The 47,183-nt window shown below is 45.2% G+C and carries 39 protein-coding genes, 12 tRNA genes, 1 riboswitch and 1 other annotated feature; of the genes, 38 read left to right on the top strand and 13 right to left on the bottom strand.

The window, feature by feature from the left end:
* Positions 1-79: 79 nt before the first annotated feature.
* From GM612_RS10605 to GM612_RS10550, 12 genes are all read left to right on the top strand, one after another.
* A tRNA-Ser gene (locus tag GM612_RS10605) sits at positions 80-171 on the top strand.
* Positions 172-187: 16 nt separating this feature from the next.
* Positions 188-259 (top strand) — tRNA-Glu (locus tag GM612_RS10600).
* A gap of 41 nt (positions 260-300) precedes the next feature.
* A tRNA-Val gene (locus GM612_RS10595) sits at positions 301-373 on the top strand.
* A gap of 7 nt (positions 374-380) precedes the next feature.
* Positions 381-454, top strand: a tRNA-Asp gene (locus GM612_RS10590).
* 36 nt (positions 455-490) lie between these two features.
* Positions 491-563: transfer RNA gene (locus GM612_RS10585), tRNA-Phe, on the top strand.
* A 5-nt stretch (positions 564-568) separates the two neighbouring features.
* Positions 569-654: transfer RNA gene (locus GM612_RS10580), tRNA-Tyr, on the top strand.
* 1 nt (position 655) lies between these two features.
* Positions 656-726: transfer RNA gene (locus tag GM612_RS10575), tRNA-Trp, on the top strand.
* A gap of 13 nt (positions 727-739) precedes the next feature.
* Positions 740-814: transfer RNA gene (locus GM612_RS10570), tRNA-His, on the top strand.
* 9 nt (positions 815-823) lie between these two features.
* Positions 824-895 (top strand) — tRNA-Gln (locus GM612_RS10565).
* Positions 896-925: 30 nt separating this feature from the next.
* Positions 926-996 (top strand) — tRNA-Cys (locus tag GM612_RS10560).
* Positions 997-1,045: 49 nt separating this feature from the next.
* Positions 1,046-1,130: transfer RNA gene (locus GM612_RS10555), tRNA-Leu, on the top strand.
* Positions 1,131-1,693: 563 nt separating this feature from the next.
* Complete coding sequence (locus GM612_RS10550; RefSeq protein WP_155432327.1) at positions 1,694-2,104, top strand: hypothetical protein; 411 nt, start codon at positions 1,694-1,696, stop codon at positions 2,102-2,104.
* A gap of 48 nt (positions 2,105-2,152) precedes the next feature.
* On the opposite strand, the gene GM612_RS10545 is transcribed toward GM612_RS10550, so the two are convergent.
* Positions 2,153-2,512, bottom strand: coding sequence for a hypothetical protein (locus GM612_RS10545; protein WP_155432326.1), 360 nt, complete (start codon positions 2,510-2,512; stop codon positions 2,153-2,155).
* 95 nt (positions 2,513-2,607) lie between these two features.
* Positions 2,608-3,327 carry a hypothetical protein gene (locus tag GM612_RS10540; protein ID WP_155432325.1) on the bottom strand — a complete coding sequence of 240 codons (720 nt, stop codon included), beginning with the start codon at positions 3,325-3,327 and terminating at the stop codon, positions 2,608-2,610.
* A 123-nt stretch (positions 3,328-3,450) separates the two neighbouring features.
* Positions 3,451-3,545, top strand: a riboswitch (SMK box riboswitch).
* Here GM612_RS10540 and metK point away from each other — a divergent pair.
* The 3 genes from metK to GM612_RS10525 all read left to right on the top strand — a co-directional run bounded on the left by metK (position 3,543) and on the right by GM612_RS10525 (position 6,713).
* Positions 3,543-4,748 carry a methionine adenosyltransferase gene (gene metK, locus GM612_RS10535; protein ID WP_155432324.1) on the top strand — a complete coding sequence of 402 codons (1,206 nt, stop codon included), beginning with the start codon at positions 3,543-3,545 and terminating at the stop codon, positions 4,746-4,748. (Overlaps the previous riboswitch by 3 nt.)
* Before the next feature lie 124 nt (positions 4,749-4,872).
* Positions 4,873-6,348: an MDR family MFS transporter gene (locus tag GM612_RS10530; RefSeq protein WP_155432323.1), complete on the top strand. Its 1,476-nt coding sequence runs from the start codon at positions 4,873-4,875 to the stop codon at positions 6,346-6,348.
* A 59-nt stretch (positions 6,349-6,407) separates the two neighbouring features.
* Positions 6,408-6,713 carry a DUF960 domain-containing protein gene (locus tag GM612_RS10525; protein ID WP_343031891.1) on the top strand — a complete coding sequence of 102 codons (306 nt, stop codon included), beginning with the start codon at positions 6,408-6,410 and terminating at the stop codon, positions 6,711-6,713.
* Between the two features lie 95 nt (positions 6,714-6,808).
* On the opposite strand, the gene mnmM is transcribed toward GM612_RS10525, so the two are convergent.
* A complete protein-coding gene (gene mnmM / locus GM612_RS10520) occupies positions 6,809-7,375 on the bottom strand; it encodes a tRNA 5-(aminomethyl)-2-thiouridylate-methyltransferase MnmM (RefSeq protein ID WP_155432321.1) in 567 nt (188 codons plus the stop codon).
* Positions 7,376-7,709: 334 nt separating this feature from the next.
* Positions 7,710-7,912 (top strand) — a binding site (T-box leader).
* A gap of 69 nt (positions 7,913-7,981) precedes the next feature.
* Between mnmM and leuS the strand changes: the two genes are divergently transcribed.
* The 12 genes from leuS (at position 7,982) to purD (ending at position 22,165) form a co-directional block, all read left to right on the top strand.
* Positions 7,982-10,405 carry a leucine--tRNA ligase gene (leuS, locus tag GM612_RS10515; protein WP_155432320.1) on the top strand — a complete coding sequence of 808 codons (2,424 nt, stop codon included), beginning with the start codon at positions 7,982-7,984 and terminating at the stop codon, positions 10,403-10,405.
* 425 nt (positions 10,406-10,830) lie between these two features.
* Complete coding sequence (gene purE, locus GM612_RS10510) at positions 10,831-11,316, top strand: 5-(carboxyamino)imidazole ribonucleotide mutase (protein WP_155432319.1); 486 nt, start codon at positions 10,831-10,833, stop codon at positions 11,314-11,316.
* A complete protein-coding gene (purK, locus tag GM612_RS10505; RefSeq protein WP_155432318.1) occupies positions 11,300-12,421 on the top strand; it encodes a 5-(carboxyamino)imidazole ribonucleotide synthase in 1,122 nt (373 codons plus the stop codon). Before purE ends, purK begins: the two co-directional genes overlap by 17 nt.
* Before the next feature lie 20 nt (positions 12,422-12,441).
* A complete protein-coding gene (gene purC / locus GM612_RS10500; RefSeq protein WP_155432317.1) occupies positions 12,442-13,155 on the top strand; it encodes a phosphoribosylaminoimidazolesuccinocarboxamide synthase in 714 nt (237 codons plus the stop codon).
* A gap of 25 nt (positions 13,156-13,180) precedes the next feature.
* Positions 13,181-13,438, top strand: coding sequence for a phosphoribosylformylglycinamidine synthase subunit PurS (gene purS, locus GM612_RS10495; RefSeq protein ID WP_155432316.1), 258 nt, complete (start codon positions 13,181-13,183; stop codon positions 13,436-13,438).
* Positions 13,435-14,109, top strand: coding sequence for a phosphoribosylformylglycinamidine synthase subunit PurQ (purQ, locus tag GM612_RS10490; RefSeq protein WP_281349256.1), 675 nt, complete (start codon positions 13,435-13,437; stop codon positions 14,107-14,109). Before purS ends, purQ begins: the two co-directional genes overlap by 4 nt.
* Before the next feature lie 2 nt (positions 14,110-14,111).
* Positions 14,112-16,328, top strand: coding sequence for a phosphoribosylformylglycinamidine synthase subunit PurL (gene purL, locus GM612_RS10485; RefSeq protein ID WP_155432315.1), 2,217 nt, complete (start codon positions 14,112-14,114; stop codon positions 16,326-16,328).
* Complete coding sequence (gene purF / locus GM612_RS10480) at positions 16,313-17,773, top strand: amidophosphoribosyltransferase (protein ID WP_155432314.1); 1,461 nt, start codon at positions 16,313-16,315, stop codon at positions 17,771-17,773. Before purL ends, purF begins: the two co-directional genes overlap by 16 nt.
* Positions 17,766-18,803 (top strand): phosphoribosylformylglycinamidine cyclo-ligase, encoded by a 1,038-nt coding sequence (gene purM / locus GM612_RS10475; protein WP_155432313.1) that lies wholly within the window; start codon positions 17,766-17,768, stop codon positions 18,801-18,803. Before purF ends, purM begins: the two co-directional genes overlap by 8 nt.
* A complete protein-coding gene (purN, locus tag GM612_RS10470; RefSeq protein WP_343031890.1) occupies positions 18,775-19,365 on the top strand; it encodes a phosphoribosylglycinamide formyltransferase in 591 nt (196 codons plus the stop codon). Before purM ends, purN begins: the two co-directional genes overlap by 29 nt.
* Positions 19,366-20,898 (top strand): bifunctional phosphoribosylaminoimidazolecarboxamide formyltransferase/IMP cyclohydrolase, encoded by a 1,533-nt coding sequence (gene purH, locus GM612_RS10465; protein ID WP_155432312.1) that lies wholly within the window; start codon positions 19,366-19,368, stop codon positions 20,896-20,898.
* Between the two features lie 19 nt (positions 20,899-20,917).
* On the top strand, positions 20,918-22,165 hold the full coding sequence (gene purD / locus GM612_RS10460) for a phosphoribosylamine--glycine ligase (RefSeq protein WP_155432311.1): 1,248 nt from the start codon (positions 20,918-20,920) through the stop codon (positions 22,163-22,165).
* Positions 22,166-22,435: 270 nt separating this feature from the next.
* On the opposite strand, the gene GM612_RS10455 is transcribed toward purD, so the two are convergent.
* A complete protein-coding gene (locus tag GM612_RS10455; protein WP_246147725.1) occupies positions 22,436-23,359 on the bottom strand; it encodes an alpha/beta hydrolase in 924 nt (307 codons plus the stop codon).
* Positions 23,360-23,585: 226 nt separating this feature from the next.
* Here GM612_RS10455 and GM612_RS10450 point away from each other — a divergent pair, with 226 nt between their 5' ends.
* Positions 23,586-25,250: a putative polysaccharide biosynthesis protein gene (locus GM612_RS10450; protein ID WP_155432310.1), complete on the top strand. Its 1,665-nt coding sequence runs from the start codon at positions 23,586-23,588 to the stop codon at positions 25,248-25,250.
* Between the two features lie 243 nt (positions 25,251-25,493).
* On the opposite strand, the gene GM612_RS10445 is transcribed toward GM612_RS10450, so the two are convergent.
* Positions 25,494-26,318, bottom strand: coding sequence for an NAD(P)H-hydrate dehydratase (locus GM612_RS10445; protein WP_343031889.1), 825 nt, complete (start codon positions 26,316-26,318; stop codon positions 25,494-25,496).
* A gap of 253 nt (positions 26,319-26,571) precedes the next feature.
* Between GM612_RS10445 and pepV the strand changes: the two genes are divergently transcribed.
* Both pepV and GM612_RS10435 read left to right on the top strand, forming a co-directional pair.
* Positions 26,572-27,987 (top strand): dipeptidase PepV, encoded by a 1,416-nt coding sequence (pepV, locus tag GM612_RS10440; protein ID WP_155432308.1) that lies wholly within the window; start codon positions 26,572-26,574, stop codon positions 27,985-27,987.
* A 14-nt stretch (positions 27,988-28,001) separates the two neighbouring features.
* Complete coding sequence (locus tag GM612_RS10435; protein WP_155432307.1) at positions 28,002-28,487, top strand: universal stress protein; 486 nt, start codon at positions 28,002-28,004, stop codon at positions 28,485-28,487.
* Between the two features lie 64 nt (positions 28,488-28,551).
* Here GM612_RS10435 and GM612_RS10430 read toward each other — a convergent pair whose 3' ends face one another.
* Positions 28,552-29,205, bottom strand: a complete 654-nt coding sequence (locus GM612_RS10430; protein ID WP_155432306.1) for a deoxynucleoside kinase — start codon at positions 29,203-29,205, stop codon at positions 28,552-28,554.
* 438 nt (positions 29,206-29,643) lie between these two features.
* On the opposite strand from GM612_RS10430, the gene GM612_RS10425 reads away from it, so the two are divergent.
* The 3 genes from GM612_RS10425 to GM612_RS10415 all read left to right on the top strand — a co-directional run bounded on the left by GM612_RS10425 (position 29,644) and on the right by GM612_RS10415 (position 35,801).
* Complete coding sequence (locus GM612_RS10425; RefSeq protein WP_155432305.1) at positions 29,644-30,414, top strand: Cof-type HAD-IIB family hydrolase; 771 nt, start codon at positions 29,644-29,646, stop codon at positions 30,412-30,414.
* 319 nt (positions 30,415-30,733) lie between these two features.
* Entirely contained in the window at positions 30,734-35,059 is a 4,326-nt protein-coding gene (locus tag GM612_RS10420) for a 2-hydroxyacyl-CoA dehydratase (protein WP_155432304.1), read from the top strand.
* Between the two features lie 88 nt (positions 35,060-35,147).
* Positions 35,148-35,801, top strand: coding sequence for a TetR/AcrR family transcriptional regulator (locus tag GM612_RS10415; RefSeq protein ID WP_155432303.1), 654 nt, complete (start codon positions 35,148-35,150; stop codon positions 35,799-35,801).
* Positions 35,802-36,091: 290 nt separating this feature from the next.
* Here the strand turns inward: GM612_RS10415 and pgmB are convergent, their stop codons facing one another.
* From pgmB to mscL, 4 genes are all read right to left on the bottom strand, one after another.
* Positions 36,092-36,763: a beta-phosphoglucomutase gene (gene pgmB, locus GM612_RS10410; protein ID WP_155432302.1), complete on the bottom strand. Its 672-nt coding sequence runs from the start codon at positions 36,761-36,763 to the stop codon at positions 36,092-36,094.
* Between the two features lie 17 nt (positions 36,764-36,780).
* Positions 36,781-39,498: a glycoside hydrolase family 65 protein gene (locus GM612_RS10405; protein ID WP_155432301.1), complete on the bottom strand. Its 2,718-nt coding sequence runs from the start codon at positions 39,496-39,498 to the stop codon at positions 36,781-36,783.
* Positions 39,499-39,853: 355 nt separating this feature from the next.
* Positions 39,854-42,157: a glycoside hydrolase family 65 protein gene (locus GM612_RS10400; RefSeq protein WP_155432300.1), complete on the bottom strand. Its 2,304-nt coding sequence runs from the start codon at positions 42,155-42,157 to the stop codon at positions 39,854-39,856.
* 81 nt (positions 42,158-42,238) lie between these two features.
* On the bottom strand, positions 42,239-42,613 hold the full coding sequence (mscL, locus tag GM612_RS10395; RefSeq protein ID WP_155432299.1) for a large-conductance mechanosensitive channel protein MscL: 375 nt from the start codon (positions 42,611-42,613) through the stop codon (positions 42,239-42,241).
* Between the two features lie 183 nt (positions 42,614-42,796).
* Here mscL and GM612_RS10390 point away from each other — a divergent pair, with 183 nt between their 5' ends.
* From GM612_RS10390 to GM612_RS10380, 3 genes are read left to right on the top strand one after another with little or no spacing between them, the layout of a single operon-like run.
* Positions 42,797-43,393: a hypothetical protein gene (locus tag GM612_RS10390; RefSeq protein WP_155432298.1), complete on the top strand. Its 597-nt coding sequence runs from the start codon at positions 42,797-42,799 to the stop codon at positions 43,391-43,393.
* A gap of 16 nt (positions 43,394-43,409) precedes the next feature.
* Positions 43,410-43,652, top strand: a complete 243-nt coding sequence (locus GM612_RS10385) for a hypothetical protein (protein WP_155432297.1) — start codon at positions 43,410-43,412, stop codon at positions 43,650-43,652.
* Positions 43,653-43,684: 32 nt separating this feature from the next.
* Positions 43,685-44,389 (top strand): CPBP family intramembrane glutamic endopeptidase, encoded by a 705-nt coding sequence (locus tag GM612_RS10380; protein WP_155432296.1) that lies wholly within the window; start codon positions 43,685-43,687, stop codon positions 44,387-44,389.
* A gap of 227 nt (positions 44,390-44,616) precedes the next feature.
* Here GM612_RS10380 and GM612_RS10375 read toward each other — a convergent pair whose 3' ends face one another.
* Positions 44,617-45,081, bottom strand: coding sequence for a MarR family winged helix-turn-helix transcriptional regulator (locus tag GM612_RS10375; RefSeq protein ID WP_155432295.1), 465 nt, complete (start codon positions 45,079-45,081; stop codon positions 44,617-44,619).
* A 129-nt stretch (positions 45,082-45,210) separates the two neighbouring features.
* Positions 45,211-45,765: a biotin transporter BioY gene (locus tag GM612_RS10370; RefSeq protein ID WP_155432294.1), complete on the bottom strand. Its 555-nt coding sequence runs from the start codon at positions 45,763-45,765 to the stop codon at positions 45,211-45,213.
* A 153-nt stretch (positions 45,766-45,918) separates the two neighbouring features.
* On the opposite strand from GM612_RS10370, the gene GM612_RS10365 reads away from it, so the two are divergent.
* Entirely contained in the window at positions 45,919-46,209 is a 291-nt protein-coding gene (locus GM612_RS10365) for a hypothetical protein (protein ID WP_155432293.1), read from the top strand.
* Between the two features lie 71 nt (positions 46,210-46,280).
* Positions 46,281-46,364, top strand: a tRNA-Leu gene (locus GM612_RS10360).
* Positions 46,365-46,461: 97 nt separating this feature from the next.
* Here the strand turns inward: GM612_RS10360 and GM612_RS10355 are convergent.
* Positions 46,462-47,154, bottom strand: coding sequence for a DUF3862 domain-containing protein (locus tag GM612_RS10355; RefSeq protein ID WP_173021267.1), 693 nt, complete (start codon positions 47,152-47,154; stop codon positions 46,462-46,464).
* Between the last annotated feature and the right edge of the window lie 29 nt (positions 47,155-47,183).

Genomic DNA, 47,183 nt, shown 5'->3' with positions numbered 1-47,183 from the left:
GAATATAGCCGGCAAACTTAGTTGTTGGGGTAACTCTTGGGTTAACGTTTGTCCTCGATGACTATGTCGGGGTTATTTTGGAGAGTTGTCCGAGTTGGCCGAAGGAGCACCACTGGAAATGGTGTAAACGGGTAAAAGCCTGTTTCGAGGGTTCGAATCCCTCACTCTCCGTTCAACAACTTATTATGACCCGTTGGTCAAGTGGTTAAGACACCGCCCTTTCACGGCGGTAACATGGGTTCGAATCCCGTACGGGTCATTGATCAAGTCATTGATTATATTTGTATATGTTATCATCATGGAGGATTAGCTCAGTTGGGAGAGCGTCTGCCTTACAAGCAGAGGGTCACAGGTTCGAGCCCTGTATCCTCCATTTAGATGGTCCGTTGGTCTAGCTGGTTAGGACGCCTGCCTGTCACGCAGGAGATCACGAGTTCGAGTCTCGTACGGACCGTTGTTAATTAAAAAATTAGCAAGGCAACACATACATGGCTCGGTAGCTCAGTCGGTAGAGCAACGGATTGAAGCTCCGTGTGTCGGCGGTTCGATTCCGTCCCGCGCCATTTATGGATGGGTAGCGAAGTCTGGCTAAACGCGGCGGACTGTAAATCCGCTCCTTCGGGTTCGGTGGTTCGAATCCACTCCCATCCACCATAGGGATATAGTATAACGGTAGTACATCGGTCTCCAAAACCGCTAGTGCGGGTTCGATTCCTGCTATCCCTGTTTTAGTATGATGGCGGTATTGGTGAAGTTTGGTTAACACACCGGATTGTGGTTCCGGCACGCGTGGGTTCGAGTCCCACATACCGCCCTTGATGATTGGGTTATAGCCAAGTGGTAAGGCAACGGACTTTGACTTCGTCATGCGCTGGTTCGAATCCAGCTAACCCAGTTTGGGTGGCCCATTGCATCATGTGATTATGGCGGTATAGCCAAGTGGTAAGGCAGAGGTCTGCAAAACCTTCATCGTCGGTTCGAATCCGATTACCGCCTTTCCCGATACAATGGGATTGACTATTTAGCTCAATATCAATAATAAATTGCCGGAGTGGCGGAACTGGCAGACGCGCTGGACTCAAAATCCAGTGTCCGTTGAGGACGTGTGGGTTCGAACCCCACCTCCGGTATCATCCTGAGGATCAAGCAAAGGCTTGATCCTTTTTTTGGACTCACAGACAACTGGAGTCACATCAGTTGAAAATAGAATAAATTCTGTCCATAATACTTTGATCCTTAGATTATAGTCACGATTTAGTCGTTAGACAGTGGGGACCCCCAAAAAGCCAGGACCTTCGTAAACAGAATTTAGATTGTTAGACTAGGTAAGCTAAACTGAATACTGATTTATCTGAATGATTTTCACTCACTGCTGTTTCAGTCTTTATTATTAATAATGTTCAAGATGAAAACGATTATAGATAGAAAGCAAGTTGATTGTATCAGCTTTCAAAGTATAAGGAGGATATTAGTTGGTAAATGATTTTAGTCACTTTCAATAAACTAGACTTCATTTTGACATTAGGCGCTCGTGAACTAAACCATTTACTGAGTTGGTTTTTAATCAGACTAAAAATTCAAAAAATTTTAGTTGTCTATACCAATAGAACATGTTATACTTTGCGTGCAATCTAATTGCATTGACATAGAGAGATTGATTACTGCTTTTGTGCACAAAATAGGAGGTTGCACTATGCTCTTCGGTGAGGTTACACTGAAAGAACTAATTGATTCATATCTCGATCTGAGGCACACTAGTAAGAAGTTTTTAAGAGAAGCTAACCAAATTGATGTTATTTTACGGCTTCGAGATTTTACCCATGATCATCCCATTGAGTTGCGGAATGAGCGGTTGCAACAGGCTGAGCAATTATTGATTGGGAATGGAAACGCAACTATTGAAATCATTTATCAGGGAACTGACCTGAAAGCATTTCATGCGTTCGACATTTCAAAACGTCGTTGTCTGCCAAAGTATTTTGTTGGTTGGATTGGCAATAAAAAAGTCCAAAAAGACGAATTTATGGTCCATCTAGAAGAAAAATTAAGACGAATGATTCAACCGCAAGTTAATTGCGTAATTTTTCCTGGATTATTCGTTTAGTAAATTAAAAGGGCTGGTACAAAACAGATGATGTTTTGACCAGCCTTTTTATTGTTGTTGATTTAAATTCGATTGCTGCTGTGACAAGATTTCTTGATAACAGTCAGAAGGATCAGCATGGAGCAAATCCTGATGCTTAACGGGTAAAAAATTCAATGATTGCAGCCCCTTGTCCGGCAGTGTATTAATGATATTAGCATCAATCAGGTACAAATCCTCAGAAGGCGCATACAGTGGCTCAAACTCGTGTTCAATTTGAATTTTCGTGTTAATTTTATGGTTTGACAGCCATTTTGATAATTTTGTACAAAATTGCGTGAGGAGCGCCGTATCAACAATCCGATTTCCTGTCAATGCGGGCTGATACTTTCCCGTCCAAATATCTCCCACAACTTTAATTTCTTTCATTGCCAAGCCTCCCTAATGTCTGAGATTCCTTTTTTATATTAAGTCATAGTTCTAACAATAAAAGAATTAATCGGGAAGTTTTAGAAACTTTTAATCTATCGGGCAATGATGAAGATGCAAGCTTGTAGTAATGCCGCGATTAATAATCCTCTGGACTCTGATGGCCGCCAAATGTTTTGGATCACATACCAACCACCGAGCAATACTAAACTAACAACAGTTAACGTTAAAGAACGACGAGAATAAAGCAGCCAAACGAGAGTTAAGCAAGCAACTACGGCTGGAATCAAACGCGTTTGGTATGATTTTGGGGGAAGGAAAAAATACAGGTACACTAGTAATGGCAAAATCATTGTTGTCAGATAAACTGAGGACAAGTAATCGTGACGCAACAGAAAGTTACCAGCAGCTAAACTAGCTAGCATCAAGGCTAATAGTGCCATTCCAAGTTCATTATTGAACCATTTGGGTAGGTAGCGAATCAGACACAAAACAACTAGTGCTAAAATGTTAATGACATTGACTAAGCTGGGCAATTTGAACATGCTGACTGCCACGATGATCATTGTGAACAACAACAATATTGGGGCGGTGATACTGGTCGCAGTGGTTGTCCGCATGATGTACAAACAGCTAAATAACAAGAACGTTGAGAATGCCAGTAACATCAATGGTAGCTGTTGAGGTTTCGTATACGATTCAAAAGAATTTGCATTTGCATATAATAATAGGCCGCTCATTTCCACCATACCGAATAAAAAAGCCTGCAATAACCGACGATGGTGGACGATGAACGCTTCAATGATTTCCAACATAGATGATAAGTTCCTTTTTTGTGATACAACTAGCTTACCATTTTCACAAACTTGGTCAACTCCTAATGTTGAGAGCAATTATTCCCGCTATCTTTCTATCGCAGAAAAATTGTGGTAAAATATTGGAGTTATGAGTCTTCATTCCCGATAGGATTCACTAGCTTGACTTAGTGAAGATGCCTTGTAACCGAAAAATGAATTGGGGGAATTATCAAATGCAAGAAAGACATTTATTTACTTCTGAATCAGTTTCTGAAGGACATCCTGACAAAATTGCTGACCAAATTAGTGATGCAATTTTGGATGCTATGCTGGAACAGGATCCAGATGCCCGTGTGGCCTGTGAAACCTCGGTGACTACCGGCTTAGTACTGGTTTTTGGTGAAATTTCAACCACTGCCTACGTTGATATCCAACACGTGGTTCGCGAAACCATTAAAGAAATTGGTTATACAGATGGCAAGTATGGCTTTGACGGCGATAACTGTGCCGTTCTCGTTGCCATTGACGAACAATCACCCGATATTGCACAGGGTGTGGATGACGCACTTGAAATGCGGGATGGTGAGACGGATCCACTGGATCAGATTGGTGCCGGTGATCAAGGGTTGATGTTCGGCTACGCGATTGACGAAACGCCAGAACTGATGCCATTAGCAATCTCACTTGCTCATCAACTAATGCGTCGGATCGCCAAGGTTCGAAAAGAAAACATTTTGGATTATCTTGGTCCGGATGCGAAGTCCGAGGTCACGGTTGAATACGATGAAAATGATAAACCGGTTCGTGTTGATACGGTCGTTCTCAGTACTCAACACGCAGCATCAGTTTCATTGGATACGATTCGCCATGATGTGATTGAAAAAGTCATTAAACCAGTGATCCCAGAACATTTATTAGATGATGACACACGTTATCTGATTAATCCGACTGGCCGCTTCGTGATTGGCGGTCCTCAAGGTGATGCTGGGCTGACTGGTCGGAAAGTCATCGTTGATACTTACGGTGGCTATGCCCACCATGGTGGTGGTGCCTTTTCTGGTAAGGACGCGACTAAGGTTGACCGTTCAGCTAGTTACGCTGCTCGTTATATTGCAAAGAACATTGTGGCTGCCGGCTTGGCTCATCAAGTTGAAGTTCAATTGGCCTATGCGATTGGCGTGGCGCAACCGGTTTCGGTGTCTGTGGATACTTTCGGTACCGGTAAAGTTTCTGAGTCTGCTTTGACGGCAGCAATTCGAGAAATTTTCGACTTGCGCCCAGCAGGAATCATTAAGATGCTTGATCTGAAGCGTCCAATCTACAAGCAAACTGCTGTCTATGGGCATTTTGGCCGAACCGACATTGATTTACCATGGGAGCACACAGATAAGGTTGACGCCTTAAAAGAAGCCCTTAGTAATCACGCGGTTAACCATTAAACATTGAACTAGAATTTAATTAATAACGATCAACTTTCGGGTTGGTCGTTATTTTTCGGCGAGAGTGATCTGACTCTCAAACTGCGCTTGGGGGAGTGGGCCAGCGCGAAACGAGGAATAGTATATGTCTTCAAGAAAAACAAATGTCCCGTTAGTCACAGGGGCCATTTTTATCGCGACTTTTATGAGTGCAATCGAAGGGACAATCGTCTCCACTGCGATGCCCACAATTGTTGGTGATCTTAGTGGCGTTGCGTTAATGAACTGGGTCTTTTCAATTTTTTTGCTGACCAATGCAATGGCGACGCCGATCTACGGCAAGTTGTCTGATATGTTTGGTCGTAAGCGGTTATTTCTGTTCGGTCTAGCTGTATTTATCATTGGCTCGACCCTTTCCGGCATGTCTAACAGCATGACCGAGCTGATTATTTGGCGAGCAGTTCAAGGGATTGGTGCGGGGTCAATTATGCCGATCTCATTTACCATTATTGCCGACATTTATCCCTTTGAGAAGCGGGCTAAGGTCATGGGCTTTAATGGGTCAGCGTGGGGGATCGCGTCCATTGTGGCACCACTTCTAGGTGGTTTTATCGTTGATCAACTTTCCTGGCACTGGATCTTCTTTATTAACATTCCAGTCGGTTTACTGGCCATGGCAGGAATCTGGATCTTCTTAAAGGAAAAACCGCGTTCAAGTGGTAAATCACTTGATTTATTGGGTAGTGGGTTATTATCATTAGCTTTATTGGCTTTGATGTACGGTTTTCAGGTGCTTGGCGATGCCACAATCAACTGGCTGGTCTTAGGGGTCAGTCTAGTAATTGCCACCGTTAGCTTTTGGGCCTTTATGCGGCACGAAAGTCATACAGAGAACCCGATTATTCCGCTGGCACTTTTCAAACAGCCAACCTTTGTCACTCAGAATATGGTGGCATTACTGATCAGTGGGTTTTTAATGGGCTTTGAAGTGTACCTGCCAACTTGGACTCAGGGACTACTGGGATTACCTGCCTCACTAGCTGGATTTGCCATTACGCCCAGTTCCTTAATGTGGATCGTGGGTTCGTTTATAGCTGGAAAGTTATTATTAAACCGGACACCGAAACAGATTATCAATTTCAGCTTGACCTTCATTCTAATTGGTGGGTTAGCTATGGCGTTGGCACCACAGTCGACAGCCTTTTTCTGGTTTTTCATCATAGCCGCAATCTGTGGAACCGGTTTTGGAATCACTATCACCACCACGACAGTGACAGTGCAAAATCAGGTGCCCGCTGACGACGTCGGTGTAGCCACGTCGCTGAATACCTTGGGCCGGACGCTGGGGCAGACACTCATGATCTCAGTTTTTGGAATCATTATGAACGTCCGGATGGCTCACGGGGTCGCCACCCATAAGGGGACAACAATGGCGATGATGAATCAGTTGATCAATCCGCAAACGGCCAAGCACTTGGCCCCGTCACTGCTCAAGCCATTACGTGCGATTTTATATAACGGTCTTCACTGGATCTTCATGGTCGCCTTACTGTTGATCATCCTAAGCTATCTCATCAACTGGCTAGACCGGTCATCTGGCCAAGCAAGGCCTAAAGCCTGATATTTTATACTAAATGCAGTATACTTGTTAACAGAAAACAGGAAAGCGAGACGATCAACGTGTTTGAAAATAATCGTCCTAGATTCGCTAGTTACGGCATCGTTAACTCGTTGCCAGGCGAAATTATTGACCAAGTTTGGTACATCATTGACAACGATCTTCAGGGAATGTTCCCTTTAAAAGAGATGATCGGTTTTAATTTAACTAACCACGGCAATCACCTGACTTTTGATTTTTTGGAGGGTGATAAAACGGTGGCTAGTTTTGATACCCCGTTTCCGTACGCGGAGACTTTTCCATCTTCATTATGGGTATACGATGATGGCAGCAGTCAAATTGTACTGCTGCCTAAAGAAGACATGTAACTTTACTGACCACAGCGGGTCACTATTCACGATCAAAGAACACCATGGTTTCTCAAATGAAACTCATGGTGTTTTTTGGTTGCTTGAACGGGAGATTATCGTTTTTGTACGGCAAGTAAAAACGGTGGCTGGTGAATTTGGTTGATAAAGCCATACTGCAGGACTTGGAATTGATGTTGGTCTAAAGCTTTTACAGCATCTAGGACCGCGTCTTTTTCTGCTTCACCACCTGGGTGGCCATAGTAGACCACCAAGGCGACGATACCACCTTTCCGTAAGTGTTTCAGACAGGCTTTCAGGGCGATGATCGTCGTTGGCCCATGAGTAATGACCTGTTTATCGCTTCCAGGCAGGTAGCCAAGGTTGAAAATGGCTGCGGCAATTTCTGTCTCAGGCTTTAAATACCGTTCGATATTTTCGTGGCCGTCGTGGATCAATTGCACTCGTTTTGCTAGTCCGGTTAAAACTAATTGCGTCTGAGTGGCTTTAAGGGCTTGTTGCTGTACATCAAAAGCCAGCACGTGGCCGGTTGGTCCAACGCAGATGGCTAAAAACAGTGTGTCGTTACCGTTGCCCATAGTAGCATCCACAACGGTGTCACCGTTTGCAATGACGTTGTTCAGTAGCGTGTGACTGTACCTAAGAGCTGATTGCAGATTCATCGTGTGATCCCTTCTTTTTATAGGCTGGTTTCATTATAGCTTTTTAGGGTTAGGTGAGGGCAGTTTAGGTATTTTTATCGTTTTTTCCCGAAGCGGAAAATGGTAAAAGGTTTATTTGGGACTCTTTTTAATCCTCCTTTAAAACTTCCACTAAGCATACCTAGTCATTTTAGGGGTCTTAAACATTGAATTGGGCACACAAGTTATCACCGAAAATGCACTTCAAAGCCCAGTCTCTTTTTTTAAATTTGACTTAGATGAGTCCTTGAACACCTTATTTATCGCCTTGTAATTTTTCCTAAAATTTGGTACGATAATGACACTGAACTAAAAATTAAAGACTGATGAGGACTATTAGGTGCGGCTTGCCGTTCAGAAAGCGAATGGTTGTTGTGAATTTGTCGGCTTCGTACCGAACTCGTCTCTGAGTTTTTCAACCGAACTGAAGTAAGTTGGAACGTGATTTCGCGTTACGAAATAATGAGCGCCCGCATAATCGGGAATGTTAGGTGGTACCGCGGAAATTCCGTCCTACAAGAAAACACGTTTTTCTTGTAGGCTTTTTTAGTTTTCAGTTCGTTGACATAAGAAAGGGAGCGTATTTGTTTGGCATACAATCACAGTATTATTGAACGAAAATGGCAACATTATTGGAAAGAACACAAAACTTTCAAGACTTACGATGATCAATCAAAGCCCAAGTTTTATGCCCTCGATATGTTCCCATATCCATCAGGACAAGGCTTGCACGTTGGTCACCCAGAAGGCTATACCGCAACTGATATTGTTGCGCGGATGAAGCGGATGCAAGGCTTCAATGTTTTACATCCAATGGGCTGGGATGCCTTTGGTTTACCCGCAGAACAATATGCATTGAAGACTGGTCATAACCCCCGTGACTTCACTAATCAAAACATCAAGACCTTTAAACGACAAATTAAATCACTAGGCTTTTCGTACGATTGGGATCGCGAAGTTAATACGACTGACCCTAGCTACTATAAGTGGACCCAATGGATCTTTGAAAAGCTATACGAAAAAGGTTTAGCTTACGAAGATAAGATCATGGTCAACTGGGCCCCTGATTTTATGGGTGGTACCGTTGTGGCTAACGAAGAGGTTGTGGACGGCAAGACTGAACGTGGTGGTTATCCAGTATATCGTGTGCCAATGACGCAATGGGTACTGCGCATCACAAAGTATGCAGATCGTTTGCTTAGTGATCTGGATGATCTTGACTGGCCTGAAAGCATCAAAGAACAGCAACGTAACTGGATCGGTCGTTCTGAGGGTGCCAGCGTCTTCTTCAAGGTTGCTGGCCACGAAGATAAGTCGATCGAAGTTTACACGACTCGACCAGACACCTTGTTTGGTGCTTCATACATGGTTTTGGCACCGGAACATGAAATTGTGGATGAAATCACAACACCGGAACATACTGCTGAAGTTGCCCAATATAAAAAAGAAATCGCTAGCCGTTCTGATTTGGAACGGACGGATCTGAATAAGAATAAAACCGGTGTCTTTACCGGTGCTTATGGGATTAACCCGATCAACGGTGAAAAGTTGCCAATCTGGATCGGTGATTACGTTTTGGCTTCTTACGGGACTGGTGCGATCATGGCTGTTCCTGCTCATGATGACCGGGATTATGAATTTGCCAAAAAATTCCACTTACCAATTAAGCCCGTTATTGAAGGGGGCGACATTGACTCGGCCGCCTTCACGGAGGACGGTCCGCATATCAATTCCGGTTTTTTGAACGGAATGGATAAGGATACCGCCATTAAAGCTGCTATCGACTGGCTTGAAGAACATGATGCTGGTAAGAAGAAGGTCAATTATCGGTTACGTGATTGGATCTTCTCACGCCAACGTTACTGGGGCGAACCGATTCCCGTGATTCACTGGGAAGACGGTGAAACAACCTTGGTACCAGAAGATGAATTACCACTGCGGCTACCGGCTACCAAGCAACTGGAACCTTCCGGAACCGGTGAAAGTCCACTGGCAAACCTGGATGACTGGGTCAATGTTGTGGATAAGAACGGACGTAAAGGGAAACGTGAGACAAACACCATGCCACAATGGGCTGGGAGTTCGTGGTACTTCCTGCGCTATGTCGATCCTCACAATGACAAGATGGTTGCCGACCCCGAAAAGCTGAAATACTGGATGCCAGTTGACTTGTACATTGGTGGTGCAGAACACGCCGTACTGCATTTGCTATACGCACGATTCTGGCATAAATTCCTCTATGATATTGGCGTGGTCCCGACAAAGGAACCATTCCAGAAACTGGTCAATCAAGGGATGATCCTTGGGACCAACCACGAAAAGATGTCCAAGTCAAAGGGCAACGTGATCAACCCAGATGAAATCGTAGATAAATACGGTGCGGATACGTTGCGTGTCTATGAGATGTTTATGGGGCCACTAGATGCTTCTAAACCGTGGAGTACAGAAGGAATCGCAGGCGCACATCGTTGGCTCGACCGGGTATGGCGGCTGATTATTGACGACAATAACCATTTGCGTGACCGGGTCACAACGATCAACGATGGTCAATTGGACTTGATTTATAACCAAACTGTCAAGACGGTCACTGAAGACATGACCGAACTGCGCTTTAACGTGGCGATTTCTCAAATGATGGTCTTTGTTAACGAAGCCTTTAAAGTCGACAGTTTGCCACTAGTTTACATGGAAGGCCTCGTCAAGATGCTGTCACCGATTGCACCGCACATCGCTGAAGAGCTGTGGTCATTGATGGGTCACGATAACACGATCACTTACGCTCAGTGGCCAACTTACGATGCTAGCAAACTGGTCGTCGATGAAGTTGAAATGGCTGTTCAAGTTAACGGTAAAGTGCGCGGTCACATTAAAGTGGCGACTAAGGCAGAAAAAGATGAGATTCAAGCTGCGGCCCTAGCTGATGAAACCGTTAAACAACACATTGATGGTCACGACGTTAAGAAGATCATCGTTGTGCCTAAGAAGATCGTTAACATTGTAGTTGCAGAATAAAACGAGTTAAGAATGAGTGGTTCTTAACGTCACATGAAAAATAAGCTAAGCTTTCGGGTGGTCGGAGCTAGCTTATTTTTTTGGACTTTTTTACGACAAAGATGATATTCAAAACGTTTGCCTGATGAAATGATTAAGTTGTTGGGAATTTTCTTGACTGAATTTATTACCGTCTTTAAAATTTTCTCTTTGCTGGACAATTCCTGATGAGACAAGAACTAGTTTGTAAATCAAAGCTATTTTCTTTGCGAAGTGTTGACCTACTGATTCAGTGTTATTTGCATTCACTGTTCTGTATTTCTCAGTTAGTTTTACGTTTTAAACACGAACATTAACTATATGTTATAAAGTATAGTTCGATTTTAGTGTTGACACATGGCACGAATGTTGTTAATCTATGGGTATCAAAGGCAAAGGAGATATTGATGATGCAAGTTGCACTTGTAATGGGATCAATTTCTGATTGGCCACAAGTTCAAGCTACGGCCAATCTACTAACCGACCTTCACGTTAGTTTTGATAAGCACGTGATTTCTGCTCACCGTATGCCCAAGGAATTACAACATTTTGGCGAGACAGCAAAAAGCGAACAATATCAGGTGATTATTGCAGCAGCAGGTGGTGCTGCCCATTTACCAGGTATGTTAGCCGCTAATACAACGTTGCCAGTGATTGGGATACCGGTTCAATCTAAAGCGCTAAATGGTATGGATTCGCTGTTATCGATTGTTCAAATGCCTTCTGGTGTGCCCGTTGCGACCGTAGCAATTGGAAGTGCAGGCGCTAAAAATGCGGCTTTGCTGGCTGCGGAAATCATTGCGTTACACGATTCAGATGTTGACCACCAGTTACAGTCCTTCCGGGAAAACCAGACCAAGGAGGCTATTAAGAGCAATGAGCAACTCCAATAGTCCAATTTTGCCACCCGCAACCATTGGGATTATCGGTGGTGGACAATTAGGCCAGATGATGGCTTTAGCCGCTAAAGCAATGGGTTACAAAGTTGGGGTGTTAGATCCGACTGAAGACGCTCCCGCGGCCCAGGTAGCTGATTTTCAAATCATTGCCGCTTACGACGATGTTTCAGCCCTTAAGCAGCTAGCAATTAAAAGCAATGTATTGACTTATGAATTTGAAAACGTTGATCAGAATGCGTTGCGTCAAGTCGAGAATTTAACCCAGGTTCCTCAGGGAGTCAACTTGTTAACAATCACTAGTCACCGGCTTCGAGAAAAAACGTTCTGTCAGGAACATGGCTTGCCGGTAACCCCCTTTGCATCCGTGAAAAACATGTCGGAATTGAAAACAGCCATTGAAAAAATTGGTCAGCCAGGCCTCTTAAAAACCGTTGAAGGCGGTTATGACGGTCACGGCCAGTTTGATATTAATCAGGATACCGATTGGTCGATCATTGAATCGGAAATTGAACAGACCGAATGGATCTACGAACTTAGACAATCATTCGTGCGTGAGCTTTCCATCATGGTCACACGTGATGGTAATGACCAAGTAATTGCATTTCCAGTCAGTGAAAATCAACATCAGCACCACATCTTACACACGAGTATCATTCCAGCCCGAATTAGCCAACAGGTTGCAAACAAGGCGCGACAAATTGCTCATCAGACGGCTGAAGCCTTAAATTTAAAGGGCGTTCTTGGAATCGAACTGTTTGAATTAGCAGGTGGTGACCTCATGATTAACGAACTGGCACCGCGACCTCATAATTCGGGACACTATTCCATTGAGGCCTGTAACATTTCACAATTTGACGCTCATATCCGCAGTATTTGCGGGCTTTCGATTCCACCCATTAACCAGTTTGAACCCGCCGTTATGGTTAACTTACTCGGTAAGAACCTGTTGACTGCAAGGCGGGATTGGGTTCATCACCCCGAGTGGCACCTGCACGATTACGGCAAGGCAGAAGTTCGCCAAGCTCGGAAGATGGGCCACATTACAGTCACCGGAAAAGACGTTGATGCGTTACTTAAATCAGTGAGTCAGTTTAGCTAAACAGAAAGGATCTGGAATAATTGGCAACTTTAATCAGTGAAGGTAAGGCAAAACAGTTATTTACAACGGAGAATCCGAACGAAATTTTGGTGCACTATTTAAATCAGGCCACCGCACTTAATGGCAAACGGAAAGAACACGTTGATGACAAGGGTATCGTGAATAATCAGATCGATAGCCTTATTTTTAACTATCTTGATGCACATGGCATTGCGACTCACTTTATTAAACAGGTTTCTGACAGTGATCAACTGGTTAAAAAAATGACCATGATTCCCTTGGAAGTCGTTGTCCGCAACGCCGCTTCAGGGAGTTTTCAACGTAAATTTGACACACCATATCTGTTGGAATTTGAAGAACCCGTTCAAGAGTTTTATTACAAGAGCGACCGCCTCGATGATCCGTTTATCAATGATTCCCAGATTCACGCCTTGAAGGTAGCCACTGCTGAACAATTAGCCGTCATTCGCGACCAGGCACTGAAGGTCAATAGTTTAATGAAAAAGTTGTTTGCTGAGGCAGGCATTAAGTTAGTCGATTTTAAACTCGAATTTGGCATTGACGCAGATGGAAAGCTGATTTTAGGTGATGAGATTTCACCGGATTCATGCCGATTAGTCGATGCTAAAACGCAGCAGTCACTGGATAAAGATGTCTTCCGTAAACATACTGGAAACGTTATGGATGGTTATCGGACGGTTCTCGACCGACTTCAAGCCACAGTTGCCGAATAATCACAAATAATAGGAGGTCAATTCAATGTTTTTAGCTCAGGTTCACGTTACGTATAAACCCTCAATTCTAGATCCACAGGCGGTTGCTATCAAGAACGCCATGCACCGGCTTAATTTTGATAAAGTAGAAGCAGTTCGGCAGGGCAAATATTTTGAACTGAGTCTTGATGTTGCCACTGCAACGGATGCAGAGACGCAAACCGAAGCTATTTGTGAACAGTTACTGGCCAATCCAAACATGGAAACTTACCGTTACGAAGTAAAGGAGCTGGCAAATCAATGATGAAGTTTGCGGTTGTGAGTTTTCCGGGTTCTAATTGTGACGAGGATCTCTATTACGCTATCACCGACGATCTTAAAGCAGACGCAGAGATCGTGCCTCATACGAGCGATAACCTTGAAGGCTTCGATGCGGTTTTGATCCCTGGAGGCTTTTCTTACGGCGATTATCTAAGAAGTGGTGCGATTGCTAAATTTGCACCAGTCATGGCGGCCGTGAAAGAATTTGCAAAAGCCGGGAAGCCAATCTTAGGAATCTGCAACGGGTTTCAAATTTTGACTGAAGCTGGCTTATTGCCAGGAACGTTACAGCATAATCGGGAAATGCAGTTTATCTGTGAACCCGAACCACTCATGGTCAATAACAACCAAACACTTTTCACGTCAGCTTTTAAAGCTGGTGAAACCATCACCCTGCCAATTGCCCACGGTGAAGGTAACTACTACTGCGATGATGATACTTTGGCGCAGCTAAAAGCTAATCACCAAATTATTTTTTCTTACCAAGATAACCCAAATGGCAGTTTGTCAGATATTGCTGGCATTACTAATCAGGCGGGCAATGTATTAGGGATGATGCCACATCCTGAAAGAGCTGTTGAAAGTATCCAGGGTGGCACTGACGGTCTCAAAGTATTTCAGTCAATTTTACAAACCTACTTAAGGACGGTGTAATCATGCAGCAGCTGAAAACAGAACTAACGCCAGAAGAGATCCGCGAACAAAAGCCTTATGAAGCGTGGGGGCTTTCAGAGCGCGAATACGATTATATTTGTTCAAAACTGATTGGTCGGCTGCCAAACTACACTGAAACCGGGCTATTTGCGGTGATGTGGAGTGAACACTGTTCCTATAAAAATTCTAAGCCAATTTTACGTAAGTTTTGGAATGATGGGTCACGCGTTATTCAGGGACCCGGTGAAGGTGCCGGAGTACTTGATATAGGTGACGATCAAGCCGTGGTCTTTAAAGCTGAAAGTCATAATCACCCCAGTTTTGTAGAACCTTTTGAAGGTGCTGCAACTGGCGTAGGTGGTATTATCCGTGACATTTTTTCAATGGGTGCAAAACCGATTGCTTCTTTGGATAGCTTGCGCTTTGGTGAGCTTAGCAATCCTAAAAACCGCTATTTGCTGGGTGAAATCGTGGCTGGAATTGCCGCCTATGGGAACTGTATTGGCATTCCAACCGTTGGTGGTGAAATCGGGTTTGACGCCGTTTATGATGGCAATCCACTGGTCAACGTGATGTGTGTTGGATTAATGAACCAGGCGGATCTGAAGATGGGACGAGCCAAAGGTACTGGGAATAGTATTATCTACGTTGGTGCCAAAACCGGACGCGATGGTATTCACGGTGCAACTTTTGCGTCTAATGAATTTAGCGATGATAAGGAAGCCGATCGTTCGGCAGTCCAGGTGGGTGATCCGTTCATGGAAAAGCTGTTAACGGATGCTTGTCTGGAAATTATTCATGATCATTCTGACATTTTAATGGGTATTCAAGACATGGGTGCGGCCGGTTTAGTATCCTCGTCCGCTGAGATGGCGGCCAAGGCAAAGAGTGGCGTAACCATGGACTTAGATTTGGTGCCACAACGAGAGCCTGGCATGAGTGCTTATGAGATCATGTTGTCAGAATCCCAAGAACGGATGTTACTCTGTGTCAAAAAAGGCGAAGAACAGACCGTCCTCGACATTTTTAAACGTTATGATCTAGATGCTGTGGTTGTTGGGCACGTCACTGAAGATCGCCAGTACCGCTTGTATCAGCAGGGTAAGCTGGTGACAGATATTCCAGTCACTAGTTTGGTTGATGATGTGGTGGAACATGAACAGCCGAAACGCAAGCCGGCGAGGTTAGAGAATGTTCAACCTGTCAAGACCCCAACGGTCAAGGATCCAGCCGAGACACTAGCTAAGCTTCTGGCACAGCCGACCATCGCTTCTAAACGTTCTGTTTTTCGTCAGTATGATTCTCAAGTCCAAGCTAACACTGCGGTGACACCAGGCAGTGATGCTGCCGTTGTTAGAGTCCGCCATACCCGGAAGGCTTTGGCGATGACAACTGATTGCAACGCTCGTTACATCTACCTTGATCCGTATGTTGGCGGCCAAATAGCCGTTAGTGAAGCGGCTCGTAACATTGTTGCGAGCGGTGGTGTACCAATTGGGATTACCGACTGCCTCAACTTTGGCAGCCCCGACGACCCAGAAAGCTATTGGGAATTAGACCAGTCCGTTCAAGGAATTGCTAAGGCTTGTCAGCGGCTCGACACCCCAGTCATCTCGGGGAACGTTTCGATGTATAACGAAACCGATGGCAGAGCAATTTATCCGACTCCAATGATTGGGATGGTTGGTTTGATTAAAGACCTTGATCACATTACCACGCAAGACTTTAAACAAGCCGGTGATGTCGTTTATCTAATCGGCGAAACGGGCAATGATTTTGCCGGTTCTGAACTGCAAAAACTAGGTGGTGAACTGCCCACTGGTCAACTTCATTTTGACCTAGATAGTGAGACCGCTCATCAACGATTAGTTCTTGATGCAATTCAGTCTGGGATGCTTCAAAGTGCGCATGACTTAAGTGAAGGTGGACTTGGTGTCGCACTAGCTGAATCGATATTTGGTGGCCAATTTGGCTTCAACGGTCAAACAACGTTGACTAACGCGCAACTGTTCAGTGAAACACAGTCCCGCTTTCTTGTCAGCGTAAAGCCAGCGGATCAAGCACGGTTCGAAGCTTTGGCTGCAGATCAAGCGGTGTTTTTAGGCCGCGTTACCGATGAGGATGCAGTTCACCTCACGACGGCCGATGGTCGACTGGAAGCTGTTAGTTCAGCGCTGAAGGAAACCTTTGGAGGTGCACTGGAATGCCTAATGAAGTAAAAGGGCTAAACGAAGAATGCGGTTTGTTTGGTATCTGGGGCAGTGAACATGCTGCGCAACTGACCTATGATGGTCTTCACAGTCTGCAACACCGCGGTCAAGAAGGTGCTGGAATCGTGAGTAACGACCACGGTGAATTTCACCGCCAACGCGGTTTGGGCCTCTTAGCAGAAGTTTTTTCTGACCCCCAAAAAATGACCACACTGACTGGTCAGGCTGCCGTTGGACACGTCCGTTACGCGACTGCCGGCAATCATGGAGTAGAAAACATTCAGCCGATGCTGTTTGATCATCCTCAAGTCAAGCAGTTTGCTCTGGCGCATAATGGTAACTTGACGAATGCTAACCAGTTGCGTCAGGAGTTAAGAGCACAAAATGTCACCTTTCAAGCGACTTCTGACAGTGAATTATTAGGTGAACTGGTGCAAGTCAGCAATCAGCCAGATTTTATCAGTCAGTTAAAAGCCGGTTTAAACCATATTCGCGGTGGCTTTGCTTACATTATGATGACGCCAACAGCGCTAGTTGCGGCTTTGGATCCCAATGGTTTTCGACCACTGGTCATCGGTAAAATGGATGATGGTGCAACCATTATCTGTAGTGAGACCTGTGCCCTTGATCAAGTCGGTGCGACGTTTGTTCGTGATGTGGAGCCGGGTGAAGTGGTGATCGTTAATAATCACGGGATGACCATCGATCATTTTACGACCGATACTCACCTGGCAATTTGTTCTATGGAATACATTTATTTTGCCCGTCCAGATTCCGTAATTCGCGGAATCAGTGTTCACGAAGCTCGTTTGAGAATGGGTGCAAACATCGCCAAGGAAGCGCCCGTTAAAGCTGACGTGGTGATTGGGGTACCGAATTCATCGCTATCAGCTGCAATCGGCTATGCGAAAGCGAGTGGGATTCCATATGATATGGGCATGATCAAGAACCAGTACGTTGCCCGAACGTTCATTGAACCCACTCAGGCAAAACGTGCCCGTGGTGTCAGTATGAAGCTTTCAGTTGTCAAGTCCGTCGTTGCTGGCAAGGATATCGTTCTAGTGGACGATTCCATTGTCCGGGGAACAACCAGCTCATACATTGTCCGGTTATTAAAAAAAGCTGGTGCTAAATCAGTCCACGTCCGGATTGCTTCGCCAGTTTTGAAATTCCCTTGCTATTATGGTATTGATATCCAAACAACCAAGGAATTGATTGGCGCCAACCATACAGTTGACGAGATTCGTGACCTAATTGGTGCTGACTCGTTAGCCTACTTAAGCGTTGACGGGTTAGTCAATGCAATTGGTGAGCTTAACGACACAACCAACCACGGATTATGTACAGCGTATTTTGATGGTCAATATCCCACACCTTTATATGATTATCAGGCAGGGTTTGATGAGGAAGTTGCTCGGCTAGGCTTATACGAAGGGGTGCAGCACATTGACTAGTCAATATGAAGAAGCCGGTGTCAATATTCATGCTGGTGAAGAAGCTGTCGACAGTATCAAAGCCGCGGTCAGTCAGACGCAAAATAGTAATGTTCTTGCTGGTTTAGGTGGTTTTGGAGCCGAATACGAACTTACCAGTGAGTTGGGTGGCATTAAAGAGCCCGTATTGATTTCTGGCACTGACGGTGTTGGTACTAAATTAATGTTGGCAGTTGAAGCTGACAAACACGATACAATTGGGATTGATTTAGTGGCTATGTGCGCTAACGACGTGCTGGCACAAGGAGCTAAACCGCTATTCTTCCTGGATTATATCGGTGTTGGGCAGCTGGATCCGGGCCGTGTCACCGTACTGGTGAAAGGCATTGCTAAGGGTTGCAAACAAGCTGGCTTGGCGTTGATTGGTGGTGAAATGGCCGAAATGCCAGGAATTTACCATGATCAGGACTATGATTTGAGCGGTTTTGCGGTGGGCTTAGCCGATAAATCCAAGCTGCTTGGCAGTATGAAAGTACAGGCAGGTGATCATCTGATTGGTCTAACTTCCAGTGGCGTGCATTCTAACGGTTATTCGTTAGTCAGGAAAATTATTGCGGACGCTCAATTGGATGTTAATGCCACTTACGATGGCCTACAGCAATCACTGATCAGTACGTTATTGACCCCCACTAAACTGTATTTTGCAGACGTTTATCCACTCATTCAAGCTGGACAATTACATGCGGCAGCTAATATTACGGGCGGGGGCTTAGCGGATAATCTCGGTCGGATGATTCCTGATAATTTAACGGCCACCGTTGATCCAGCAAGCTGGGAAGTTCCAACCATTTTTCAGATCTTACAAACTGCTGGACACGTCTCAACGTCAGAAATGCGACGGGTCTTCAACATGGGGATCGGGATGGTGCTGATTGTTGGCGACGAAGAGTTAACTGCTGTCCAAGCCGCACTCGATAAGCAGCAAACGGGTTACCAAATGATTGGTGAGGTGGTGAAGCGACGTGAACACGCAGTCGAATACGCGAACTAAGCCTCGCATCGCCGTCTTTGCTTCAGGTAATGGAACCAATTTTGAGGCATTGATAAATGCTGATCTACCGGCTGATATCTGTGTTTTGGTTTGTGACCAAAACGACGCACCGGTGATTGAAAGAGCCCATCGACACCATATTCCAGTGATTATGTCACTGGTTCACAAAGGGGTCAGTAAAGCTCAGCGTGAACGTCAATTATTGCAGGAACTGGCGCCGTATCAGGTCACTATTTTAGTGTTAGCGGGTTATATGCGGATCGTCGGTCCCACGTTACTAGCGGCTTTTCCACGCCATATCATTAATATTCATCCAGCGTTATTGCCGTCATTCCCCGGTCGACACGGGATTGAAGACGCCTATGCCGCTGGTGTTGCTGTGACCGGTGTGACCATTCACTTTGTCGATAATGGTGTCGATACTGGTGAGATTATTGCTCAGGAACCGGTTCGTAGGACTGACCAAGACACTATTGAAACGTTGGCAACTAAGATTCATGCAGTAGAACATCGATTATATCCAGAAACGATTCGTCATTTAATTGAAAAAGGAGTGCTTTAATTGGCTAAATTAGCATTGTTGAGTGTTTCTGATAAGACTGGTATTACGAACTTTGCAGCTGAACTGGTGGCGCGCGGGTACGAGGTCATCTCCACAGGAGGTACTCTAAAGGCGTTGACTGATGCTGGTGTCAAAGCCACTGCCGTTGAAGATATCACTGGTTTCCCCGAGATGTTAGACGGACGGGTGAAAACCCTGCATCCACGTATTCACGCTGGGATATTGGCAAAACGCGATAATCCGGAACACATGGCTGAATTAGCGAAAAACAATATCAACCCGATTGATTTGATTTGCGTTAATCTATATCCGTTTAAGGAAACGATCCAAAAAGCGGGTGTTACTGATGGCGAAGCAATTGAACAAATCGACATTGGTGGTCCTTCAATGCTACGTGCAGCGGCCAAAAACTATCAAGACGTGACGGTGATTACCGACCGAGCAGACTATGCGGAATTTCTCAAACGTTATGATGCTAATGAGGTGGACGCCAAATATCGGCGCGGCCTTGCAGCTAAGGTGTTCCGACAAACAGCAGCGTACGATGCATTGATAGCTTCATACATGACCAGTGACGCCTTTCCCGATAAGCTCACTTTGACCTACGAGAAAGTTGAAGATATGCGGTATGGTGAAAATAGTCATCAAAAAGCCGCATACTATAAGGAACCAATTCCGGCGCGTTATTCATTGGCAAATGCCAAGCAGCTTCACGGTAAGGCCTTATCTTACAATAATACTCGTGACGCCGATGCTGCACTGCGAATCATTGCCGATTTTACGGAACAACCAACGGTAGTTGCTTTGAAGCATATGAATCCTTGTGGTATCGGTGTCGGCGACGACTTACTGTCAGCTTGGAACTTAGCTTATGAGGCGGATCCAATTTCTATTTTTGGCGGCATTATTGCGCTGAACCGTAAAGTGGATCTGGCTACGGCAGAAAAAATGCACGCCTTATTCTTGGAAATCATTATTGCACCGGCGTTTGACGAAGACGCTTATGCCGTTTTGGCTAAGAAGAAGAACTTACGTATCATGACACTGGATTTTGCTAAAATGGACACTCATCATCAAGACCTCGTCACAGTGTTAGGTGGTGCGCTTCTACAAGATGCTGACACTGCTCATGAAAGCATTGCTGATTTTAAGGTCGTCTCAAAGGCACAGCCAACGCAAGCTCAGTTAGAAGCCTTAGAATTTGGCCAAACGGTGGTTAAGCACGTGAAGAGTAACGCAATTGTTGTCACCACGGCTAACCAAACGCTTGGTGTGGGTGCTGGGCAGATGAACCGAATCGATTCGCTAAAGATTGCGGTTGACAAGGCCAAGGAAAAGGATAATTTTAAAAATGCAGTGGTGGCTTCCGACGCCTTTTTCCCAATGGATGACTGCGTAGAATACGCTGCTCAAAATGGAATCAAAGCAATCGTTGAACCAGGTGGCAGCATTAAAGACCAAGCGTCGATCGATAAGGCTGACGAATACGGTATCGCGTTGATCTTTACTGGCGTTCGTCACTTCAAGCATTAATTTTAATGAGGAGAAAAACATGGAAAACTGGTTAATTGTTGGCGGTGGCGGCCGTGAGTACATGTTGGCGCAGACGCTGGCTAAGCAGTCAGATCGACAGGTATACGTCGCTCCTGGCAACCCCAAAATGAATGAATTAGAACGGGTATCGACGGTTGACATTGAGGAGTTAGAATTTTCTAAGCTAGCCTTTTTTGCTGAAACAAAGAAGGTTCAATGCACGGTCGTTGGCCCGGAACAACCCTTATCTGCTGGAATTGTAGACTACTTTCAAGCTCGTGATCTATCAATCTTCGGACCTGATCAGCAGGCTGCTAAGTTAGAATCTTCCAAAACTTTTGCCAAACAGATGATGGCTAAAAGCGGTGTACCAACTGCAAAGTATCAAGAGTTTGATGATCCGGAAGCGGCTCTAAGCAGTCTGCCTGGTCAATCGTTGCCCTTGGTGATCAAGGCTGACGGACTCGCAGCAGGGAAGGGCGTTATTATTGCTCGTACGATGGCGGAAGCCGAACAGGCCATTCATCGTCTTGCTGCTTCAGGTTCCAAAAAACTGCTGTTTGAAGACTTTTTAACGGGGGAAGAATTTTCGTTGTTTGCGATGGTACAGGGTGAAACTTTTATCACCATGCCGGTGGCTCAAGATCATAAGCGTCTTAACGACGGTGACAAGGGGCCTAATACTGGTGGCATGGGAGCTTACAGTCCGGTGCCACACATCAACGAAACGTTAAAGTCACGAGCAATCGAACACGTCATTCGCCCAATTTTATCGGCAATGAAAGTCAATGGCACACCGTTTAACGGTTTTCTTTACGCTGGCCTGATCAATACTGCGGCTGGAATAAAAGTGATTGAATTTAATGTGCGAATGGGTGATCCGGAAACTCAAGTCGTTTTACCACAGTTACAGTCCGATTTGGGAAACTTGATTTTGGCGTTAAAACAGGGGCAGCTGCCTGACGTGACTTGGCAAAGTGGACAGTATTATCTTGGAACGGTCATTGCATCGCGTGATTATCCGCGCAACGTTGTTAATGGTCGCCCACTGCCTGTTATTACTGACCCCGACCTGTTAGTCACTTATGCAGGGGTCGCTGAAGTCGATGGCCAACTAGTCAGTCACGGCGGTCGTGTGATGATGGTCACGGCCAAAGCAGATAATTTACAGGTTGCTCAAACGCACGTCAATACCGCACTGGACGCCGATGTCGATACGAAGGCATTCACCTTCCGTCACGATATTGGCTGGCGAGCGTTGAATTAAACTGGGGTTTGACAATTACCATTTTCCCTGCATTTATTAGGGTAGATGGTCTGCTAGTTATGCGTTTCATTTTAGATAGATAAAAGGCGTGCTACCTGATAAGAGCACGCCTTTTTGGTTCGTAATACTATTTATTTCTAAGATTCTCGGCCTTAACGGATACATAGTTAAGCGGGTGCGTAAATTGACCTAACCAATTGGAGAGGAAGCTTTCTTAAAATTCAAGAAGCGTTTGCTCATCCCCAACTGAAACCTGGCCCTTTAACTACTTTACCGCACACTTGTTTTCTTCCATAGAAAATTAATTAACGCTCGGTCCACGAAGAAATTATGTTGGTGTAGCCGACTATGCTGAGCGTTTGGTCCCTTTACCTGATAATCACGGTATTCCTGTACCCGACCACTTATCAGATAGGCCAGCGACCTCGCTGAAGGAATCGAAATTACACCATCTGAATGTGTACCATTTTCAAGATTGCCGTAGATGTTTAACACCCTTGCTTGCTTTGGAAATCTGGCTCTCATTCGATACAGTAGTCGGTATTCTGGATGAATAATTTTCGGCTTGCCATTTGGTAGCAAACGATTAGCGTTTGGCCTGTCATCCCATAGCTTATTCAACGGAAATTCCGTTGGTTGATTTAATTTATGATTATTAATGATGCCATCATATGGACCGGCAATCAGCACGGCCTTTTTCAATTCTGGGTACTGCTTAGCATCATTTCCCACCATCAGATTGTAATAAACCCAAGCGTATGCACCCATTGAGTGCCCAACTGCGTTGTAAGCTGTTACGTGATACTTGGCTCTTAAAGCTGCCATAATTGACTTGAGCCACATGGCATCTTGAACCTCACCAGCGCGATTATTTTTAAAGACGACCTCGACGATGGGATTCTTCTCACGTTGAGTCAAATGCCCCTTAAATTTAATGATCCCGGTCGGTGTGACGGAAATTGACATCACGTGCCGAGCCACCTTACTATTTTGCGCGGCATCAACCATCTCTTGTTCTGAATGTTTATCACCGGTCCAACCGTGGACGAAGATCGTTGGGGTTGCTGATGTCGTGTAATTCTGCCGGATATAGTTGGCTTGCAGGCGTCGAATAATCATTGCACCACCCAACAGACCTACCAGGGTTAGAAGCACACATAAGATTGGAATAAGATGTTTCTTTAGCTGTCTCAAAAGTGACCTCCCAGTGGCATTAATTACTCATAATATTATACCAAAATGGCGTTGATTTGCGGGAAACACTGGGAACTTAGACAAAATTAAAAGAAGTGTTAATCGTTTCCAGTTATTTAAATGGTGAAGTTTGGTTAACTTCTGCAGAAAGCCATTGCTCAAAGCACTAAAACATATTAAAATAGTATGGAATTTGCAAAATGCACGATGAAAGCAGGTTAACAAAATGACTGAAGCGTCAAATCGCGATAAGGGAACGGCAACCGTCCCAGATTCAAAGGAACAAATGGTGAAGGGCTCAGCCTGGATGACTGCCGGTAGCATCTTTTCACGCATCTTAGGTGCCATTTACATTATCCCTTGGGGAATTTGGTTTGGCAGCTACTTCTTCCAAGGTAATGCGCTGTATGGGAAGGGCTACAATATTTACAGTTTCTTCCTGATTGCTGCCATTGCAGGGATTCCATCTGCCATCGCTAAACAGGTGGCTCACTATAATACCATGAACGAATATGGCGTGGGGTTTCGGCTATATAAGCATGGTTTCGTCCTAGCCGCCTTGACTGGGATAATTTGTGCTGGGCTACTTTTCTTTGGCGCACCGCTTTTTGACGGCGGTGACCCGCGAGTGATTCCAGTGTTACATTCACTTGCGTGGGCAGTCTTGATTATTCCTATCATGAGTCTTTCACGGGGCTTTTTTCAAGGTTACCAGCAGATGGCACCTTCGGCCATTTCGCAATTTGTGGAACAATTGGCTCGAGTGGTTTACATGCTTGCTTCGGCGTATATCATTATGCGCGTTCTCCATGGCAGTTGGATAACCGCCGTTTCACAATCAACCTTTGCGGCGTGTATCGGTGCGATTGCAGGAACCTTAACACTGCTATGGTATTATTTACGGCATAAGTCGACCTTTGATTCACTTCGTGCCGGCAGTAATAACCAAATTGTGGTACCAGCCAAGCAGCTCTACCAAGAGATTTTACAACAGGCGCTGCCATTTATTGTTTTAGGTGCTGGAATTACTATTTTCCAACTGATCGATCAATATACTTTTTTCAACTTCATGCGCAGTACAGGAATCACGTCCGAATGGCAACTGAATGACTTGTTCGCCATGTTCAGTGTGAACGCCAATAAACTGATCATGATTACGGTTTCATTGTCTTCAGCGCTGGCAATTACTGTTGTGCCATTACTTTCAGAAGCCTATACACGGCATGATAAAAAAGATATTAGTCAGCAACTAACCAATTCTGTTTTGCTGTTTGAATTCGTCATGATTCCAAGTGCTTTGGGCATGGCCGCCATCGCTCATCCATTGAATATTCTTTTCTATGGTACCTCACATAAGGAACTAGCGGCAGCTGTTCTGGCCTTTTCTTCGTTTGTCTCGATTATGCTGGGACTGTTCAGTGTGATGTCAGCAATCATGCAGGGGGTTTCGCAAAATAAGCGAGCCGTTCGCTATTTCGCGGTAGGTACCATCGTTAAGCTTTTGTTACAGTGGCCATGTATCCACTATTTAGGCGTTTTTGGACCATTAGTGGCAACAACGGTTGGCTTCTTAGTGGTCAATTACTTGATTATTCGCTGGTTGAATGGGGAATTCGGTGTTGATTTTGAAGGCATCGCTAAGAAGACTAATGGTATTCTCAGCTTTTCTTTAATCATGTGTGCGGTGGCCTTTTTAATGGTCAAAGTCAGCAGTTGGGTCTTCAAACATTTTGCCGTTGTGGATACCAAGGTAATCAGCCTTTTTGTGGTTACCATTGCAGTAGTGGTTGCCGGGTATTTGTACGTCTATCTAGTTTTGCATACGCGCCTAGCTGACACTGTACTTGGTGACCGAACACAGCGCTTGCGGCAACTGTTAAGAATTAAGTAATGACAAAATAAAAGACTATGTGACAAAACTGATTTAAATTCTAGAATTATAACACTAAAAAAGAAAATCCTCGACAATCAAGAGATTTTCTTTTTTAGTGTTATACACCGGAATTTGAATGATGACACACGGCGACGCAGGATAATGGTCTTGAGATGATTGAACACTAAGATTGATTATGACGTCAAGGAACTCATCACATTATTGCTAAACCATTTTGTGAAAACCAGTTTTTTTAAAATGTTAGGCCTGATGATCATGCATAAACTGCGGCAATTGGTGAATGATTTGCGTTGGTAAAACCACGTACTGGTGCTCGGCCAGCTCATCGGCAATGGCACTGTGGGCGTAGACTGCAGCAAGGACAGCGTTGGTCTGATCAGCAAATTGAGCTGTAAAACCACCAATCATGCCCGCTAACGTATCACCCATGCCGCCCGTGGCTTGTGCTGGGGTGCCGGCCGTATTAAGATAACTGCCATTTGGCGCGTAGATTTTAGTTTGATGGGATTTCAAAACGACCGTTCCACCCAGTTCCCGTCTGACTTTTTCATTGGCTTCATCCGTCTGGTCGGCAATTTTAATACCAGACAGTCGCTGCCATTCCATTTGATGTGGTGTAAAGATCAACTGTGCATCGGGGAGCTGAAGACTTTTATCGGCTACAAGCGTGATTGCCGAGCCGTCCACGATGAGCGTTTGGTTATGTGCCACGGTGTTAAATACCGTTTGCAACACGTGCAAACTTTGCGTGGTCGTGCCTAGTCCGGGACCAATTACAACGGTATTGGCCGCTGCCACCAACTCAGTTAATTCGGCTTGCGACGTGAAATCGGCAACCATTGCTTCAGGCATTCGAGCGTGCAGGCTGACAAAATTACTGGGATCGGTGAGGGTGGTGTTCAGCCCAGCACCGCTATAAACACTGGCTTCAGTTGCCATCAAAATTGCGCCGCCAAAGTGATCGTTTCCACCGACTAAGCAGACCCGCCCATAGGTACCCTTGTGGCTTTCTTTTGGCCGAATTCGAATTGTCTGCGAAAGAATTTCATCTGTAAGTGTTTGCACGATAATCGCCTTCCTGTCTAGTGTTCTTATTTTGAGTATAGCACATTGAATTACCGGTAGTGCTTCTGAGGCCATGAATAAACAGGGTTGGTGAGCGGTGAATGGCTGACCAATTCAGGCTGAGAGCTCAACCAAATTTGAACGCTGTTAAATAACCGTATACAGACACTAAACAACAACCGTTTACCTCACGCACACCATAGAGAATATGCTAGAATGAACTATGAGAACTCAATATTGGAGGACATCATTTATGTCAATTGATTGGAAAGCTGCTGCCCAAGAACATCAGGCAGCGTATTTAAAAGATTTATCCAACCTCATTGCGATTCAAAGTGTTCGTGATGACGCAAAAGCAACCGAGGACGCACCCTTAGGACCTGGTCCGGCAAATGCCTTGCAGGCCTTCTTAAAAATGGCTGACCGAGACGGTTTTAAAACGACTAACTTGGACAATTTGGCGGGTTATGTCGAGTATGGCGAAGGAGACGAGACCGTTGCCATTCTTGCTCATGTGGACGTTATGCCTGCCGGCGAAGGCTGGGCGACTGAACCGTTTAAGCTGACCGAAAAGGACGGCAATTTATACGGCCGTGGTACTTCGGACGATAAGGGTCCAGCACTCGCCTGCTATTATGGGTTGAAGATTCTCAAGGAAAATGGGATTAAGCTCAATAAGAAGATTCGCTTTATTCTTGGCACGGATGAGGAAAGCAATTGGACAGGCATGACGCACTATTTTAAGACCCAGCCCGAACCAACCATGGGTTTTTCTCCCGACGCTGAGTTTCCCTTGATCAATGGTGAGAAGGGAAATGTCACCTTTACGTTGACCACGCCGGGAGAAAATGGCGGTCAGTTCACCCTGACCCATTTTGCGGCCGGCTTACGGGAGAATATGGTTCCTCGTGATGCTGAAGCAATCGTTGAAACCGATGACAATGAGCAGTTTGTGAGCGATTTTACCGCATTTCTCGATACGGCTCCCGTTACTGGTGACGTTCATATCGACAAAGATGGCGTGCACCTCCACGTGATTGGCAAGGCAGCGCACGGAATGGAGCCTAAAAACGGTATCAACGCTGGGACTTACTTGGCGTCATTTTTAAAGGACCTCAATTTTGGTGGGGATGCGCTGAAATTCTTAATGCTGGTCGGTGGTGATTTACATGATGATTCACGTGTGCACAAACTGGGCCTGGCTTTCACCGATGAGATTATGGGTGATTTGACCATGAATATTGGGGTGATGGCTTTTGATGCTGGGAAACCTGGTAAGATCGTTTTGAACTTCAGGTATCCAAAGGGCATGACGGCTGATGATCTGCAGACAAAATTGACGGCAGTGGCTGACCAGAATCACTTTGAATTGAGTAAGGGTCGGGAAATGGTACCGCATTACGTTGACCCGAAAGACCCGATTGTGACGACACTAATGGACGCCTATAAAGAAATCAGTGGCAAGAAGGATGCTCAGCCTGAGGTCGTTGGTGGAGGCACATATGGTCGTCTAATGAAGCGTGGTGTGGCCTTTGGTGCGTTGTTTCAAGACCACACGCCGGACACGATGCATCAAGTAGATGAATTCCAGCCGATTTCTGACTTAATGATGGCCATGGCCATTTATGGGCGTTCCATCGAGGCACTGGCAAACGAATTAACCGATTAAGGAGGGTGGTGGCAATGGTAGAGCTTAGTCATTACCAGCGTATTATTGTTGGCGTTGATGGTTCAAAGCAGGCGCGTCTGGCACTGGAAAAGGCAATTGCTGTTGCACAGCGAAACCAAGCGGCCTTGTTCATTGTTAGCGTGCTTGACTTAGGAAAGTTGATTGGCGTTGGTCAGGCGCAGTTTGGTTTCGGCGCCTTGGATCAAGAAGTGCTGGACGAAGTGAAATCAAAAATGGAACGTCGCGTCGCCAGCTACCATGACCTGGCAATTAAAGCTGGCGTTCCCCGGGTGGAAATGCACGTGACGTTTGGTAATCCTAAGCTAGAGCTGGCAAAAAATTTGCCATCGCTGTTCAAAGCAGACTTAATTATTTTGGGTGCCACTGGTTCGAATGCGGTCTCACGGATGTTAATGGGTTCCAACGCCAGCTATGTGGTTGCTAACGCGCAAATTGACGTGATCATTGTACGAACGGATAGTACGAACGAAACGGGTTAGGCGTGGCGGTTAAACTTAAAAAGACTTAGCAGCTCGATGGCCGCTAAGTCTTTTTTTGTCTAAATTACATTGCCACTGAATCTTTCGTCCGGATCTTGCTCAAAGCTTCATCGACTTGAGCAAGAACGATTTGAACATTTTTGGGATCTTCCAAATTATACTTTTGTAAATTGATCTTGATCTTTGGACTGACGTCAAAGTCCTCGAACCATTTCTGGTAGGCAGACCACATCTTGTAGTAGTAAGATTCCAGTTCAGGGTGGCTGTCAACTTGTTCGTAGTCGCGACCGCGCTTCTTGATGCGATACAGAATCGTATCGAAGTCACTGTCAGCGTAAACGAGCAAGTCCGGTGCTTTTTTAGGTAGCGAATTAAGTTCGTTCATCATGTTGTCAAGCAGCTTCAGATAAACTGATAACTCGGTATCCGTAATATTACCCTCGGCGTTGTTTTCCTTGGTAAACAAGGCGTCTTCGTAAATTGAGCGGTCCAAGATGTTGTTATCATCGGACAAGGCCTTCTTGATCATCGCAAAACGTTTGTTCAAGAAGTAAATCTGCAGCAAAAAGCCGTACTGCTTTGGATCTGAGTAATATAACGGCAGTACCGGGTTATCGCCCACGGGCTCAAAAAATGCTTTCGTCCCTAAGTGGTCTGCAAGCATTCCCGTTAAAGTTGTTTTCCCGACACCAATCATTCCGGCTGTAATAATCACCATAATAGCCCCTCTTTTATTGAAATATGCAACATATAGTGTACCACAGTTTGAACCTATACTACATGTTCTTTCACAAAATAATTTAGAAATGGCTTTAAACATTGTCGTGAAGGGGTTAACCCGATGTGAATATCCACTTGGTCGCCGTTCACAGGCCTCGTTTAGTGGTAGTTGGACGCAGAGAAACCTTTGGATACCCTCGTTGATGCTAAAAGCGACCTTTTGGGTAGGAGAATTTATTTTAGAACTTACTCGGGAACGCCAAAGAAAGTCATAAAAATTGGTTTTCAAGTGGATCGCTCTAAAAAAAAGTAACTTCGGAAAAGCTGTCTTTTACCTGTCAATTCCCAGAATTTGGCGACCAGTAAGCCTTCATTTCCCAGCAAAAAAATAACAAGTAGTATAATGTGTTCAAAAGGGTAAGGAGTGTGTAGCCATATGTATGATGCAATTGTTTTTTTTGACTTGGATGGGACGCTGTTCGATGACCAGAAGAATGTACTGCCTTCTAGCATCGAAGCAATCAAACAGATGTCACAGCACAACATTTTATCTGTCGTTTCCACCGGCCGAAATATTTTTGAAGTTCAATACGTACTGGATGAGACGGGTATCGATTCGATTGTCAGTGCGAACGGCAGCTACGTGCAGTACAAAGGAAAGAAACTGCACCAAGAAGTCATTCCCACGTCAGTTATCGAAGACTTTACCAACTACGCCAACAAACAGGGAGACCCGGTCGGTTATTTCAATAATAAGGGTTTCCGGCTGAATCAGGCGAATGACGCCACTCGTGAAAACTTCAAACTGTTGCGGCTGGATGCCAAAGTTGATCCAGATTTTTATCACAAAGAGGCAATCAACTTTATGAACGTCTTTAATGCCGATAAAGAAGAAGCCTACCAAAAGCGTTTTGACGGCGTCTTGTCGCTGGTTCGAAATAATCCGCGAGCACTGGATACCATGAACTACGGTATTTCTAAACGAACGGGCATTAAGATCTTACTGGAATCTGCTCACCTAGAACATATTCCAACCTATGCGTTTGGTGATCAGCTCAATGATCTGCAGATGTTTGAGATGGTGGACACGCCAATTGCGATGGGCAACGGCCATGAACTGGCTAAGAAGAAGGCCGCTTACGTAACGACTACCAACATGAATAATGGGATCGTTAACGGTTTGAAGCACTTTAATTTAATTAAATAAGTTTTTGATTTTATGATGTGTAACGACTTGCGGGCGACTGCGGGTCGTTTTTTAATGCAATTAGTAAGGTTGGAAAAGTGAACTGCAATAATGGGTGCTTGGAATAATATTCCTTCCTTTCTCAAAATATATTCCACGTTTAAAACAGCAAAAAACTAATAAATATATATGCTATTGAAATCTTTAACGATAGGGGTTTACTCTAAGTGAGTAGTCACTTCACTTTAAATTAATTTTTATTTAAAGTTGAAGTTTTTAAACGGATATACGTAGACACGCGCACTTGCAATTGCGCACTCAAGTAGCAGAGGTGAGAGAAATGACAACTACTAATTACTTTGGGGGTGTTGACGTTGGTTCGACCACCGTCAAACTCGTGGTCATGGATGACCATAATCACACCGTTTTCGCCCGTTACGAACGTCACTACTCTGACGTTAAAGCGGCCACTGAAAAGATTTTCCGGGAAGCTATCGATGAACTCGGTGGCGATTTAAAACTGGCCTGCACGATTACTGGATCTGGTGGCATTGGACTATCCAACTTGCTCAAATTAAAATTTGTTCAAGAAGTGATTGCCTGCACCAAAACCGTCGAGACCCTGATTCCAGAAACAGACGTTGCAATTGAACTCGGTGGTGAGGATGCAAAGATCACCTTCTTCGGCGATTCTTTGGAACAACGGATGAACGGTAGTTGTGCCGGTGGTACCGGGGCGTTCATCGATCAAATGGCAACCCTGCTCAAAACCGATGCGAATGGTTTAAATACTATGGCTAAGGACGCCAAAACGATTTACCCGATTGCCAGTCGGTGCGGTGTATTTGCCAAAACCGATGTGCAGCCGCTGATCAACGATGGTGCTCATAAAGCCGACATTGCGGCTTCCATCTTTCAAGCCGTTGTTAACCAGACGATCTCTGGCCTAGCTGCCGGGCATAAGATTCGCGGTCACGTTGCTTTTCTAGGTGGTCCACTCTACTTTATGGATCAGCTACGGGCCCGCTTTATTGACACCTTACAGCTTAAACCAGAAGAGGTTATTTTCCCAGAAGATCCTCAGTTATTCGTTGCCAAGGGGGCGGCACTTTACGCGTTTGATCAGCCGTTAACGACTCTGAACGGCCTTTTGGATCAGCTGCTAAATGGCGATGATTCTGGAATGAAGCCAAGCCATTCCCTGGAGCCTTTATTCAAGGATGATAATGAGTTACAGGAATTCAGAAAGCGGCACGCCATGGCTAAGGTCGACACCCGGGATTTGGACAGTTATCAGGGAACTGCATTTCTCGGTATCGATGCGGGTTCAACCACCACTAAAGTGGCGCTAGTCAGTGACGATAATAAATTGCTGTACACCTACTATGATAGTAACGATGGTGACCCGCTGGAAAAAACCAAGACAATTTTACGTGACATGTACAGCAAGATACCAGCTGGCGTGGTCATCGGCAAAGCGGCCGTCACGGGTTACGGCGAACATCTGATTAAAAACGCTTTGATGGTCGACATCGGCGAAGTTGAAACGGTGGCCCACTATCGTGCTGCCCACTACTTTGAACCTGACGTAGACTTTATCTTAGACATTGGTGGTCAGGATATGAAGGCCATGACCATTAAAAATGATGCTTTGTCGACGATTAAATTAAACGAGGCGTGCTCATCTGGTTGTGGGTCATTTCTCGAAACGTTTGCAACTTCACTAAACTATAAGATTCAGGACTTTGCCCAGGCTGCATTGCTAGCTAAACATCCGTCTGATCTGGGTTCACGTTGCACAGTCTTCATGAACTCTAAGGTTAAACAGGTTCAAAAAGAAGGCGCCACGATTGGTGACATCGCTGCTGGCCTGTCCGTGTCAATTATTAAAAACGCGCTGTTTAAAGTTATTAAAATGCGGCGTATCGAGGATATGGGTCACCATATTGTCTGTCAAGGCGGGACCTTTTATAACGAGGCTGTCTTACGTGCCTTTGAAAAAATCGCTGGTACCCACGTGGTTCGACCTAATATTGCCGGGTTGATGGGCGCATACGGTGCTGCTTTAATCGCCGAAGATGCCTACCAGGAAGGTGACGAGACCACTCTACTAGACGTTGACCAAATGGACAATCTGAGCTTTAAGAAAGAGTACATGCACTGTGGCGCCTGCGAAAATAACTGTGCTCTGACCATCACCATTTTCAACGACGGCCGCCGGTTTGTGACTGGTAACCGTTGCGAACGTGGAGAAGCTCGTGGTATGAAACAGCGAGTACCAAAGGATAACGGTAAGGTCAATCTGGTAGCAGAAAAGTACAAACTGCTGTTTAGTTACCGGCCTTTGAGAAAGAAACAGGCTTATCGTGGGACCATTGGCATTCCTCGAGTCTTGAACATGTACGAAAACTACCCGCTGTGGCAAACGTTTTTCCGCCACTTAGGCATTCGCGCCCAGCTCTCACCAAAGGGGAATGCGAAGCAGTATGAAAAGGGGATGGAGACCATTCCTTCAGATACAGTTTGCTACCCCGCTAAACAGGTTCATGGTCATATTCAAGCGCTGATCGATCATGGCTATAAGACCATTTTCTACCCGGCTGTTGTTTATGAAGTTGACGAAAATCACGATTCTGACAATCATTTTAATTGCCCAATCGTGCAGTCTTATCCAAACGTCATTCGCAATAATGTTGATGAGATCACGTCTGGTAAGGTCAACTTGATCTCGCCGTACCTCAACCTGGCAGATCAAAAAGGGACTGCCAATAACTTATACGATGCCTTACGGGAATTTGACATCAGTCACGCCGAGATCAAGGAAGCCCTCAAAGCCGGCTATGACGCCCTTGAAGACTTCAAGCTCCAGATTCGCAACCGTGGTGAAGACACCATGCGGATGCTGATGACCACTGGTGAACACGGGATTGTGCTGGCGGGGCGCCCATACCATTTGGATCCGCAAGTTAATCATGGAATTTCACAGATCATGACTGCTGAAGGGTTCCACGTTTTGACCGAAGATTCAATTGCCCACTTGGGTGACGTTCAGGGCCTGCGAGTTGTTAACCAGTGGGTCTATCACTCACGGCTTTACGCGGCAGCTCGGGTCGCAGCCAAGACCCCTCAACTGGAATTTGTGCAGTTGAACTCCTTTGGCTGTGGCATCGATGCCATCGATACCGATCAAGTTGAAGAGATCATGAGTCAGTATAACCGGCTCTACACTTCCTTAAAGATCGATGAAGGCACGAACATGGGTGCTGTCCGGATTCGGCTGCGGTCATTGAAAGCGGCTGTTAAGGAACGTCAGAACCGTAAAATTATGCCAGTTAAATTGCATGAAAATGCCACGCCGGTGGACTTTACGCCAGAAATGCACAAGCAGGGCTACACGCTCCTGTTGCCGATGATGTCACCAATTCATCAGCACGGCCTCGTAGACGTCGCATTACGCGCATCTGGCTACAACGTCGTTAACTTGCCGATGAACGACCGCAAGTCAGTCGATGTGGGTCAAAAATTCGTTAATAACGATGCCTGCTACCCAGCCATCATCTCGATTGGCCAGATGGTCGAAGCCTTCCAGAGTGGAAAGTATGACGTGAACCATACGGCGGTCATGATGACCCAGACTGGCGGTGGCTGTCGAGCCACAAACTACATTCCGTTGATTCGAAAGGCACTCAAAGATGCCGGTTTCGGCCAAGTTCCAGTGGTCTCATTATCATTAGGGAATCAAGGTGTCGAGGAAACGCCGGGCTTTAAGATGACGCTACCGCTGTTACGGCGGGTAGCGATTGCCTTCTTATATGGTGACCTCTTTGAACAGGTGGTCTACCATACCCGGCCATACGAAACGGAACCCGGTAAAATCGACCAGATGCATGAAGACTGGCTCAAATTAGTTAAGCCTTCGATTGAAAAGGGCAGTTTTAAGGAATTTAAACGCAACGTTAATCAGATCGTCCAGGATTTCGACACCGTTAAGCTCAATAACGCGGTTAAACCCAAAGTCGGTCTGGTGGGTGAGATTTTGGTCAAATACTCCCCGATTGCCAACAATGACATTGTGCATTTGCTGGAAAAGGAGGGTGCCGAAGCCGTTGTGCCTGATATCGTGGGCTTCATGAACTACTCACTTTATAACCAGATCTACAAGTACCAACACTTGGGAGCATCTGCCAAGGCAAAGTGGTTTGCCGAATTTGCCCTGCAAGTCATCAAGTGGTGTGAACAACCCATGCAAAAGGCACTGAACGCCTCAAAGCGGTTCCATGGCATCGAAGCGATTGAAAAAGTGGCCGGTGACGCCAGCAAGATCCTTTCACTGGGTAACCAAACGGGTGAAGGCTGGTTCCTAACTGGTGAAATGATTGAACTGCTTAAGAGCGGTGTGCCAAACATCATCTGCATGCAGCCGTTTGGTTGTCTGCCAAACCACATTGTGGGTAAGGGAATGGTCAAAGAACTGCGGCGCCAATTTAAGGGTGCTAATATCGCACCAATCGACTATGATCCTGGAACTTCGGTGGTTAATCAGCTTAACCGGATCCGTTTGATGCTGGCTACGGCAAACAAGAATCTGGCGGCTGAAAAGCGGGTTGCCAACGATGCAACCACACATGCTAGCAGTCACCAGACAATGATTGCGCAAAATATTTAAGAGTTATTAGAAAAATGAGTTGAAACTGCCAAACGTGTCCGAATTTGGTGTAGTATTGAGCTTGAAACTAAAAGACGGAGAAGATACCATGGCACAAGAACATACAAATGTTGAAACACTGTTTGCCAACAATATGAAAACGACCAGTCTGTCGACGAAGCAGCAAAGTGTTTTGCAAGCCAGTCTGACGCTCTTTGCCCAAAAGGGGTATGAGAATACCAGTACTGCAGATATTGCAAAGCTTGCCCATGTCTCAGAAGGCACAGTCTTCAAGCATTTTAAAACTAAAGATGGGCTTTTGCAGGCAATTTTGCAGCCGTTTATCCAAGATATTTTTCCTAAAGTTGCCGGTGAATTTTTAGTTAGTCTGACTAACAATACGTTTGATGATTTCAGTTCATTTCTGCGCTTTGTCGTCCACGATCGAATGACTTACGCGATGGATAACCGGCAGGAAATGAAAATCTTTATCACTGAGATGGTCAAGAACCCGACTATTTTGAAGAATCTGACTAGTGAACTTGGTGCACTGCTGCAAAACGGTGTGGATAGTTTGTTCGATGTGTATAAGCAAAGGGGTCAGCTTGTTGACTGGGATGCCATGCGGATCATTCGCATCGTGAGCGGCGTGATCGTGGGCTATTTGATTCCTAATATTATTATGAGTGACAAACCTTTGGATGTGGATCAAACGACTACAGAAGTATGTGAATTCTTGCTGGAGGGTTTGCAGCCAAGATAGGTTTCATACTGTGATTATGTTGGCGTTGGAAGTTCACAAGTGATATGCGTTAAGGGAATTAAAAAAGCGTTAAGAAGCAATTTGAAAGTTAAGCTGACTCTTAACGCTTTTAGTGTTAACTCATTTTAAAAGTGAAAGCTTGGTCTTCACCGTCAAGCAACTAGACGTTGTTTCCGAGACAAGCACAAGTTTTTAAATACCGCGAATGCATTTAGCTAACATTACAGACACAAATAGACGATGAACTTGTTATAACCGCTCATCGTCTATTTGTGACCCATTTAAATTAGTTAACCCATTTTGGCTTTAATATTCGCCAAGGTCATCTGAGAAGTGTCGTCAAAGCGAACGTCGGCAGCTGCCAGTGTCTGAGCATCACCAATTCCAACCGATGTTTCGTGGGCAGCATTGATAGCTTCGATTCCAGCAGCAGCATCTTCGACCCCGATGCAGGCTTCCGGCGGCAAGTTGAGTAGTTCAGCACCCTTAACGTAGATCTCTGGATCTGGTTTCCCCTTAGATAAACTGGCAGGGTCAACGATCTTTGGGAAGTAATCAGTTAGCTGCAGACGCTCCAATACCGTTGGACCGTTTTTAGAAGCGGAAGCTAGTGAAATCAAATAGCCGTTATCACGTAGGTCATCCAGGAAGGCCTTGATACCAGGTAGAATATTATCCGGTGTCATTTTTTTGATCTCGTTGACGTAGTTGGTGTTTTTTTCAGTAGCCAGGGCGACTTTTTGGTCGTGGGTGTAGTTGTTTTCAATCCCACCAGCCTTCAAAATTATCTCCAGCGAATCCATTCGTGAGATCCCTTTTAAGCCATCTTCCAGTGTCTTAGTCCAGGTGACGCCGAGCTTTTCGGCTAATTGCCGCCAAGCTTTCGTGTGGTATAGCGACGTATCTGTAATAACACCGTCTAAATCGAACACGAAACCTTTAATTTGATCAAATGTTGCCATAGTAACCACTCCTTAAATTAGTAATCAACAACTTTTTCCTGGTTAGCTTTTAGTTCAACGGGTTGACCTTCAACTTGAACCGTCGTGTCAGCGTCAGCGGTCACGTGAACCTGCGACTGAGTGATCTCAAAGTCGTACCAGTGACCACGAATGAGTTGTTTAAATGCAATCGAGGTCCATTTGGCAGGCAGGTTCGGGTGGATTCGAATATCACGTCCCAGACTATCAACACCACCATAGTTTCGGGTTTCAATCATGAGCGTTGCACCCATGACGCCAAGGTGGATGCCTTCTGCAGTTGTTCCGCCTTGAATATCATAGTAGTCAGAGAATAACGCTTGGCTAAATAGCGACCATGATTGATCCATATTGTCATCCATTTCGGTCAGAACCGAGTAAACGATCCGTGAAAGAGTGGAGCCGTGCGTTGTGCGGTTCAGGTAGTACTGAATGTTCTTAGTCAGATACTCCTTTGGCATCTTGTAGCCTAACTGTGACAAGATATGTTCGACTTCACCAATATTTAGCACGTAATAGGCCATTAGTGTATCAGCTTGTTTAGCAACTTGATAAGCATCAGGAGTCTTTCCCTCAGCCTTCAAGATCCGGTCCATTCGTGAAATGTCGCCGTACTTGCGACGGTAGGTATCGAAGTTGAGCGTTGGTAAGTTGAAGTAGCCTTCAAACTGAGCCATAATGCCGTTTTTATTGATATCAAGTTTCAATTTATGGGCAATATCGCGCATCTTTTCAAATAATGAATCATCGAGGACACTCTTTTCTTGAGCGGCCTTAAAGACGTCCTTAGGCACCTCTGGTCGGATATCAAGCAGGTAGTTGAACAGCCATGCCACCATGATGTTGGTGTAGGTGTTGTTCGTCAATCCAGGTTGATCCGCATTTGGATAGTTTTCGTGGAATTCATCAGGACCCATGACGTGTGATATACTGTATCGCTTTTCGTTTTCGTCGTAGGTTGTCGCGCTGACCCAGAATTTAGCGATCGACAGTAGCATTTCCAGTCCGTAGTTATCCATGAACTTGTGATCGTTAGTGACTTGTGTGTAGTTGATCACATTAAAGGCAATTGCCAGTGACACGTGGCGTTGCAAACGGCTATTATCGGGATCCCAAGTATGGGTGATCGGGTTGAGGTGCAGGAACTGTGACTGTTCATCACCAGTCTGACCTGACTGCCAAGGATACATTGCACCATCATAATTTTCCTGTTTAGCATATGCGCGTGCGGCGTCCAGGCGACGGAAGCGATACATCAGCAAATTCTTTGCCAGTTCTGGGTAGTGCAGCGTGTAGAATGGCAGCACAAACATTTCGTCCCAGAAAACGTGACCCCGATAGGCTTCACCGTGCAATCCACGGGCACCGATTGAAGCGTCAAGCTGACCAGAACCGATTGCTGCGGCTGAAACCATCGTGTGAAAGAGATTGACTCGGGTCAGCTTTTGACTGGTAATGTCGCTTGTGATACGGATATCAAAATTGTTCCAGGCGTCTTTCCAGTAAGCTGCACTTTGCTTAGCAGTCTGATCGAAAGAAGCCGCCTCAACGTCCTTAGTTGCGGCTTCGATCAGCGGCTCGTCGTGGGTCTCACGGGCGGTGTAGATCGACACGTTTTTTTCGAAGGCATACGTTTGCCCCGCATTGACATCGATGGACAGCATTTGTTGCAGCCGATTATCGTCATTATGACTAGTAATTTGCGGCTGCTTCTTTTTATCGACAGCACGCAAATTACTCCCGATTGCAAATTCAATGTGGGAGGTTTTAGTTTCACCAGTCATGTAGATCTCATTTTCACGGGAACTCATACCGGTGATCTGTAAGTGATGTTGGTCGAAATCCTGGTACCGTTCAACGTTGCCGTTAATGACGGTGCCATCGATCTCAGAATAAATTTGCAGTGTACCGCTGAAGTTCATTGGTGTCACTGCGTAGCGAATGGCATAGTCATGCCAGTCATGCATATTAGCAATTTTAGTTGTCACGATCGAAAGTGAATGACCAGTGGATAATTGAACGTGCATCGTGGTTTTCAGAGTGCCGTGTTTCAGATCCAAACTGCGGTAGATATCTTGAATGTCGTTGGAATTTATTTTGAAGGGTGCTTGATTATCCACACCGAACGTCATGTACTGTGCATTTGGCATATTCACTAAATCTTCGTTGGTGACGTCGTGACCCTCAATTTTAGTCGTTAACTGGTTGTAAACGCCAGCGACGTATGTGCCTGGGTAATTATCCTCATCGGCACGTGATTCTACGTAGGCACCACGCAACCCAAAGAAACCATTTCCAATGGTCAGCATTGCTTCTTGGCCGTAGTTACGCTTTTTCTCGTATTCACCGAAGTAGTCCAAATGCCATTCATTGTAGCTTTGTTTTCGCCGAACCGCTTTTTCAAGCCCGTTTTCATCCACGTCTTGCTGTGAGACGACGGGAATATTTAACATGTTAGTTAACGCCAAACCGATATCGATTCGGTTATGATTAATACCAATGATCGTATCAGAGAATTCATATTCCAGTGAGTTGAGCAAGATGGCCGCATTAATCGATAGGCCAGCAAGCGCGACCTTAATTTTCTCTAAGTTATCGCCGATTGACTGGTCGGGGTTATAGGTGATGATAAACCGTCTATAGGGTGGTTGATTGTCTTGTGCTGAATAGGCAATTTCAATCGAATCTTGCATGACCCTTAGTGCAATTGTTCTCATAATCAGTCCTCTTTTCTATGAGTTTATCGTTTTTGCCTCATAACTTAATGATAAGGTTTTCATGAATATATCGCAAACAACATGGCTCAAGTGGGGCGTTGCAGGATTAATTTTAGGGAGTCGTTTAAATTTTGAATGGCACTTGTTTCCTGAAATTTGTTTGCAGCATGGTGCGCAAGGATCTTGAATTTCACATTTCAATTTAGGCGTTTGAAAGTGAAATGGATAGGCTAACGGATGAGAGTTGAGCTAATTACTTAGCACCAGTTTCAACTTTTTAATTTGAAGGATCAAAAAGCCTGACGTTTTGAGGCGTCAGGTTTGAAAAACTTTTCTTTTAAGCCGCTTTTGGCAGTTAATTTGTTTTTAGGAAAACGTTCACCAGACTTTTTTTAGTCACTTCAACTTCTTGATGGTGAACGTAAAATTTTAATGCCCGTCCAGCCATTAATTTAACGCTCACCGCTGATTGGGTGATTGTGATTTCCAGATTACGGCCGTGAAAATTGATCCTAAATCTCAGACTCGTCCAAGCTTCAGGCAGTTCCGGTGACAGGTTAAAGGTCTGTTTTTCCAGTCCCAGACCTGCGAACCCATAAATCAGGCTTAGCCACGTGCTGCCCATGTTAGCGGCGTGGACGCCATCTGCGGTATTTCCCTGTGAGTTTGTTAGATCCATCATGACCGTTTCCATAAAGTAGCGATAGGCGTCACTGGCCCGGTGCAAGCGGTGTGCCAAGATGCCAAAAATGGCTCTTGATAGCGACGAATCGTGCACCGTAATAGCTTCGTAGTAACTGAAGTCGCGCTGCAGTTGTTCGGCATCTTGATCTTTTGGAAACAGGAAGTCAGTCATGACCGTATCGGCTTGCTTATTGACCTGATAATGGTAGATGGTCAAGGGGTGAAAATGCAAGAGAAGTGGAAATTGATTACGCGGTGTCGTATCGATCGGCCACACTGGTTTAGACGTCGAAACGTCATCTTGCATCTTGATTTTCAGGGTGCGGTCAAACGGCAGGTACATTTCGTCTGCCGCATAGTCGAAATGGTCGATCTCATCTTGTGTAACGTCCAGTGCGACCAGCTTCTCCGGATGATTGTGCTGCAGCAGTTTCGAGTATTTAACGGCAATACTCAAGTTGTTTTGCGCCATTCGATTCGTGTAATAATTGTTGTTGACCATGGCGGTATACTCGTCGGGGCCGGTCACATCATCGATCACAAACTTACCTGCGTGAGCGCTATCCGTGGCCCAGTGGCCGTATGATAGCCAAAAGCGGGCGGTTTTAACAATCATCTCATAGCCGTAATTGGTTAGAAAATCCATATCGCCGGTGACCCGAACGTACGTGTCCACCGCGTAGGCAATATCGGCGTTAATGTGCACCTGCGCAGTACCCGCTGGAAAGTAACTGCTGGCTTCTTCACCGTTGATCGTTCGCCACGGAAACATAACGCCACTTTGGACGGCCATCTCACGAGCACGTTGTTGTGCTTGCGGCAGTTTATTAAACCGGTAGATCAGAAGCTGTTTAGCCATTTCCGGCTGTGTATAGATGAAAAACGGCAGCATAAACATTTCAGCATCCCAAAAATAGTGGCCTTCATAACCCGGACCAGTTAGCCCCTTTGCAGCGATACTGGTCTGGCCATCAGTGCCTGCTGCTTGATACAGGTGAAAAAGGTTGAAACGAATTCCCTGAGCTAGCGTCGCGTCACCCTGCAGGTCAACATCGCTGTTCTGCCAAAATTGATCGACTTTGGCAGTTGAAGCGGTCAGCAAGTCCTTAAATGATTTGTTAGCGAGCTGTTTTTCGGTTGTTTCAGCAAATTCGGATTCTACTAGGGTAGTTTGCAGTAACGGATGCGGATAACTGACCGCATACGCGAAACTGAAACTTTGCGTAAGACCCTGAGTCAGATCAAAAGTTTTGCTGTGACAGGGCAGATCATCAATGACTGCGACCTGCATTGGGTTATCACTTAACGCTTGCTGACCCACGATCAGCGCTAACTGGCTCTTCCGGGTACTGATCAGCATGGTGGGAATCTTACTTTTAATAAAGGTGCGGTCCAGCGCCATGTTTGGCTGAGCGGCGCGCATATCGTCACCGGTATTTTGGATCGGCTGGTCAATATAATTGGCCTGCTTGATCACCGTTAAGGCACCGGTGAAGTTGAGGGCTGAGACACTGTATTTGACCACAAATACATGCTTGTCCGCGTGTGAGGCGAAGGATTGAAGCGTTAGGCGAAACTGTTTGTTAGTGGGGCTCTTGATGTCAAAAATCTCAAGCAACACGCCAGTTCGCATGTCCAAATTCTTGTCTACAAGCTTAACGTCAAACGGCGTTTCATCAGAACGTTTACCGTCCAGTTCGAAAATAATGTACCGTGGATCAGGCAGCTGACAGATTGTTTGTGAATTCTGAGCGTAATACGAGTAGTTTTCACCGTATGATAGTTCGGTTAAATCATAAAAGCCGTTTACAAACATGCCTGGTTGTCCCTTATAATGGCTACTTTTCCCTTGCAGCGGATTCGATGCCCGGACGCCGAAGTGGCCATTGCCCAGGGTGTAGATCGTCTCGATGGCCCTTTCATCCTGGCGCGGTAACTTTTGTAAGTGAATCTGAAAGGCATCGTTTGTATCCATAAAAATCCCCCCGTGTGATTAATAAGTTGCGCCTATTGTAAAACAAAAGCACTCAACCGTCACGGCCAAGTGCTAAATAATTTATGATTTTTCTTTTAAAAGGTCACGAATTTCTGCCAGGTAGGTCTCTGTGGGAGTCGGTACCGGTTTAGTTTCCTCCGCTTCTTTTTTCGGCACAATTCTGTTGATTGCCTTAACTAGCAAAAAGACCACAAACGCGACGATCACAAAGTTGATGATCGCGTTGATAAATAGACCGTATTTAAAGTGGGCACTGCCCACCGTGAACACTAGGCCGGACAGGTCGATTTTACCGATGAATAGGCCAATCAGTGGGTTGATCAAGTCGGTAGTCAACGACTTGACGATAGCTGTAAACGCCGCCCCAATAATTACCCCAACGGCCAAGTCAATCACGTTTCCACGAGCAATAAAGGCTTTGAATTCTTTTAACATAGTTTCACCTCATTAAAGTTTGATACCTTAATCATAATCAATTTGGCGCCAATTTTACATAAAAAATGCCGTTTGACCACATTCTTACTTGCACTGACGAGGTAAACTTGCTACCTTTAATGTAAGAAGTGAGAAAGCACCTTGTCGTAGGTTAACACGCGGTCGTTTTACGGAGGGCATATTATGGAAACAATTCGAGAACAATTAACAACCGCCCAGAAAAAGGGTCGGCTCGTCGAAGTTTTTCGTTACGGCGATGAACGGCACTTTTTGGCGGGTAACGTGATCGCCATTGATGATAAGTTTGTGCTGATAAAGCGCATCAATGAAAATGGGGCAACGGATGGTGCCATCGTGCTGCGAATCAACACGGTCAGTAAAGTGATTGCCCAGTCAGATTACCTGAAATCGCTAGTTGCCATTATCGCTTTAGCACGTGAACGGCACTATGAAGACGTCTGGCACGTGGAAAATATGCTGAGTGAACTGGACTTCAGTGATCATTCAATTTTAAAGGCGTCACTTCGGTGGGCTTTCAAGGCTGATCAAGTTGTCAGTCTTGGCATTCACCCTGGTAAATCAGAAAAGACTTATACCGGCTTCATCGCATCATTGAAACACAAAAAACTGCATTTTAACGACGTTAACCGAGCTGACTTAAACGCCCGCTGGCAAGTTAAGTTGGCCTACGCGGATCTTAACTACGTCGAGATCGGTAGTTTCAAAACCTTTAGTACAACAGCCATTTTGGAACGTTACATGGCAAGGGATTTCCATTAGAAAGAGACGGTACGACGTGAAAGGGTTAATTTATTCCATTATCGTAGCGGTGCCGGTCATCATCATTGGTAGCACCATTTATTTGACTCGCAGTTGGTCGCCAGTGAGTGTTGGCACCATTGTGACGTGGTTCATTGCGTGGGTGGTATCAATGGCACTGGTGACGATTTTGTACGTGAAGTTGATGCCACGTAACCAATCGTCAGATGATTCGGAAAACGAAGCAACACAAAATAAAGAGGACGGTAAGCGCGAGTAACGCGCTTTTCTTTTCCATTCAGAGGTGGACTTATGCATCAGAGCTTATCAAATAATTCTGGCAAAATATCCATGTTCAATCGGCTCATGTTATTTGCGTTATTTTTCATTGCCATTGAAGCGCTACCAGTGATCTTGCTGTACGTTCGAAATGCAAGACCGGACCAAATTGGTCTGCGCAGCCTACTGTCAGCAGCTTACATCGTTGGCTTTTTAGTAGTGATCTGGGCGCTATGGTGGTGCATGAAGCAAATCACCACCGCATCATTTTGGCATTGGCCCTCGATTCGTGATTTGGCGACGATCCTGGTGTCCTTCGTGCTGGCAATCGTTATCGAGATGGGTCTTAACCTGATCAATAGCCAGGTTTTCCATCAGTCAACCACCGCTAATAACGAGGCCATTAAAACTTTATTAGCAAGCGACCACTGGATCTTTTATTTACTGATGTTTTCGGGTATTTTCCTATCGCCGTTTGCCGAAGAACTCCTGTTTCGAGGGTTTCTAATGAACGCCTTTTTCAAGCGCGATCGCTACTGGTTGCCAATCGTGGTCAGCGCAATGCTGTTCTCCTTGGCACACGCGAGCACGACGTTGGCCAGCTTCTTGATTTACGTAACTTTGGGTTTCTTTTTGGCTTACACCTATCGGAGCACGAATAACTTGGGAGCTTCGATCGGACTGCATTTGTTGAATAACTTGATTGCCATGGGCGGAATGGCGGCGTTGATGAGATAGGAAAGGCACTTGTTCGCCTAGCTTGGACTTTGTGGACGGAATGTGGGTAGAAATTTCGAAAGCGTATCTTGATTAAAAGGTGCTAAAACATCAAAATAGCCCGAACCGAAAATTTTTGGTTCAGGCTATTTTGACAACTAAGGTTCAAAGACTTCGAGTTAAGCTGATAGCTATTAATCTAGTTAACGGATGGTTTAAAACAAATGATTTACGAAGCTATACCAAACCTAGGCTTCCTTGATTAAGTCTTTTTGCCTGATCTGGTCAAGTTCGTCCATCACTTCATGAATCTGGTTTAGAAGGTGGTCGTAGTCAACACCGGTCATCTTCATTAAGTCGATGCAGTCATTGACGCGGGCATATACATTATCACGCTCTTCGAGGGCGTAATCAGTTAAGTTGACGTTAACTTGACGTTCGTATTGTTCACTGCGCGTTCTAGTGATCCAGCCTTGTTTTTCCAAGCGCTTGAGTAACGGAGTCAAGGTTCCGCTGTCCAAATTCAGATGGCTTCCCAGTTCACGGACTGTCATTGGGCTAGTCTCCCAAAGTGCCAACATGGTAATGTATTGCGGATAAGTTAAATGAAATGGTTTGAGAGCGTCCTGATAAAAGTGGTTGAATTTTTTGCTTGCACTGTAAAACGCAAAACAAAGTTGCTCGTCCAATAAACGAGGGGTTGTGTTCGTCATAAGCGAACCTTCTTTCTTTATAAAATGATTGAATTAATCGTGTACAACTAAATTGTTTCTTCAGCTATTATTCTATCGTGTTCAACCTAATTTGTCTATAAATAACAGCGATATTTTATCCAATTAATGTTATAAGTTTGGCTGTTGACCAAGTGGAAGTGGTGTACGCTGGACAATTAGATCGGTAATAATGACGACAAATATTAGCTTGATCAACGCCGGAGTGATAAAGGGGAGGATACCAACAGTCAGAGCCTGCACAAGTGAAAGTTGATTGCTCACCGTGATCCATAGGCTGCCAGCCACTAGTTGCATGATTGCTCCAGCAACGTTAGCAATAACAAGCATCGTTGGCGATCGCCGTGACCTTTGCAGCCACCAACTGGTCACGCCAACGTAAACCAAGAAGCCCCATATAAAGCCGCCAGTGGGCCCAAATAAGGCCGCCAAACTAGTGGCGCTACTGGCAAATACAGGTAGGCCAATCAAACCAAGCAACAGGTAAAGCAAAATTGCCAGTGTCCCGGCCATCGGCGTTAACAGTGAGGCAATTAGACCAACTGCTAAAGTTTGGCCGGTCAGTGGAATTGGACCAAGTGGGATGGTGATCTTAGAACAAATGACCAGAATAGCGGCGAACTGGCTAGCAAGTAGCCAGTTGACCAACTTATGATGAATTGTCATGGACGACCTCCTAGTCGTTATTCCATGAGGGTACACCAAATACTAGTAATATTCAAGCAATATCAAATTCTGATTGGGTAAGACCATGCTGCATTTGAAAAGATGCTTCTTTTATGAATCTCCGCTATAATGGTGAAGAGAGGGGGCGGTTGAATGTTTATGTCAACTGGTTCGTATAATGCGGCACACATCATTAAGGGCGTGATCGCGGTGACAGTCTCAACGATGCTGAAGTCAGAAAAGCCCGACGAATTTTCTAAGTTCGATGGTCTTTTTGATGAGGCGAAACAAAAGTTATTTGAAAAAGCGAAGGCCAAGAATGGTGATGGTGTCGTCGATGTGAGCTTCAATACCGAAGTCGTGCGGATGAGTGTGGCACCCAAGTTTTTGGTCGTTCACGGATACGGCACAGTCATTTCCCTGCCAAAGAAGCCAGACGCGTAGAAGTTTACAAATGAATTATAAAAGGCTTTACAAAACTACTCAGAATAGTGTATTATTATTCCTGTTGTGATGCCCCGGTGGCGGAACTGGCAGACGCGCAGCGTTCAGGTCGCTGTTTGGGTAACCAAGTACAGGTTCGAATCCTGCTCGGGGCATAATAAAATAAAGTAATTGAATAAGGCCCGCGTACGGGAAGTACGTGGACCTTATTTTCTTAACTAGAGATTTATGCAATTGTTATGAGCTCAATGACTAGCCCCTTTTATCTTCATCAGCTGACTTCAATAGTTTCTTTAAATTGGTTGTGGAAACTTTCTTTAAGCTCAATTGCCCATTATAAAAAGTTAAGACGAACTCTTTTTTCACTTCAGGATCAAAGTAGGCCAGCACTTGGTTTGAGAACGATGACGAATTGCCTATTTGAGTATCGATCATTGGTGTTCCTAGCTGTTTTCGAACAACTGAAAAATCAGCTTTCTTCTTAATTGGCTTTATTTTTGATTCCGTGATTCCCTTGGAATTACCAAAGTTGATGGCCTCTTTTTCAATGGCCACTTTCTTATTAAAGGCCACTACAATGACTGTGCCATACTGATCACCTTTGCGTGCATACCAAGTGTATGTGTTATGCTTTTTAGTCGCTTCAGTTGGCTTACCTAATTTGGTTCGGATCTCCTGGAAACTGGAACCGCCCTTGGTAGAATCAAAGGCAGCCAGTTTGATTTGATTATAATTAGTCATTAAAGCCTGACTTTTTTCGGCTTCCTGAGCACTTGGGTGGTAGGGAAATACCCGTTGAAGTTCCATTGATTTTGGACTCGACAAACGAGCAGCCTGTGATGATTTAGATGGTGCCGAACTATTCGACTTTGAACTGCTACTCCCGCAAGTAGCCAAAGAAAGTGATGCCAATGTTGCAATCCCCAAAACAGCTAATTTATTCATAATCTTCATCCTCCAAAAAAATTAATAAA

The sequence above is a fragment of the Secundilactobacillus folii genome (genome assembly GCF_009720675.1).
GTDB classification, from domain to species: domain Bacteria; phylum Bacillota; class Bacilli; order Lactobacillales; family Lactobacillaceae; genus Secundilactobacillus; species Secundilactobacillus folii.
This window is presented reverse-complemented; position numbering and strand designations above follow the sequence as displayed.

What these genes read in the sequence shown, in the direction of transcription:
- pgmB (WP_155432302.1), bottom strand. Translation starts at nt 36,763, where the DNA reads ATGGCAACATTTGATCAAATTAAAGGTTTCGTGTTCGATTTAGACGGT.
- GM612_RS10425 (WP_155432305.1), top strand. Translation starts at nt 29,644, where the DNA reads ATGTATGATGCAATTGTTTTTTTTGACTTGGATGGGACGCTGTTCGAT.
- purL (WP_155432315.1), top strand. Translation starts at nt 14,112, where the DNA reads ATGCAGCAGCTGAAAACAGAACTAACGCCAGAAGAGATCCGCGAACAA.
- purF (WP_155432314.1), top strand. Translation starts at nt 16,313, where the DNA reads ATGCCTAATGAAGTAAAAGGGCTAAACGAAGAATGCGGTTTGTTTGGT.
- GM612_RS10450 (WP_155432310.1), top strand. Translation starts at nt 23,586, where the DNA reads ATGACTGAAGCGTCAAATCGCGATAAGGGAACGGCAACCGTCCCAGAT.
- metK (WP_155432324.1), top strand. Translation starts at nt 3,543, where the DNA reads ATGCAAGAAAGACATTTATTTACTTCTGAATCAGTTTCTGAAGGACAT.
- GM612_RS10390 (WP_155432298.1), top strand. Translation starts at nt 42,797, where the DNA reads ATGGAAACAATTCGAGAACAATTAACAACCGCCCAGAAAAAGGGTCGG.
- GM612_RS10400 (WP_155432300.1), bottom strand. Translation starts at nt 42,157, where the DNA reads ATGGATACAAACGATGCCTTTCAGATTCACTTACAAAAGTTACCGCGC.
- GM612_RS10365 (WP_155432293.1), top strand. Translation starts at nt 45,919, where the DNA reads ATGTTTATGTCAACTGGTTCGTATAATGCGGCACACATCATTAAGGGC.
- purS (WP_155432316.1), top strand. Translation starts at nt 13,181, where the DNA reads ATGTTTTTAGCTCAGGTTCACGTTACGTATAAACCCTCAATTCTAGAT.
- mnmM (WP_155432321.1), bottom strand. Translation starts at nt 7,375, where the DNA reads ATGAATCTGCAATCAGCTCTTAGGTACAGTCACACGCTACTGAACAAC.
- purQ (WP_281349256.1), top strand. Translation starts at nt 13,435, where the DNA reads ATGATGAAGTTTGCGGTTGTGAGTTTTCCGGGTTCTAATTGTGACGAG.
- GM612_RS10380 (WP_155432296.1), top strand. Translation starts at nt 43,685, where the DNA reads ATGCATCAGAGCTTATCAAATAATTCTGGCAAAATATCCATGTTCAAT.
- GM612_RS10550 (WP_155432327.1), top strand. Translation starts at nt 1,694, where the DNA reads ATGCTCTTCGGTGAGGTTACACTGAAAGAACTAATTGATTCATATCTC.
- purK (WP_155432318.1), top strand. Translation starts at nt 11,300, where the DNA reads ATGAGCAACTCCAATAGTCCAATTTTGCCACCCGCAACCATTGGGATT.
- purD (WP_155432311.1), top strand. Translation starts at nt 20,918, where the DNA reads ATGGAAAACTGGTTAATTGTTGGCGGTGGCGGCCGTGAGTACATGTTG.
- GM612_RS10405 (WP_155432301.1), bottom strand. Translation starts at nt 39,498, where the DNA reads ATGAGAACAATTGCACTAAGGGTCATGCAAGATTCGATTGAAATTGCC.
- GM612_RS10545 (WP_155432326.1), bottom strand. Translation starts at nt 2,512, where the DNA reads ATGAAAGAAATTAAAGTTGTGGGAGATATTTGGACGGGAAAGTATCAG.
- GM612_RS10375 (WP_155432295.1), bottom strand. Translation starts at nt 45,081, where the DNA reads ATGACGAACACAACCCCTCGTTTATTGGACGAGCAACTTTGTTTTGCG.
- GM612_RS10540 (WP_155432325.1), bottom strand. Translation starts at nt 3,327, where the DNA reads ATGTTGGAAATCATTGAAGCGTTCATCGTCCACCATCGTCGGTTATTG.
- GM612_RS10370 (WP_155432294.1), bottom strand. Translation starts at nt 45,765, where the DNA reads ATGACAATTCATCATAAGTTGGTCAACTGGCTACTTGCTAGCCAGTTC.
- GM612_RS10430 (WP_155432306.1), bottom strand. Translation starts at nt 29,205, where the DNA reads ATGGTGATTATTACAGCCGGAATGATTGGTGTCGGGAAAACAACTTTA.
- GM612_RS10420 (WP_155432304.1), top strand. Translation starts at nt 30,734, where the DNA reads ATGACAACTACTAATTACTTTGGGGGTGTTGACGTTGGTTCGACCACC.
- mscL (WP_155432299.1), bottom strand. Translation starts at nt 42,613, where the DNA reads ATGTTAAAAGAATTCAAAGCCTTTATTGCTCGTGGAAACGTGATTGAC.
- GM612_RS10355 (WP_173021267.1), bottom strand. Translation starts at nt 47,154, where the DNA reads ATGAATAAATTAGCTGTTTTGGGGATTGCAACATTGGCATCACTTTCT.
- pepV (WP_155432308.1), top strand. Translation starts at nt 26,572, where the DNA reads ATGTCAATTGATTGGAAAGCTGCTGCCCAAGAACATCAGGCAGCGTAT.
- purE (WP_155432319.1), top strand. Translation starts at nt 10,831, where the DNA reads ATGATGCAAGTTGCACTTGTAATGGGATCAATTTCTGATTGGCCACAA.
- GM612_RS10435 (WP_155432307.1), top strand. Translation starts at nt 28,002, where the DNA reads ATGGTAGAGCTTAGTCATTACCAGCGTATTATTGTTGGCGTTGATGGT.
- GM612_RS10415 (WP_155432303.1), top strand. Translation starts at nt 35,148, where the DNA reads ATGGCACAAGAACATACAAATGTTGAAACACTGTTTGCCAACAATATG.
- GM612_RS10530 (WP_155432323.1), top strand. Translation starts at nt 4,873, where the DNA reads ATGTCTTCAAGAAAAACAAATGTCCCGTTAGTCACAGGGGCCATTTTT.